Raw genomic sequence first — 54,558 nt, forward strand, 5'->3', positions numbered from 1 at the left:
CGCAGATCACCCGGATCGACCTGGCCACCCACGGGGTCGTCCCCGGCCTGTCCGAAGCCGAATTCAAGAAGTTTGCGGAAGACACCAAGGTGAACTGCATCGTGTCCAAGGCGCTGGCCAGCGTGCCAATGACCCTGGCCGTGACCTTCGCGGGCGGCTGAACCCGACGCACGACATGGGGGACGCCGAAACCTTTGCGTCCCCCTTCCCGTTCTGGTCTGGAACGCGCGCCCCTGTCGGACTCCGTCCCTGCTGTTAGGTTACGGCGTTGCCGATTGGATCGCGGCCGTTCCACTGGCCCGCGCAACTCCCACAACACCAATAGCTGGAGTGAGTTCGGTGAGGTCTTCCTCTGTGCGCGTCCTCTGCTCGATTGTCCTCTGCTCGGCGTTTCTCGCCCCGGCGCTGACGGCGCAGCAGGCGGATTCTGCCGGGAACCAGGGGTACACCGCCGGCGACACCAAGTTCATGACGGGGATGATTGGCCACCACGCGCAGGCCGTCCTGATTTCCGGCTGGGCCCCGACCCATGACGCGAGCCCCTCGATCATCCGCCTCACGGAGCGGATCGTGGTCGGCCAGCAGGACGAAATTCAGCTCATGGAGACCTGGCTGCAGGACCGGGGCGAGCCGGTGCCCGATCCGAAGGCGCATGCGGGCATGGACCACTCCATGATGCACATGGCGGGGATGCTGAATCAGGCGCAACTCGACTCCCTCGATGCCGCGCGCGGCCCCGAATTCGACCGGCTCTTCCTGACCTACATGATCCAGCACCACAAGGGCGCCATCGTCATGGTCAACGAGCTCTTCGCGACCCCGGGAGCCGGCCAGGACGAGCCGACCTTCCGGCTGGCCTCGAACATTTACGCCGACCAGACCACCGAGATCGCCCGCATGGAGAAGATGCTGGCGGCCCTCCCGGCCGAGGGCACCACTCCCTGATGGGTCTCATCATACGCATGCGTGCTTCCATCTCCACCCTTCGACAGGAATCGTTCATGAATCTCGTGCCTTCGATCACGCGCTCAGGGCGCCGTTCCGCGGCCCTGGCCCCGCTCATCCTTGCCCTCGGGGCGCTCACGGTGGGCGGCTGCTCCTCCTCGACCAGTTCGGCAGCCACCGCCCCGATGCCGGTGGCGCCCAAGATGCCGTCCGCCGACCCCCGTGTCGGCCTCAAGGCCGGCCAGTGGGATGCCGCCGAGGCCGCCTGGAACCTGCGGCTCGTGTCGACCACGCGGCCGTCCAAGGACTTCGAGGGCGTGACGAACTCCGACCTCTCGTTCACGGGGCAGTACGTGATCCAGGGCAATTACAACGGTTTCCAGGTCTGGGACGTCTCCAACCCGGCCAAGCCGTCCCTGAAGGTCGGGTTCCTCTGCCCCGCCTCGCAGAGCGACGTGTCGGTGTACAAGAACCTCCTCTTCGTGTCGGGTGAGGGCACGTCCGGGCGCCTCGACTGCGGCACCCAGGGTGTGAAGGCGCCGGTCAGCCCCGACCGCCTCCGCGGCATCCGTATTTTCGACATCACCGACATCGCGACGCCGAAGTACATCGGCAACGTCCAGACCTGCCGTGGCTCGCACACGCACACCGTGCTGGCCGACCCGAACGACAAGGCCAACGTCTACATCTACGTCTCCGGCTCGGCGGGCGTCCGCCCGGCGGAGGAGCTGCCCGGCTGCTCCAACCTGGCGCCGGACGAGGATCCGAACTCCGCCCTCTTCCGCATCGAGGTCATCAAGGTGCCGCTCGCGCACCCGGAGCAGGCCGCCATCGTGAGCTCGCCACGCATCTTCAACGACCTCGTCGCGCCGCCGGAGCACGGCGAGGCGCCGGAAGACGTCGCCGCCGCCGAGAAGGCCGCCGCGGCCTGGCGCGCCAAGGGCGGCTACACGGCGTTCATCTTCGGGATGGAGCGTCCGATTCCGTCGGGATACATCGACCCGATGCTCGACAGCATCGTCACCGCCCGCAAGGGCACCGGCAAGCCGACCGCCGCCGACAGCGCCGCGCTCCGCACCGCCCTGCCGGCCATCCTCGCGGCGCGGTTCGGCAACCCGGATGACAACAAGGGCGGCGTCCGCCCCGGGCCGACGCAGTGCCACGACATCACCGTCTATCCCGCCATCGGCCGGGCCGGCGGCGCCTGTGAAGGCTACGGCCTGCTGCTGGACATCACCGACCCGGTCCACCCGAAGCGGATCGGCGCCGTGGCCGACTCGAATTTCTCGTACTGGCATTCGGCCACGTTCAACAACGACGGCACCAAGATCCTCTTTTCCGACGAGTGGGGCGGCGGCGGCTCGCCGAAGTGCCGCATCACCGACCGGAAGGAGTGGGGCGCGGACGCCATCTTCACCCTCGCGAACGATGCCATGGCGTTCCGGAGCTACTACAAGCTGCCGGCGGCACAGACCGACAAGGAGAACTGCGTGGCCCACAACGGCTCGCTGATTCCCGTGCCTGGCCGCGACATCATGGTGCAGTCGTGGTACCAGGGAGGCATCTCGGTGTTCGACTGGACCGACGCCTCCAACCCGGTCGAGATCGCCTTCCACGACCGCGGCCCCATCGACTCGACCCGCATGGGTAGCGGCGGCTCCTGGTCGGTGTACTGGTACAACGGCTACATGTACAGCTCCGAAATCGGCCGCGGGCTCGACGTCTTCGACCTGACCGCCAGCGACCTGCTCTCCCAGAACGAGATCGACGCGGCCAAGCTCGTGAAGCTCGACTACTTCAACGCGCAGGGCCAGCCGAAGATCGTCTGGCCGGCCGAGATCGTCGTGGCCCAGGCCTACCTCGACCAGCTGGCCCGGTCGAACGGGCTCAACGCGAAGACGATCGACTCCGCGCGCAAGACGCTCGACAAGGCGTCGAAGGAAACCGGCGCGAAGCGGGCAGATACCCTTGGCAAGCTGGCCAAGCAGCTCGAGGCCGACGCCGCCACCGCGGGCGATCCCGCCAAGGTGAAGACGCTGGCCGCCGCGGTGGATGCGGTCGCCAACGCCGCGCGCTGACGCGAGGCGCACGCACCGATCAACGCGTTCGGCATCAAGGTCCGGCCCGGTAGGCCGGGCCTTGATGCGTTCCGGGAGGGACATGGAGCGGCATGCCGAGGTGATAGGCTCGTTCTACGCGGCGTTCCAGCGGCGCGACCATGCGGCGATGGGAGCCTGCTACGCGCCGGACGCCACCTTCTCCGATCCGGTCTTCCCCCTGCTGCGGGGCGCGGAGGTCCGGGCGATGTGGCGGATGCTCTGTGAGCGCGGTACCGACCTCCGGATCGAGGCGGACGGTATTCGCGCCGACGCCACCACCGGTGCCGCGCGGTGGGAAGCGTGGTATACCTTTTCGGCGACCGGCCGCCCCGTGCACAACGTCGTGCGGGCGTCGTTCGCCCTCCGCAACGGCCTCATCCAGCGGCACACCGACGCGTTCGACCTCTATCGGTGGGCACGGCAGGCCCTGGGCATGAAGGGGCTGCTGCTCGGGTGGGCACCCCCAGTGCAGCGCGCCATCCGCGCCCAGGCGGCACGCGCGCTCGAGACCTTCACGATTCGACACGGGCTGGGATGACCTGATCCAAGCGGGGGGATCACCATGCAGGGGTGCCTGACGGCGTTGGGGCTGCTATGCCTGGCCATTGGCCTGGCTTCCATCTATGTCCTGGTCCTGATCAAGGGCACCAGCGACGGCCCGGGCGCGCTCTTCTTCTACATCGGGGCCGCCGGTGGGCTCTGGATGGCGTGGCTGTTCCTGGTCTCCTCCCGCTCGAAGAAGTAGCCAGGCGGAGCGGATCGATGCCCGAGTCCTGGCGCTCCCGACTCCTCCGGTGCCGGTTCAACTGGTTTCCCGCCTTCCGGGGCACGGGCGCCCGAGTCACCTACATCGCCGACGACGGGTATGAGGTCCGGGTCCGGTTGCCACTCTCCTGGCGGACCCGCAACTATGTCGGCACCATCTTCGGTGGCAGCCTCTACGGTGCCGTCGACCCGTTCTACATGGTGATGCTGATCCGGCTGCTGGGGCCCGAATACATCGTGTGGGACCAGGCGGCCACGATCAGGTTTCTGCGGCCGGGGCGTTCGACACTGCACGCCACATTCCGCCTCGACCCCGAGACGGTGGCATCGATCGCGACCGAGGCCCGCGCGGCCGGTCCGATTACGCGCGAATTCGAGGTCGAGCTGCTGGATGCGGAAGGTCAGGTGTGCTGTGCGTGCACCAAGACGGTGTATGTGCGCTGGATGGGTCCTGAGGCGGGAGCGCGAACTCCCTAGGGCGCCGGGGGAGAAGCCACGGGCTCGGCGGCGGAGGACTTGGGCTGGGTAGCGGCGGACGCCGAGGCGGAGAATACAGGCAGCACGGCGCGGGCGGCGAGCTTGAGGGTGAACGCCGCCGCGGGCACGCCGAGCCCGGCGCCAAGCAGGAGGAGGTTGGCTGCGAGAACCCGGCTGGTCCAGCGGTTGACGATTTCCCGGTTCCGCGTCTGCATCACCACGGCGACCGCCGCGAGATCGATGAGCACCAGCCCGGCGGCGCAGGTCCAGAATACCTCTGCACTGACCTGGTCGAGCCACAACACGGTCGTTTCGAGCATCGAGGACCTCGAGGCGCGGGGCGAAACAGCGACAATTATTGTAGTGTGTCTCCCTAGTTACGCCAGAATCACCGGTTTGTCCAGAGCCAACATGAAACGGCCCTCGGGAACGGGGCACAGACGCAGGCATCGCTAAGTTCCCTCCAGGCAACTTCTGGCCGGCTCACCCTGGCGCCTCCCCAGGCGCCTTCATGGATTTTCTTGCGAGGTGCTCTCCGATGCGCAACGCTTTTGGTCTCACCGCACTGCTGACCCTGCTGGGCGTCGCCACGGCCACCGCGATCCCTCCCTTACTGGCAGCACAGCAGGAGGCGCTGGTCGCCGGCCTCGACACCGCCGGCATGGATCGCTCCGTCAAGCCCGGCGACAACTTCTATGAGTACGCCAACGGCACCTGGCTCAAGGACACCCCGATCCCGGCGGACCGCAGCTCCTACGGGTCCTTTGGGATTCTGGCCGCACAGATCGACGAGCGGGTGGCCGCCCTGATCCAGGAGACCGCAAAGACGAAGGCCCCGATGGGGTCGGAAGCCCAGATGGTCGGGGACTACTACGCGAGCTTTATGGATGTGGCGGCCATCGAGGCCGCGGGCCTGACGCCACTCCGCCCGACCCTCGACTCGATTGCCGCGATCGGCAACCGGACACAGCTGGCGTACTTCCTCGGCACGACGCTCCGTGCCGACATGGACGCCATGAACGCGACGAATCTCTACACCGGCAATCTCTTCGGGCTCTGGGTGGCCCAGGACCTCGACGATCCGACCCAATACACGCCCTTCCTCCTGCAGGGCGGCCTCGGGATGCCGGATCGGAGCTACTACCTCGACCCCTCCACGGGCATGGCCGCCATCCGGACGAAGTACCAGGAGTACATTGCCACGATCCTGAACCTCGCCGGAATGTCCGGCGCCGATGCCAAGGCCGCCGCGATCATGCAGCTCGAAACCCAGATGGCCGAGGCCCACTGGACCCGTGAGGCCACCGGGGACTTCGCCAAGGGAAACAACCACTGGACCCGGAAGGAATTCCGTACCAAGGCGCCGGGCCTCGACTGGGAGATCTACTTCGCGGCGGCGGGGCTCTCGAAGCCGGCGGTCTTTGACGTCTGGCAGCCGAGCGCCTTCACCGGACTCTCGGCCCTGACGAAGAGCGTGCCGCTCGATACCTGGAAGGACTACCTGACCTACCACGCGATCCAGGCCCGCACCGCGGTGCTGCCTGCCGCCTTTGACCAGGCGTCCTTCGCGTTCTTCGGCACGGTGCTGAGCGGTGCACAGGTCCAGCGGGACCGCTGGAAGCGCGCCGTGGGCGCGACGAATGGTGCCCTCGGGTTCGCGGTTGGCAAGCTCTACACCGAGCGCTACTTCTCGCCGGAGGAAAAGGCCCGCGCGGAGGCGATGGTGGCCAACATCATCGCGGCGTTCGGCGAGCGCATCGACCACCTCGACTGGATGGCGCCAAGCACCAAGAAGGAGGCCCATGCGAAGCTCGCCGTGCTGAAGGTTGGCGTCGGGTATCCCGACGTCTGGCCCACCTACACCGGCCTTCAGGTGATTCCGGGCGACGCCTACGGCAACATGGAGCGCGCCGGGGTGTACCACCTGCACGCCCGCCTCAAGATGCTTGGCCAGCCGGTAGACCGGGGCGAGTGGGTCATGACGCCGCAGACGGTCAATGCGGTCAATATGCCAGCCATGAACGCCATGAACTTCCCCGCGGCCATCCTGGAGCCGCCGTTCTTCGACCCGAGCCGCGCCGCGATCATGGACTACGGCGCCATGGGTACGGTCATCGGCCACGAAATCAGCCACAGCTTCGACAACCTCGGCGCGCTCTTCGATGCGACGGGTCGGCTGCACAACTGGTGGACGCCGCAAGACCTGCAGCACTTCGAGGCCTCCGCCGCGCAACTGGTGGCCCAATACGACGCCTACCGACCGTTCCCCGACCTGGCCATCAACGGCAAGCAGACGCTCAGTGAGAACATCGCCGACCTGGCCGGCATCGCCGCGGCCTACGACGCCTACCGCCTGTCGCTCGGGGGTGCCGAGGCGCCGGTGGTCGACGGATTCTCCGGCGACCAGCAGTTCTTCCTGAGCTTCGGCCAGATCTGGCGGACCAAGTATCGCGAGCCGGCGCTGCGGCAGCGGGTCCTGACCGACGGCCACTCGCCGGGTGAGTACCGCGCATTCACCGTCCGAAACGTCGACGCCTGGTATCCCGCGTTCGACGTGGAGCCGGGCGAGGCGCTCTACCTCGCGCCGGCCAACCGGGTGCGGATCTGGTGAGGGCGGAGGCGCCGCACGGCCGCGAACCGGCGGGCCGTCTCCGGTGTATACAGGAAAGCCATCGTGCCATGCGCACGTCGGCATTCCGCCCGTTCCGTCAACTCTCACGACCAGGGATCGACCAATGTCTGCTCCGAAGAGAATTCTGATCACCGGCGTCACCGGCCAGCAGGGCGGCGCCGTCGCCGCCGCCCTCGCCGGCGGCGACTTCCAGTTGCAGGGCATGACCCGCAAGCCCGACAGCCCCGCCGCGCAGGCCTTGAAGGCGAAAGGCGTCACGATCGTCCAGGGCGACCTCGACGACGCCGCGTCGCTGACGAAGGCGCTGGCGGGGGCGTGGGGGGTATTTGCGGTGCAGAACACGTGGGAAGCGGGGGTGGAGAAGGAAGAGGAGCAGGGGAAGCGGGTCGCCACCCTGGCCCGGGAGGCTGGCGTCCGGCACTTTGTGTACAGTTCCGTCGGATCGGCCCACCGCGCCACCGGCATCCCGCATTTCGACAACAAGTGGCGGGTCGAGGAGACGGTGCGCGCGCTCGGGTTCCCGAGTCACGTGATCCTCCGGCCGGTCTTCTTCATGGAGAACATGGTCAGCCCCTGGTTCCTGAACGGCGACACGATCTACTCCGCGCTCAAGCCGGACACGGTCCTCCAGATGATCGCGGTGAAGGACATCGGGTTCTTCGGTGGCCGCGCCTTCACCGACGCCGCGCGTCTCAGCGGCCGCGCCATCGACATCGCCGGTGACGCGCTGACCATGACCCAGGCGGCGGCACAACTCGGCGCCGGCCTCGGGCGCGCCATCAACTACGTGCAGATTCCGATCGCCGAGGTCCGGAAGAACAGCGAAGATTTCGCGCTGATGCTGGAGTGGTTCGAGCGGGTCGGGTACGAGGCAGACATTCCGGCGCTGGAAAAGGAGTTCGGATTCACGCCGCTCACCTTCGCCGCGTGGGCAAAGACGCAACGCAAGTAGCTCATGACCTGCACCTCCACTCCACTGACCCCGGCGGCATGATGCGCATCACGGCCATTCGCGCCTACCAGATCGACCTCCCCCTCCTCGAGGGGAGCTACAAGTGGTCGGGCGGCAACTCCGTGTCGGTCTTCGATTCGACGGTGGTCGAGGTGGTGACCGACACCGGCCTCTCAGGCTGGGGCGAGGTCTGCCCGCTCGGCCCCGCCTACCTGCCGGCCTATGCGCGCGGGGCACGTACCGGCATCGCCGAACTTGCTCCCCACCTGATCGGGATGGACCCGCTGGCGCTGGGAGAGGTAAACCGCCGGATGGACGCCGCCATGCGCGGGCACCCCTACGTGAAGTCGCCCATCGACGTGGCGTGCTGGGACCTGCTGGGCCAGGCGGCCGGGCTGCCGGTCGCAACGCTGATGGGCGGCCATGTGGGTGAGCGGTTTGCGCTGTACCGGGCCATCTCGCAGGAATCACCCGAGGCGATGGCGGGCCGGATCGCCCAGTACCGCGCCGAGGGGTATCGCAAGTTCCAGCTGAAGGTCGGCGGCGACCCCGACACCGACATCGACCGGATTCGCGCTGCCGCCGCGAAAATGCAGCGGGGCGACGTACTCATCGCCGACGCGAACACGGGCTGGACCCAGCACGCCGCCGTCCGCGTGGCCGACGCCGTGCGCGACGTCGACGTCTACATCGAGCAGCCCTGCTACAGCTACCAGGAGTGCCTCGCCGTCCGGCGGCACACCAACCGCCCCTTCGTGCTGGACGAGGTGATCGACGGCCTCGACGCGGTGGTACAGGGCATCGCCGACCAGGCCATGGATGTCATCAACCTCAAAATCTCGAAGGTGGGTGGCCTCACCCGTGCCCGGCAGATTCGCGACCTCTGCGTGTCGCTCGGGATCGCAATGACCATCGAAGACACCTGGGGCGGTGACATCACCACCGCGGCCATCGCGCACCTGGCGCACAGCACCCCCGAACGGTTCCTGTTCACCGCCACCGACTTCAACTCGTACGGGTCGGTCAGCTTCGCCGACGGTGCGCCCCAACGGGTCGACGGCTTCCTGGCCGCCTCCCGCGAGCCGGGGCTGGGCGTGCGCCCCCGCCTCGATGTCCTCGGCAAGCCGGTGCTGGAGATCACGGGCTCGTGAGGGGGTGTCAGTGGGCGCGATAGTCGTCTGGGCGCTGGCCACCGGCGTCATTACCGGCGGCGTCTGGGTGGGCACGGTCCTGGTAGGGCACCTCCGTCGGCTGGCCAAGGAACAGCTCTTTCTCTCGGCACAGCTGGAGGAGCGTCTGGAGCAGCTCGACCGCGTGGAAAGCCACCTCGCCGACGTGGAGACCCGGCTGGAGTTTGCCGAGCGCATGTTGTCGTCCTCCCCTCCCACCGAACGACGCGCCCTCCCCGGCGACATGGAGCGGCACTGAGCCGGCAGGTGGCGCTGCTCCGCGCCATCAACGTCGGTGGTCACGTCGTGAAGATGGACCGCCTCCGGACCCTCTTCGCATCGATGGACCTTGCCGACGTCACGACCCTCATCGCGAGCGGGAACGTCCTCTTCTCCTCGCGGGCCAGAAACCAGGCCCAGCTCGAGCGCCGGATCGAGATCCACCTCCGCGACGCCCTTGGCTATGACGTCGCGACTTTCCTCCGCTCCGCCCAGGACCTCGCCGACATCGTGGTCTATGACCCGTTCCCGGCGGCCGGCCCGCTGACAGCCGGCCAGGCGCTCTCGGTCCTCTTCCTGAAGGCGCCACTCGCGGCGCCCGCCAGGGACGCACTCCTCAACCTGCACACCCCCACCGACGAGTTCCATGTGCGTGGCCGCGAGGCCTACTGGCTCCGTCACGGGCGAATCAGCGACTCGAAGGTGACGGGGGCAAAGCTCGAGCGGGCAGTGGGTGGGCCCGTCACGGCGCGCAACATCACCACCGTGCGCAAACTTGCCGAGGCCGCCTCATGACCGCCGTTGACCCGGGCAACGCGTCGTTCGTGCTGGAGACTGAACGCCTGACCCTGCGGCGGCTGGATGAAACCGATGCCGAGTTCATCCTTGGACTCCTCAACGAGCCGTCGTTTCACCAATACATCGGCGACCGGGGCGTGCGAACCGAGGAGGATGCGCGCGCCTACATCCGCAACGGTCCGATGGCGAGCTACGAGAAATTCGGGTTCGGGCTCTGGCTGGTGCTGCGGAAGGATGACGGCGCGCCGATCGGAATCTGCGGACTGCTGAAGCGGGACACGCTGCCGGACGTGGACGTGGGGTTCGCGCTGCGTCCGGCCTTCTGGGGTATGGGGTACGCGCTCGAATCAGCGGCGGGGGTGCTTGCCCACGGACGGGAGGCCCTCACGCTGCCCCGGGTGGCGGCCATCGTGCAGGCGGACAACCAGGCGTCCATCCGCCTGCTCGGAAAACTGGGGCTTCACTTTGAGCGCCGCATCGAGTGGCCCGGCGACGCCGCGGAGATCCACCTGTACGCGCGCGACCTCGCCTAGGCCGGCGGCGCCGAGCAGCGTTCCCGGATCAACCGTTCCAGTTCGTTCGCACGGTGTTGGTCGGAATGGCGCCCGCGTGCCAGCGCGTATCCCGCACGGCGGATCGACTCGAACGCCTCAGGCCGGGCCAGGACTTCCGCCAGCGTCGCGTCGAAGGTGGATTCGTCTACCCGCAGGAAATTGACGCCGGCCTCGAAGCCGAGAAGATGCAGATCCGGCGTCTGGGTGGCGAGCAGCAGGCAGCCCGCCGCCGGCAACTCCATATACTTGGCCACGGTATAGTCGATGACGGCGCTGCAGGTAACCGCGCAGCGGTACCTGGCAAGCTCCCGCGCATAGGCCTCCCCGAACAACGCCGCCCCGTCCTCCTTCCCGGTGCCACCGTAACCGGGATGCTCCAGCACGACGACGTCGGGATTCCGAGCCGCGTGCCGCCGCAGCGGATAGAACTTCCCGGTCGCTCCGGAGAGAATGCACTTCGGCAGCGGATGCTCGTTGAACGCCACCGCGGTAAAATCGCGGGCGCTGAAGAAATGCGGGAAGTGCACGAGCTTGTCGACGTACCGGGGATACCAGCGGACGAAGGGATCGCGGGACACGCAGAGGATGGCGTCGCAACGGCGGAAGAAACGGGTGAGCACCCAGCGGTCGCGACTGAAATACCGCGTCCCCTGCAGCCCCTGGTGGATATCGTCCCAGAGGCCGAACACCTGGATCCGCTTCGGGAGGGAGAGGAGCCCCCGAAATCCGTCGGACTTGCCCCACTGGACCGGCTTGAGGGCCACGACAAAGGGGCAGTCAGCGGGGAGATCCGCCTCGCGGAAGTCCTGCCCGAAGAGCACGCGCGCGCCGAGCCGGTCCGCCACCTGCCCGAACAGCGCCACGAATTTGGCGACGTAGGGATTTGCCTCGTAGCGACTCGGCACCAGGAACCGCCCGGCCGCGAGGTTCATGCGGCGCCGCGCGGAAAGGGGAACGCCGCTGCCAGCCGGTCGGGGACGCCTGCGTCCGGCGGTAGCCACGCCGGCTCTGTCCGCATGGATTCGCGCGCAAGGGGGCTGGGGCAATCCCGTCCTGTGCCCTCGTAATAATCCGCGAACTTGTGCCCGCCACCCAGGACCCGATCGGAGATCTCGAGCCATTGCGCCGGAATCCCGTATGCCTCGGCGAAGATGATCCCGTGCAGCGACGAGGAGACGACCCGCTCGCACTCCCAGAGCGCGGCCAGGAACGCCGCCGGTGGCGACATGATGTCGATGAACCGGATCGCGGGATCCTCCAGCTTCAGCAGCTCCTGGTCCCGGTGGTGCGGGATGACGCCGAGTGCGTAGCGCGGCGCGGCCTCCCGGGGCCGGGGAAAGAGGCGAGGCAGGAGGCAGCCGGGGTCACCATAGATGGCGGGGCATTCGATGCCGAGCGCCCGGACGATGGCCGCCGTCCGGGGTCCCCGCACGGCGGTGACCCGAATCCGGGTCCCCTTCGGCCGCGAGTCAGCGCTGATCAGCCCCGAGCCCCAGACCACGTCGCCATTCCGCGCCCGATTCAGGATGGACCCGACCGCCACCAGCTTGCCCCATGCCCGGTCGCCGGTATGCACCACCGGGCGACCGGAGAGGTGCGTTACGATGAGGGGCGAGATCGCATCGCCCAGGTTGGGGATGGGGTTGAACCAGTTGAGGCGGATGGCATCTCCGTCCAGGCAACCCCGGGGATCGGGGACGCGGCCGCGCAGGAGGCGAAACGCCCACCGATGGTGCCAGGCCATGTCAGCCCCCCGGTGTGTGGAGCACGGTGCGCGTCGGCCAGACATCGCCGAGGGGGTTGGTGACTCCGTGGACGGCCCGGACGCTGCCGCGGCGGATTTCCCGCGCCTGCCGCGCGCTGTAGTCGCTGTTGGCCCGGAGCCCGTCCTGGTGGTGCGGCGCATGGTACATGTGCACCGACAGCGCCTCACGGAAGACGTTGCGGCCGGTGATCCCGGCGCGGTGCAGCCGCCGCCCGAGGTTGTCGTCTTCGTTGCCCCAGCCCCGGAACTCCTCGTCGAACCCGTTGACCGCGAGGAGGTCCTCGCGCCAGGCCCCGAACACGCCGCTCCGGAGCTTCGGGCCGAACGGGCGGAGGTGGAGGGCATGCAGGAGCACGTACCGACGCTCCTTCCGGTATTGGCTGAGCACCTTGCGGCGGCCTGCGTCGGGAACGAGGTCGGTTACCCGGCCGGCACGGATCAGGTCGTCGGTGATGCGCGCGGTGTCTGCTTCGGTCAGCCGCACCGGGTAGCCGACCAGGAACTGCCCCGGACGCGCATGCGTCGCGAAGGTCTCGACGTAAGTGGGCGCGAAGACGATGTCCTGATCCGCAAAGACGAGATAGTCGCCGGTGGCCTCGCGGATGCCGTTGTTCCGGCACTTCGCCGCCCGGAACCCTTCGTCCGGCTGGGCAACGAGAGTCACAGGAAAGGGCAGCTCCGGCAGGACGTCGGCGACACCCGTCGCGATATCCACGCGCGAGCCGTCGTCGGTGATGATCAGTTCGTCCACCGCGCGGGTCTGCGAGGCAAACGCCAGCAGGACCCGCCGGAGCAGATCGGGCCGGTTGTAGCTGGGGACGATCGCGCTGATGCGGAAGGGTGGGCTCATGGTGTTCGCTTCATAGTATCAGGGGCGTTCGCATTGTCCAACAGCACCGGGCGCCGCGCAGGCTGGGCCCCCGCACGCAACCGGGTGATATTGTTCAGGATGACAGTGCGCCGGGCGTGGAGAGCCGCTCAATTGCACCAGACACGGCTCGGAATTCGGATGATCGCCGGCTACGAGGCGGCCAAGGGCCTGCTGGTCCTGCTGGCCGGCACGGGCCTCCTGCTCCTGGTGCACCGGGACGCCCAGGCCCTGGCGGAGCGGCTGGTGACGCACCTGCACCTCGATCCAGCCAAACGCATTCCGCGTATCTTTCTCCATATCATGACCGAGGTGACCCCGGCGCGGCTTCGGTGGCTGGCCGTTGGGGCGATGGCGTATGCGCTGATGCGCTTTGCCGAGGCCTACGGGCTCTGGCGGGGGCGCCGCTGGGCGGAATGGATGGGGGTCGTGACGGCGGCGGTGTACGTCCCGTTCGAGGTTGGGGCGCTGATCCGGCGGCCAGGAGCCGAACCGCTGGTGGCGCTCGCGCTGAACCTGACGATTGTCCTGTACCTGGCCTGGATACTCCGGGCCGGCGGCGACACGGAGCCGCCACCCGCTCCACGCTGATTCCAGATCAACCTTGTTGGAGGCACAGATGGCCAAGAAGACCCAAACCCTCATCGACAACCTGAACCAGGACCTCGCCGGCGAGCTCGGCGCCGTCATTCAATACCTCACCTATGCCGCCAAGGCGACCGGCCCCTATCGGCCGCAGCTCGTGCAGTTCTTCCTGGCCGAGGTGGCCGACGAGCAGCTGCACGCCCAGTTCCTGGCCAACAAGATCGTGGCCCTCGGCGGCGAGCCGACGACGGTGCCGCGTCCGGTGCCCAAGGCAAACACCAACCGGAAGATGCTGCAGGAGATCCTCAAGGCCGAGCGGCGTGCCACCGCCGACTACATCGCGCGGGCCAGGGAGGCGGACGCCCTCGGGGAAAAGGGGCTCGCCGTGCAGCTGGAAGACATGGTGCGCGACGAGAGCGGTCACGCTGAAGAAACCGAGCGGATCCTGCGCGACTGGCCGCTGTAGGATGGGGAGCGCGCCCTGAAGATCTGGATCGACGCCGACGCCGCGCCGCGGGATGTCAAGGAACTGGTGTTCCGGGCGGCCCGTCGACTGGAACTGGACACCGTCATGGTCGCCAACCAGCGACTCCAGACGCCGGCGGGCAACCCCTACGTGTCGGCGGTGTGGGTGGACGGCGGTCCCGATGTCGCCGACCAGCACATCGTTGAGCATGCCGAGCCAGGCGACCTCGTGGTGACCCAGGACATCCCGCTCGCCGCGCTGCTGGTGCCGCAGGGCATCGTGGTGCTCGATCCCCGCGGCGAGGAGCATACGATGGAAACGATCGGCGAGCGGCTGTCCATCCGTGATTTCATGGAGCAGGCCCGCACCGCGGGGGTCGTGACCGGGGGCCCACCGCCCTTCGACGCACGAGCCAAGCAGGCGTTCGCCTCGGCGCTCGACCGGGCGCTGACACGGCTGCGGCCCAAGCCCTGAACGGAGGAGACGACATGAAGGATCAGGTGGTGGTGGTCACCGGCGCGAGCGGCGGCATTGGCGCCGCCGTGGCCGAGGGGGCCGCCGCTCGAGGAGCGTCGGTGGTCCTGGTGGCGCGCCGCGCGGAGGCGCTGCAGGCGGTGGCCCAGCGCTGTGGGGCGCAGGCGCTGGTCATCACGGCGGACGTCACCCGGCGCGAGGAGGTCCGGCGCATCGTCGCCGGGACGATCGAACGCTTCGGCCGGCTGGATGTGTGGATCAACAACGTCGGACAGGGCATCACCCGCGCACCAACGGCGCTCACCGACGCCGACATCGACGAGATGATGCTGGTGAACGTGAAGTCGGCGCTGTACGGCATGCAGGAGGTGCTGCCGCACTTCAAGGAGCGCGGCACCGGACAGGTCATCAACGTCTCCTCGATGCTCGGCCGCATCCCCTTTGCCGTCGTCCGCTCGGCGTACTGCGGGGCGAAGCACTTCCTCAACGCGCTGACGGCCACCTTTCGGGCTGAGGTCCAGGCGACACACCCCGGTATCCAGTTCACGCTGGTGTCTCCCGGAGTCGTGCGGACGGACTTCGGCCTGAACGCCCGCCACGGGGGGCCTGACTCACGCTCCTTTCCCGAGTCGCAGAGCGCCGAGGAGGTGGCCGAGGTGATCGTGGACGTGATCGAGTCGCGGCGACCGGACGTCTACACCCGGTCGGGGTCCCAGGCCCGCGTCGTCGGCTACTACCAGGGCCTTGGGGAGGATCCTTGAGGAGTCAACTGAAGGCACTGCGCCTGACAGGCCTGGTGCTGGTCCTTGCGGTGATCGCCGGCTGCCATCCCTCGCGGGGGGGCTCGGCGGCCTCCGGGACCATCCGAATCAGTCATGCCGTCGTGCCGGCTTCTCCTTCGCCGACTGACGCTTCAGGCTTCATGGTCATCGACAATCAGGGGACAACCGCCGATTCGCTGATCGGCGTCAGCTCGCCGGACGCGGAGATGGTGATGCTCCACCAGACGACCGAGCAAGGGATGGACATGGTGGACGGGGTGGCGATCCCGGCCGGCGGGCGCGTCCCGTTGGCCCCGGGCGGCTATCACCTGATGCTGCAAGGTCTCACCCATCAAGCCGCCGTGGGGGACACCATCACGGTGCGGCTGGTATTTTCGAAAGCGGGGGACGTGGTGGTGCGCGCGCCAGTCCTCCGGTACACCGAGGCCGTCGAGGAAGTCCCGTCACACTAGACTCCAGCCGGAGCGCCCCCGTGCCCACCACCGCCTTGCCCTCGCTTCACCGCAACGTGCTCCTCGGCGCCGGTCTCGTGATCATCGCCGCCGGTATGCACGCCGCCGCCGCGACCCTCAACCTGGTACTCGTTTCCCTGTTGCTGGCCTTCAGCGCGTCGCCGCTGACCTCCATGCTGCAGCGCCGCGGCCTGAAACATGGGGCAGCCGTCCTGCTGACGGTGGTCGGAACCCTGGTGGGAGGCGTCATCCTCCTGAGCACACTCACGGTCGCGCTCCGGGGCATGGAGGAAAAGCTCCCTGCCTACCAGGCCGCCCTCACCCAGATGTTGAGCGGCGTGGACGCGGAACTCACCGCACGCGGGATCAATGTCCACGACATGCTCAAGCTGGACCCCGAGCGGATCATGGCCGTCGCCCAGGTCGTGGTGCGCGGCGCCCTCCAGGCACTGGGCTACGGGTTGTTCGCGCTCATCCTGGTGGCCCTCATCCTGGTGGAGCTCCCCGCCCGGCCGGACGACTACATGCCGACCGGCACGGCGCGGGACCAGTTCGAAGCCGTCGGGGCCAGCGTCCGCCAGTTCGTCGGGCTGACCGGACTCATCGGCGCCGGTCAGGCGGCGGCGAACCTCGTAATCATGCTCGCACTGGGAACCGATTTCGCGCTGGTGTGGGGGGTACTCTTCTTCCTGCTCAGCTTCGTGCCGTTTGGCTTCGCCATCGGAATCATTCCGCCGCTTGTCGTGACGCTGCTGGAGCACGGCGCTTCCCGCGCGATCATCCTGGTGGTGGTCTTGGTGGTGGCGAACGTGGTCTCGGACAACGTGATCAAGCCCCGGATGATGGGGAAGGGGCTGGGGCTCTCTCCCCTCGTGATCGTCCTGTCCCTCATGCTCTGGTCCTTCATTCTCGGCCCGGTCGGCGCCCTCCTGGCGGTGCCGCTCACCATCGCCATCACCATGATCGTGCCCGGGCTCGGCGGAGGCGTCACCCCGGCTGAATGAAGGTCCCGTCGCGCAGTTCCTGCCACGCCTGCCGGAGCTCGTCCTGGGTGTTCATCACGATCGGACCGTACCAGGCCACCGGCTCCTGAATCGGCCGGCCGGAAACCAGGAGGAAGCGGATCCCCTCCTCCCCCGCCTGGACGGTCACGTCGTCACCGCGGTCGAAGAGCACTAGGGAGCGGTTGCCGCTCGTTTCCCTGACCAGGGTGTCGCTGCCGTTCGTGGCCTCGGTCAGCACCCCCCGGGGCGCGGAGGCGGCGCGAAAGTCGCCGCTCCCCTCGAACACATAGGCGAAGGTGTTGCGCGCGGCCTCGGCCGGGAGGGTTTTCCGCTTGCCGGGCGGCACCCAGACGTCGAGGTAGCGGGGGCCGGACGCGATCCCGTCCACCGGACCGGTTTTTCCCCAGAAGTCCCCGCAGATCACCCGCACCCGGGTGCCGTCGTCGTCCGTCACCTCGGGAATCTCCTTCGAGGTGACATCCTGATAGCGGGGCGTGGTCATCTTCAGGTTCGAGGGCAGGTTGGCCCAGAGCTGGAAGCCATGCATGCGCCCCTGTGCGTCCCCCTGCGGCATCTCCTGGTGGAGGATTCCCCGCCCCGCCGTCATCCACTGCACGTCGCCCGCGCCGAGGGCCCCCTGGTTGCCGAGGCTGTCGCCGTGGCTGACGGTCCCGGCCAGCACATAGGTGATCGTCTCGATGCCCCGATGGGGGTGCCATGGAAAGCCGGGGAGGTAGTCCGCGGGTCGTTCGTTGCGAAAATCATCAAAAAGAAGAAATGGGTCGAAGTCATCGGTCTTTCCGAACCCAAAGGCACGGTGCAGCTTGACGCCCGCTCCCTCCATGGTGGGTTGGGCCTCGATGATTTCTTTGACGGGGCGGATGGACATGCGACATGCTCCTCGGTTCGGTGTTCGAATACCATTACAATACACAGCCGGTGCCGCGGCGGTTCCCCAGCTCTGGCGGCGGAGACGACCGAGGCGCAGACTAGTGTGTCACTTCCCCTTCGGAGGCTTCCATGGTCGGACTCGCCACGCTCTGGCTGCCCATTCTCCTGTCGGCAGTGGTCGTGTTTCTCGCCAGTTCGGTGATTCACATGATGACCCCGTGGCACAAAGGGGAATATCGGGCCGTGCCCAACGAGGACGAGGTCATGAAGGCGCTCCGGCCATTCGCCATTCCGCCGGGCGACTACATGGTCCCGAACTGTGACAATCCCAAGGAGATGCAGTCCCCCGAATTCAAGGCGAGGATGGACCGGGGCCCGGTCCTCATCATGACCGTCCTCCCGAACGGCCAGTGGCCCATGGGCGGCCTGCTCGCCCGGTGGTTCCTCTATTCGGTGGTGGTGAGTCTCTTCGCCGCGTATCTGACCAGTCACGCGGTGCCCGCCGGCGCGTCGTACCTCGAGGTGTTCCGCTTCGTCGGCGCCACCGCCTTCGCCGGCTACGCCCTGGCCCTCTGGCAGATCCAGATCTGGTATCACCGCGCACTGCGCACGACGGTCACCGCCACCATCGACGGCCTGCTCTACGCCTGCCTCACGGCCGGCGTGTTCGGCTGGCTCTGGCCGCAATGAGCATCCGCGAGTTGCCTCCGGGCGTCCCCCTGCCCTCGATGCACGGCCCGACGACGGACGCAACCCGATGAAGCGGCTCCCGCTCCTGGCGTCGCTCTGCCTCGCGACGCCCCTGTTCGGCCAGAACCTCGACCCCCGGTCGTTCGTGAACACGCCCGTGGGCATCAATTTCGTGAGTCTCGCCTACGGGTACTCCAGCGGCAACGTGCTCTTCGACGCGGCGGTCGCCCTCGAGAATGCCGACCTGACCATCCAGGGGCCGAGCGGCGGCTACGCCCGTGCGCTCGATCTCTGGGGGCTCTCCGGCAAGGCCGACGCCGCCGCCGGCTGGGCCTGCGCCGATGGCACCGCGCTGTTCAATGGCGCGCCGGCCTCCCGCCACGTCTGCGGCCTGACCGACCCCACGGCGCACATCTCGGTCAACTTCATCGGCGCCCCCGCCCTGACGATGCGGCAATACCCGGCCTACAGGCAGGACATCCTCATCGGCGCCGGCTTCCGGGTGACCGCGCCCCTCGGCCAGTACGACCCGACCAGGCTGGTGAACATCGGCACCAACCGGTGGTCGTTCAAGCCGGAACTCGGCATCTCGAAACAGGCCGGCCGGCTCACACTCGAATTTCTCGGCGCCGTGACCTTCTTCACCACGAACACCGACTTCTTCGGCGGCCACACGCAGTCGCAGGACCCGCTGTACTCCGGCCAGGTCAACGTGATCTACACCTTTCGGTCCGGGATCTGGGGCGGGGTCGGCGGCGTGTACTATGGCGGAGGGGCGACCAGCACTGACGGCGGGCCGGCGACAACGCCGCAGGAAAACACCCGCGTCGGGGCGGTGCTCGTCTTCCCGATCGGGAAGCACAATTCGCTCAAGGCCTATTGGTCATCCGGCGTGACCACCCGCACCGGCACGGACTTCGACACCTTCGTGGTGAGCTGGATCCATCTCTGGGGCGGGAAGCGCTGAGGAGAGTGCCGGGAGCGGACCGCACAGTCCGTTCCCGGCCGGTGCTATGGTGCGGTCAGTTGCCGCCCTGACTCGAGGGCGGGACGATCCCGTTGGCGCGCATGTACACCACGAGGTTGCCGTAATGCTCCCCGTCGTGGGTCGCGTTCCAGACCAGGACCGCCAGCCGGGTCATCGTCGAGCCGAAGAACTGGGTCGCCTTCATGGCCTCGCCGTCGGGGATCTGGTAGGCCCGTTCGCAGTACGCCACCGATTCGTTCATGCCCGTGAGCAGCGTCGCCTTGTCGGTCGACTTCTCGTAGTCGGGATGCTGCGGTTCCGCCTCGCCGAGCGCCGACGCGCAGAACAGATAGTGCGCATTGGCCACGTGTCCCATGATCTCGGACATGCTGCGCACCGCCGGGCTCGGCTTGAAACCGTACAGGCTGTCCGGCACCTGCTCCACCGTCTGGACCAGCCAGGTGCTCAACTCCTTGAACCGCGGCGTGACCGAGGCGACCACGACACCGTCCCCCGCGTCGGCCGGCGGCGCGCAGGCCGCTACGGCAGCAGCCAGCAGGAGCGTGGGAATGAGGGACAGCTTCATGAAACGACCTCCTGAGAGTGACCAAGGCGCCGCCACGGGCGGCGGGAACCAGCGACAGGGAGCGATAGTGATTCTAACGACCGTCCCACCGCAGGCAAGCGTCTCGCCCTGTGCGGGCACCCGCTGGGGCTGGTGCCTGGTGGCGATCGCCCTCCTCGCGGCCGTGCCGGCGCATGGGCAGACCCGACCCCGCGCCCGGGAGGCGGGGGTTGCCCCCGGCATCCTGCCGACCGGTCCGCTCAACGCCATCACCGACGTCCCTGGCGTGCTGGTCGGGCAGACGACCGCGATCCGCGGCGACTCGGTCCGCACCGGCGTCACCGCCATCCTCCCGCACGGCGGCAACCTCTACCGCGACCGGGTGCCTGCGGCCGTCTTCGTGATCAACGGCTTCGGCAAGCTGCTCGGGACCACGCAGCTGCACGAACTCGGCGAGTTGGAGACGCCGATCCTGCTGACATGCACCCTCTGCGTGTGGAAAGCCGCCGACGCGATGGTCGCCCATCTCCTCCAGCAGCCGGGGATGGAGGAGGTCCGCTCCATCAATCCCGTCGTCGGCGAGACCAATGACGGCTACCTGAACGCGATCCGTGAACGCCCCATCTCGAGCGCGGATGTCGTCGCCGCGCTGACGACCGCCCGCACCGGCCCGGTGGCAGAAGGCAGCGTGGGCGCCGGGACCGGCACCATCACCCTCGGGTGGAAGGGCGGGATCGGCACCTCCTCGCGCCGCGTGCGGATGGGTGACAGTACCTGGACCGTCGGTGTCCTAGTCCAGACGAATTTCGGTGGCAGCGGGGGCCTGATCCTGATGGGGGTCCCGGTCGGCCGCCTGCTGGGACGCGACGGGCTGTCCGGGGCGGCCGCCCCGAGGGGGCCGACGGGATCGGTGATGATCGTCGTGGCCACCGACGCGCCGCTTTCGGACCGGAACCTCGAACGGCTCGCCTCCCGCGCCGACATCGGACTCGGACGCACCGGCGCCACGGCCGGGAACGGCTCCGGGGACTACGTGCTCGCCTTTTCCACCAATGCCGCCGTCCGCCGGCCCGCTGGCACCGCGTGGCTGGAGTCCCCCCAGCTCGGCAACGACGTGATGAGCGCACTCTTTGCCGGTGTCATCGAGGCCACCGAGGAGGCGATCGACAATGCCCTCTTCGCCGCCACCACCGTCACCGGCAACGGGCACACCGTCGAGGCCCTCCCGCTCCCGCAGGTGCTCCAGCTGCTGCGCGACCGGAACGCACTGGTGCTTCCCCTACCCGAATCCCCTCCGCACCGATAGAATCGTGAGTCGGCCCGGGTCACATTCCCTCGGAAAGGTGCCAAGTGGACTTCCTGATTGACTTCGTCAAGATCTATACGGAAGGCGTCTACCACCTGTGGCCTATCTTCATCTCCCTGCTCGGCATCATCATCGCTTTGGGGTTCCGGATAGGCCGTCTCGAGGGGTGGCACCCCGCTGACGCGGTGTATTACGCGCTGGTGTCGTCGACGTCGCTCGGCTCCTCCGCCTTCCACCCGACCCGACGCCGTTCCAAGTGGCTGACGGTGGCGATCTCGTTCACGGGTGTCCTGTTCGTCGGCCTGATCGTGGCCATCGGCCTTGAGGCGGTTGCGCATGCCTTCCATGAGGCGCACCGCGGGGCGCTCCCGCTGACGCCGTGAGGCGCCTCCGCTGGACGACGAGGGCGCTGGCTACCAGCCACGGCCCGCGTGACTGGTGACGGCTCGCTGGGCGAGCGCGTCCGCCGCGCCCTCGCCGGGACTCCGGGGCTCACAGAGCAGCAGATGTTCGGCGGACTCGCCTTCCTGGTGCATGGACACATGTGCGCCGGCATCGTCGGCGCCACCCTGATGGTGCGCGTTGGCCCCGATGGATATGCAGACGCGCTTGCGCAGCCGCACGTCCGCCCAATGGACTTCACCGGCCGCCCGATGACGGGGATGATCTTCGTGGACCCGCCTGCGATCGCGACGGAGGCGGGGCTCACCGCCTGGATCGGCCGCGGCGCCCAGTACGCGGGGTCGCTGCCTCCCAAGTCGGCCAAGACCTAGGCCTCCCCCAATCTCAACCCTCCTTTCCGGCGCCCCGATGCCAACGACCGTTTCGCTGGACATGATGCAAACAGTCGCTCTGGCCGCGCTCGTCCTCTTTGCCGGATATGGCATCCGTCGCAAGGTGCCGGTGCTCGACCGCTTCAACATTCCGGCACCGGTGGTTGGCGGTTTTCTCTTTGCCGCCATCGCGCTGGCGCTTCGGCAGACCGGCACCCTCGCCATCGAGTTCGACACCCGGCTGCAGAGCCCCTTCATGGTGGCGTTCTTCACCGCGATCGGACTCGGCGCCAGCCTGGGGCTCCTGAAGATCGGCGGCAAGCAGGTGCTCATCTTCTGGGGCGTCGCTTCCCTCCTCGCGGTGTTCCAGAATGCGATCGGGGTCGGGTTGGCCAAGCTCCTGGGGGTGAACCCGCTCCTCGGTCTCATCACCGGCTCCATCACGATGACCGGCGGACATGGCACCGGGGCCGCCTTCGGCAAGCTGATGGAGGATCAGTATCACTTCCCCGGCGCCGTCACCCTCGCCATGGCCGCCGCCACCTTCGGCCTGGTCACCGGCGGTCTCCTCGGCGGGCCGGTGGGCACGCGGCTCATCAATCGATTCGGGCTTCGCTCCTCTGGTGGCCGGGTGCCGCCGGTCGCGGCCCTGGCCGAGCACGCGTCGCTGGACGAGGAAATGGACCGCGAGCCTGCCGGCCAGCCGCCGACCGCGTACCTCCTGCTCCAGACCCTGACGATCATCCTCGCCTGCATGTGGGCGGGGGGCCTCCTGTCGGCGTGGCTCGGACGGTTCGTCACCCTGCCGGGGTACATCGGGGCGATGCTGGTGGCTGCCGTGGTCCGCAACGCGGCCGACGCGAGCGGATGGCTGCGGATCGAGGAGCGGGTGGTCGACGACCTCGGCACCATCGCGCTCTCGCTCTTCCTCACCATGGCGCTGATGTCACTGAAACTGTGGGAACTGCTGAACCTGGCCCTGCCGATGCTCGTCATCGTGACGGTGCAGGTGGCGGTGGTGGCGATGTTCGCCTGGTGGGTCACCTTCCGCGTGATGGGCCGCGACTACGACGCGGCGGTCATGGCGAGCGGGCACTGCGGCTTCGGACTGGGCGCCACCCCGAACGCCGTGGCCAACATGGAGTCGCTGGTGGAGCGGTTCGGGGCCGCACCGAGGGCGTTCCTGGTCGTCCCGATGGTTGGGGCGTTCTTCATCGATTTCACCAACGCCCTGATCATCACCACCTACCTCAATCTCTTCGCCCCATAGGGGAAATCCGGCGGCCATCGGCGACCCGCTGTCCGCGGTGTTACATTTCACCTTCGCCACGATCGTTGTGGCCGGTGGTGGCCCCAAGCCCCAACTCTGCCTCCGGTCCGCCTGTCCATCCTCGCCGGAGGAGTTCATGTCGCTTTACAAGCCGCAGCAGCGCCATATCACAGTCCGCGACCGGGAATTGCACTTCGTCTCGTACGAAGCGCATCCGGCGGACCCCCGGCATGACGCCGAAGCCGAACCGGAGATGTGGTACCTGATGCGTGCCGGCCGGCGCTGGGCCGTCATGCCCAGGGACCCGGACCAGCCTCCCGAGGAGACGGACGAACTGCTCCGGGCCTGGGCCGAGGAGAACGCGTTCGGGGATGAGGTGATCGAACCCGTCACCGTGTCGGTCCCCAACATTCGAGGCAAGCGCCGCCGTGCCGACAATTGGTGGGGTCCGAGCGAGGGACGCCAGGCCAGCTGATCCGACCCCCGCCCCGGCGCCACGCCGGGGCGGGTTCGCAGTTCCACCGGCATACGCCGGGACTCCCCCCCGGCCCTCTCCCGCAGTATTCTCACAGGCACCACGGCACGACCCCGCTTCCCTCCTTGCACGGAGCCAACGCCTCATGTCCCTCGATCGCCGCCAGTTCACCGGGCTTCTCGCCGGGATGATCGCCGGCTCGGCCTACCGCCCGGGGACCGCGGCGGCGGACGCCGCTCCCTCCGCGCCGGCCATCGATCCCTGCCATCTCCCCCCCCAGCTGGCCTCGCTGAAGCCGATGCTCGACGGCGTCGAGCCGATCACCGACGCCGAGCGCGAGCACCGGGTCGAGCGGGCGCGCCAGCTCATGGTGGCGCAGGGCGTTGGCGCCATCCTGCTCGAGCCCGGCACGAACATGACCTACTACACCAAGGTCCGGTGGGGGCAGTCTGAGCGGCCCTTCGTGGCGCTCCTCCCGGCGCAGGGCGAGATGGCGTTCGTTTGCCCGGCGTTCGAGGAAGCCCGGGCACGGGAGAGCATTCCCGCCGGCGCCGAGGTGCGGGTGTGGCAGGAGGACGAGAGCCCCTACGCCGTGATCGCCGGGATCCTGCGGGACCGCGGGCTGGCCACCGGCACGATCGGCGTGGAGGCGGAGACGCGGTACTTCATTTCGAACGGCGTGGAGCTGGCGGCGCCGGCGGCCACGTACCAGAACGCTGATCCCGTGACGGTCGGCTGCCGGTCCATCAAGTCGCCGGCGGAACTGGCGCTGATGCAGCGGGCCAGCGACATCACCGTCGCCGCATTTGGCGCCGCGTTCGCCACGCTCGAGGCGGGGATGAGCCAGTACGACCTCTCCGGGAACATGACGACCGCCATGCGCCTGCTGGGCGGATCCTCCCCGTGGGCGCTGGTGGGATTCGGCGAGGCGTCCGCCTATCCGCACGGGACCGCGCGCCCCCAGAAACTCGCGGAAGGCGACATCGTATTGCTCGACGCGGGCTGCGCCGTGCAGGGTTACCAGTCCGACATCACGCGCACCACGGTGTACGGCACGCCGACGGCGCGGCAGACCGAGATCTGGAACCTCGAACGCCGGGCCCAGGACGCGGCCTTTGCCGCCGCTCAGCCCGGCGCGACCTGCGGCTCGGTCGATGCCGCCGCGCGCAAGGTGATCACCGACGCCGGGTTCGGCCCGGGCTACGCGCTGCCGGGACTGCCGCACCGCACCGGGCACGGCATCGGCATGGACGGCCACGAGGCGCCGAACTTCGTCAAGGGAAGCGAGGTCGTCATCCAGCCGGGGATGTGCTTCAGCGACGAGCCAACCATCTCCATCTACGGGGAGTTCGGTATTCGGCTGGAGGACTGCATCTATGTCACGGAGTCGGGGCCCCGATTCTTTGCGCAGCAGGCGCCCTCGATCGACCGCCCCTTCCCCTGACCTCGAGAGCACCCATGGACAAGCAGACGCTCGCCCTGCTCATCCCCATCACCGCGATGCTGATTCCCATCGCAGCCATCGTGATGGGGACCATGCTCAAGCTGGCCAAGGTCAGGCTCGAGGAGACAAAGGCCCGTGCCGGCGTCCTGCCCGAGGGAGCGCTCGCCGAACTCGATCAGGTCCGCGGTGAGATGGAACAGATGCGCCATGAACTGGCTGAAGTGCAGGAGCGACTCGATTTTACGGAGCGACTCCTGGCACAGCGCCGCGACCAGGAGCGGCTGCTGGGAGGCAGCTGAACGGATCCCGATCCCTGAACCGGAGAGCCACCGATGTCTGCAATGGCCGTCCACCCCTCGCCCGCATCGTCCCTGTTCGCCGCCCTCCTTCTCGTCGCCTGCGGTGGAAACACCGGCATGCAGTCCGTCATTCAACAGCCGGCGCCGGTCACCGCCCCCCCTCGCTTTGTCCCACTCGACCCGGCCAACGTGATCGCCCCGGCCGACACCCTCGCCGGCGATGGATGCCTCACGCCGATGCGGGACCCGGTCACCGGGGTCGAAATTGTCCTGGTCCGCTCGGAGAGCGGGCTCGGAGACTATGACGCCCCGAGCGGCGCGTACGGCATGCGCGACGATCAATTGATCCGTTTGGAATGCAACACCGGCCGGGTGATCGGCGTTGTGCGGCGGTGAACGCGCAACTCGAGGAAATCGCGACCGAGTTCCGGGAGGCTTCCACGCGGCTGCATCGGCTCCGCGACACCGTCCCGGCGGATCAGTGGGGGGTCCGGAACGACCCCGACCGCTGGTCCGTCTCGGAGTGCATCGAGCACCTGAACCTGACCTCGGCCGCCTTCGAACCGCTGCTCGCGGCGGGCATCGCGCAGGCCCGGAAAGCACCGGCATCGCCCCGAAGGTACCGGCGGGGGTTTCTCGGCTGGGCGCTCTGGAAGATGACCGGCCCGGACGCGCGCGGCCGCGTGCAGACCGCACCGGCATTCGTGCCGGCGAGCGCCCCGCCCGCCGAGGCAGTGACCGCCGAATTCGAGCGGTGGCAGGACGTCCTGCTGGCGCTCCTCGCCTCGGCGGACGGGCTGCCGATCGACAAGGTCACCATGACCTCGCCCTTCAACGCCCGCATGAAGTACAACATCTACGCCGGGTTCTCGGCCATTCCCCGCCATCAGCACCGCCACCTGCAGCAGGCGGAGCGGGTGTGGGCGCCGGCCGGGAGGGCGCGCTAGTCATCCTTGTCCCGTTCGCCTCGGGCATCGCGCTCCGCCGCCCCGCCGCCCTCACCGCCTCCCGCGCTGAGCTGCGACACGCCGGGCGCGCCGCCCTCGCCGTACACCAGCGTCCCGCCGCTGTGGCCGACCTGGTAGCCCGCCACGAGCAGTCCGAGCGTGGCCACTGTGGCGACCGCCCGCATGCCCCGGCCAGTGGCGCCGCGAACAAGCCCCGCAGCGCTGAGGCCGAAGACAACGCCTGAAAAGATCAGGAAGCGCTCGGCGGCTTCCTCGTGTGCCTCGATGCGCTGCTCGCCCACGATGTCTTCTGCCCGCTCCTCCTGATCCTGCCCCGTTTCGAGGGAGGCCCAGGCGCTCAGGGTCAGGGCGCCGGCCATGACCACGGGAACTGCCCAGGCCCGAAGCGGCGCGACGCCGCGACGCACGGCCCAGAGCGCGCCGAGCGCGGCCAGGGGAAGGAACGCCATCAGCACGATGGGGAAATGAACAACGGCAGGGTGCAGCGGATCAGGCAACATGGTCAGCCTCCGGTATTGGGTTGGCTGCACGATAGGAATCGGTGTCGGTCCGCACCATCCGACAGTTGACGTATGGTGGTGCCCGAGGGGGAATCCGACCCGGTGTCCGACAGATGACGGAGGCGTCAGGATGGACGATCGCGACGAAGACCAATGGAAGCGGACCGTGGCCATCCTCATGGTGGTCATCGGCTTGGGGGGCATCATCGACCTGGCGCTGGATCGGCCCGACCGATGGCTCTCCCCCCACGTCATTTATGAAGTCGCCCTCGTCCTCGCCTCCCTCGCCACCGCGCTCTGGCTGGCCCGTGGCTGGGGGAGCGCGGCCGCTACCAACCGCGCACTCCGGCAAAGCCTGACGGAACGGCGGGCGGAGCGCGATGCCTGGCGTGCAAGTGCCGAACAGGCACTCGCCGGGCTGGGGGCGGCCATCGACGCCCAGTTCACGATATGGGGGCTCACGCCGGCCGAGCGGGAGGTCGCGTTGCTGGTGCTCAAGGGGCACGGGCACAAGGAGATAGCGGTCCGGACCGGCCGGAGTGAACGCACGGTCCGGCAGCATGCCGGGGCGGCGTATGAGAAGGCAGGGCTGGGCGGGCGGGCGGAACTCGCGGCCTTCTTCCTGGAGGGCGTCGCACTTCCGCCAGGGAGGACGCCGGGCTGAGGAGGCGGGTTGACGGAATTTCTGCCCGGGAGCCGTAGGGTGCGGACGAACAACCTTGTCTCGAGGTGAACCATGCGGTTCAATCCCAGAATCTGGACGCCGATCGCACAGGTCCTGACCGCCATCAACGTGGTCGCGGTCTATTTTGCCGCCCAGAGCACCGAGCCCGTCCACGCCGTGCTGCACGGGGCCCTCGGTGCGGCGTGCATGCTGTGGGCGGAACGACTCCGGGCGCGCACCATCCGGGATCGCTACGACGCAGAGATGGCGCAGGCAGAACTCCTGCCGGGTGAGATGGACCACGTCCACAACGAGCTGGCCGAACTGCAGGAACGGCTCGATTTTGCCGAGCGCATGCTGGCCCAGCGGCGCGAGGAAGATCGTATCCCCAGAGATGGGTGACCCACGACCAATCCCATGGAGTTCTCATGATGATCCCTCGGCGGTTTCTTCCTGCCTTCCTCGTCGCCCTCTGCCTCGGAGCGCCCTCCACGGTCAGGGCGCAGACCGGCGTCGCCATGTCGCCCGACGCCGAGGGCGTGTCACGCGCGGCGCGGGACTATATCGAAGCGTTCTATGAGGGGGATTCCACCAAGATCGTCCGCAGCATCAGCCCGACGGTGGTCAAATACGGCTACTACATCCCGCGGGGTGACTCGACCTATCATGGCACGGGGATGTCGTACGCCGAGATGCTCGACTATGTCCGGAAGGTGAAGGCCAGCGGGCGCGCGACCCCGGCAAGTGCGCCCCGTGAGGTGGTGCTGCTGGAGGTATTGGATCAGGTTGCGGCGGCCAAGGTGGTGGCGTGGTGGGGGACGGACTTCCTGCACCTGGCCAAGATCGACGGGCGGTGGATGATCACCCAGGTGATCTGGCAGAGCCCGCCCAGGTCCTGAAAACACAACGCCCGTCCAGTGTGTAGCACCGGGCGGGTCGATGGTTCTTGGCAGTTTGATCACCCGGTCTGCTCTGCTACCCCGGGGCCCGAAGGCTATGTCGATTGCCCTCAAGGTAACGGATCCCCCTCCAGAACGCCAGTGGCGAGTTGTCCCCGCCCTGCCAAGGGCCTATTGTTCGCCCCGGCGGCCCCCATGGTCGCCCATCTACCGTTGACCGCCTCGGCAGCCCCCGTCTCTGGAAAGGCCTCCCGCGGTTGCGCTCATCAGCAAGGAACGCCGTGCCTTTCGCCGCTCTGAACCTTCATCCGAACCTGCTCAAGGGCATCAAGGAACTCGGATTCACCCGCCCCACCCCGATCCAGGCCGATTCGATTCCCCCGGCCCTCGAAGGCCGAGATCTCCTGGCCTGCGCCATGACCGGCAGTGGCAAGACCGCCGCCTTCGTCCTCCCCATCCTGCAGCGGCTCATGGACACGAAGCGGGGCACCACCCGCGCCCTGATCCTGAGCCCGACGCGCGAGCTGGCCCTCCAGATCCTCGAAGACATCAACGACCTGGCCGTCCACACGCCCGTCACCGCCGCCGCCGTCTATGGCGGCGTCGGCATGAATCCGCAGGAGCATGCGCTCCGGAGCGGCGTGGACATCGTCGTGGCCACGCCTGGCCGTCTGCTGGACCACATGAAGCAGCCCTACGCCAAGTTTTCCGGGCTCGAAGTCCTCGTCCTCGATGAGGCCGACCGGATGCTCGACATGGGGTTCCTCCCCGACATCAAGCGCATCATGCGCCATATCCCCGCCAAGCGTCAGACGCTGTTCTTCAGCGCCACGATGCCGGGCCCCATCGCCGCCTTGACCCGGGAACTCCTCAACAACCCTGCCCTGATCAACCAGGCAAGGAAATCAGCCCCGGCCATCGGCATCACCCAGGCGGTCTACCCGGTGCGGCAGGAACTGAAGGCGGGGCTCTTCCTGGCGCTGCTTTCCAAGGGCGACATGCGCGAAGCGCTGGTCTTTACCCGCACCAAGCACCGGGCCGACCGCCTGACCAAGCACCTCATCCGTGAAGGCATCAAGGCGGAGCGGATTCACGGCAACCGGTCGCAGGCGCAGCGCACCGAGGCGCTGGCCGGCTTCAAGAGCGGCAAGTACCGGGTGCTGGTGGCCACGGATATCGCCGCGCGGGGCATCGACGTGGAGGAACTCGGCCACGTGGTGAACTTTGACGTGCCGAAGGTGCCGGAGGACTACATCCACCGGGTCGGCCGGACGGCGCGCGCCGAGGCCACGGGGGACGCCTTCACCTTCGTGTCACCGGAGGAGGAGGGGGACCTCCGCTCCATCGAGCGTGCGGTCGGCAAGCGTCTGCCCCGCGTCACCCTGCCCGACTTCGACTACGCCGCCAAGCAGAGCGTCCAGCTGGAAGTCCCGCTGGCGGAGCGCATTGCCACCATCCGCGCCAAGAAGGCGGAGGACCGGGCGCGGGCCAAGGCCAAGGCGGCGCGACGCGCGGCGCACGAAGCCACCCAGGGACGCCCGTCGAGCGTGCCGGCCAAGAAGTCGAGCGGCGGTTCGCGCCGGGCGGTCCTCGCGACCACGCGGCGGGAACTCCCGCTAGTCACACCGCAGCCACTGCCAGCGGAGGATGACCGCGATGAACTCACGCACTGGAAACCTGGTCGGCGCCATCCTGCTTCTCGCCTTCTTCGCCGGGCTCGGCGTGCGGAGTTCCCTGGCCGCCACAGGCGCGGAACTCACCGGCGGCCAGCGCGCGGTCACCCTGCTCCAGTGGTGGTACGCGGTGCTGGCGGCCCTCGCCATCATCGGCCTCCTCCTCCGGCAGGCAGGCACCCGCCTGGTGCTCTTCGCCTGGGCCGCCATCTTCACCACCCGCAACGCGCTGACCCCGGTCTTCCTGGGTGGCAAGGGCATCGGGCTCGCCGTCGCGGGCGGCGCCATCGGCCTCGCCATTTCGGTCGGCGTGCTCTACCTCGCGTTTCGGGCGCTTGAAGCGCCCGGGGAGACGCCCGCCGCATGACTTCCTCCACAGACGCCACCCCGATCCCGGTGCGCGTGCGCGCCGCCGACGGGGCCGCGCGCGACGACGGATGGGTGCGCACCGAACACCGTCCCTTTGCAGCCCGTGTCGGCGAGGGGTTGTTGATCGCCGGCGTGGGCACCGCCATCGGCGTGCTCCTGCTGCCGGTTCCACTGGTGCACATCTTCGGGGTCATCTTTGCCTTGACCACCTGGTGGTTTGCCCTGCAGCGCGTCCGAACCGACACCGTTGTGGTGAGCGTCGGCGGCACCTGCCCGCACTGCGGCACCAACGAAAACTTCTTTGCCGGCTTTGGCCGCAAGCGCTACCGGCTGCCGATCTCCACCTCCTGTCCCTCGTGTTCGCACGCCCTCAGCCTCGAGCCACTTCCCCGATGACTCTGTACCAGATCAAGGTCACCACCATCGACGGCACGTCGATTCCGATGTCCACCTACAAGGGCCGCGTCCTGCTGATCGTGAACGTGGCCAGCAAGTGCGGCTTCACCCCGCAGTACGCCGGGCTCGACGCCCTCTATCGGAAGTACAAGGAGCGGGGACTGACTGTCCTCGGGTTCCCCTGTGACCAGTTCGGCAACCAGGAGCCGGGCGACGAGGCGGAAATCAAGAAGTTCTGCTCCCTCACCTATGACGTGACCTTCCCGATGTTCTCGAAGATCGAGGTCAACGGTCCCGGCACCCATCCCCTGTACGCGCATCTCAAAGCCGCGCGGCCGGGCCTCCTCGGCACCGAAGCGATCAAGTGGAACTTCACGAAGTTCCTCGTTGGCCGGGACGGCGCGGTGCTCAAGCGGTACGCGTCCACCGACACCCCGGACGACATCGAACCGGACATCGTCCCGCTCCTCAAGCAGTGACCCGACCCGTCAGAAAGGCGGTTGCTTGATGGGAAAGCTCATGGCACTCGTCGGCACCACCATCGGCGGCGGGATCGGCTGGTGGCTGGGCGCGCGGGCGGGCGTGATGACCGCCTTCATCTGCAGCATGGTCGGCACCGGCATCGGGCTCTATGCCGCCCGGCGCTTCACGCAGGACTACCTGGAATGAACGGCGGCCAACGCACGGTCGTGCTCACGAGCCTTGCGCTGGTCGCCTTTGCCGGGAATTCGATTCTCTGCCGGATGGCCCTCGGCGGTGCGTTGATCGACCCTGCCGGGTTCACGGCGGTGCGTCTCGCGTCGGGGGCCCTCACGCTCTGGCTGCTGCTCGCCGCACGCGGCGGCGGCCTGCCGAGGCTCGAGGGTCACTGGGCGTCCGCCGCCGCCCTCTTCACCTATGCGGCGGCATTCAGCCTCGCATACGTCTCCCTTGATGCCGGCACCGGGGCGCTCATTCTCTTCGGCGCCGTCCAGGTGACGATGCTCCTCGCCGGGCTGCGCGCCGGGGAACGGCCCCGCCCGTTCGAGTGGATCGGACTGGCGCTCGCCCTCGCCGGACTCGTCGTCCTGGTGCGCCCGGGGATCTCCGCGCCCGCACCGGTGGGGGCCACGCTGATGGCGGCGGCCGGGATCGCGTGGGGCGTCTACTCCCTGCGGGGGCGCGGAAGCCGGGAACCCCTTCGGAACACCGCGGGCAACTTCATGATGGCGGCACCGGTGGCCGTCCTCCTGGTGCCGCTCGCCGGCGGACTCGGCACCTGGACCGCGAGCGGCGTCGGGCTTGCCGTGGCCTCTGGCGCGCTTGCCTCCGGCGTCGGCTACGCAATCTGGTATGCCGCCCTGCCCGCCCTGACCGCCACCCGGGCCGCGCTGGTCCAGCTGCTGGTGCCGGTCCTTGCGGCGGCCGGGGGAGTGGCACTCCTTTCCGAGGCCATCCCGCTGCGCCTCCCGGTGGCCGCCGCCCTGGTACTGGGCGGGGTGGCGCTGGCGGTTACCGCCAGATCCTCCTGACCCGGAAGCCTGCCCCAATGCCAATCGCCCTGACCCGCGACGTCAGCCCCGCCATGCACCTCTGCGAGCTCAGCCATCTGGCGCGCACGCCCATCGACCACGACCGCGCACTCGCACAGCACGCGGCGTACGAGCAAGCCCTCATGGAACTCGGCTGTCACGTGCATCGGCTGCCGTCGGATGAGTCCATGCCCGACGCCGTGTTCATCGAGGACACGGCGGTGGTGGTCGATGAAATTGCGGTGATCACCCGCCCCGGCGCGAAGTCCCGACGGGTGGAGACTGAGGCGGTGACCGGGGCCCTCGGGCGCTATCGATCGCTCAAGGCCATTGAGGCGCCCGGCACCGTCGACGGCGGCGACGTGCTGCGGGTCGGGCGGACCTTCTATGTCGGCGACTCCGCGCGGAGCAACCGCGACGGCATCGCGCAACTCGGCGAACTGCTCGCACCCTACGACTACCGGGTGGTGCCGGTCGTCACGCGGGACTGCCTCCACCTCAAGACGGCGGCGACCGTCGCCACGACGGGCGTGGTGGTCCTGAACCCGGCGTGGGTGGACCGCACCCTGTTCGAGCACGTCACGGTAGTGGAGGTGGACCCCGGCGAGCCCTTTGCCGGGAACGTGCTCCAGATCGGGGACGCGACCATCTGTGCGGCGGCGTTTCCGCTGACCAACCGTCGCCTCGCCGAAGCCGGGGTCGCCGTGCGGACGGTGGACATGTCGGAATTCGCCAAGGCGGAAGGGGGCGTGACCTGCTGCAGCGTCATTTTCCAATCGACGGAGGGACCGGCCACATGACCTTCGCCCGGCGCGTGTTCACGGTGGCCTGGATCTACGGCTTCGCGTCGCTGCTCCCGATGTATGTCATGGAAGGGTGGTACATGGAACGCCTCCCGCCGGCGCTCACGCACCCGGAGTTCTACTACGGGTTCATCGGCGTGGCGCTGGCCTGGCAGGTGCTGTTCTTCCTCATTGCGCGGGAGCCGGCGCGGCTGCGGCCGGCGATGCTTCCGGCCGTGCTCGAGAAGCTGGGGTGGGGGTTCGCGGTGCTGATCCTGGTGTTGCAGGGGCGGGCCCCGAGCTTCTTCGTGCCCGCCGCGGTGATCGACCTGGTGCTGGCCGTCCTGTTCGTGATGGCGTGGCGAAGGGTCGGTCAGGAAGGGGCGTGATTGAAGTCGCCACCGAGGGCCAGGTAGAGGTCGATCCGGGTGGCGAGTCGCGCGTTCTCGAGTTGAATGACGGTAGCTTCCGTCGCCAGCTGCGAGGTCTGCAGTTCGATGACCGACAGCAGGTCGATGCCGCCCGCGCGGTATTTGAGCATGGCAATCCGCACCGCGTCGGTCCGGTTCACCAGGGCCGCCCGCTCCGCGAGGAGCCGCTCGGCGAGCAGCAACTCATTGGTCAGGGCGCGCTCCACCTCCGCGAAGGCGCGCAACAGCACGGCGCCATAGCGGGCCACCTGCACTTCCTGCTGGGCGGTCGCCACCCGGACCTGGGCCCGGAGCGCACCCCCCTGGTAGATCGGCACGAGCATCCCGATGGCGCCCCCGACCATCCAGGGGTTCAGGTTCAGGAGCGAGAGGAGCCCATCACTGAGCTTGCCGCCGGACAGGGTGAGCCCGAAGCTGGGGAGCAGCGCCAGACGCGCCGATTCCTCCGAGCGAAACGCCGCCAGGACCGCCTGCTCCTGCGACGCGACATCCGGGCGCCGGCTGAGCAGCGACGACGGAATCCCGGCGGCGACCGGCGGAGGCACCGGCGCGAACGAATCGGCCACCGCAAGTTCCGCGGAGGGATATCGGCCGAGGAGCACCTCAAGCACCCGCCGCGCGTCGGCATAGTCGGCCTGGGCGGCCCGGAGCTGGCTCTGCGCCGTGTTCAGCTTGGCGCTGGCCTCCGCGACATCGAGATCAGACACCTTCCCCGCCGCGCGCCGCAATTGGACGAGCTCCAGCAATTGGCTGTAGTTGAGGACGGACCGCTCGCTCAGGCTGAGCAGTTGCCTGGTCTCGACGGCCAGGTACCACGCCTTCGCGGTCAGCGCGGCGAGTGACTGCCGGGCCCACGCATATTGCAGCGCCGCGGCGTTGTACCCCGCCACCGACGCGGCCTTCTGTGCCCGCACCTTCCCCCAGATATCGATCTCCCACGAGGCCCCGACGACCCCCTGCCCCGCGGTGAACGCCTCGGGTTGATCGGCATCCTTGACGACCGAGCCCCCGACGTTCAGCCCCACCTGCGGCTTCAGCTTGGCGCTCACGATCCCCACCGACTGCCGCGCGACATCCACCCGCCCCGCCGCCGCCCTGAGATCGAGGTTGTTGGTGACCGCCTCGGTCACGACCGCGGTGAGGCCGGGATCGTTGAAGGAGGCCAGCCAGCCGCCGGAGACCGAGTCCGTGTCGGCGGGAGCGCGCCAGGTGGCCGGGATGACCGTGCTGTCCGGGAGTGCGGCCTTCACGACCGCCGCCTGCTCGGGAGGCGCGGACAGCGCGCATCCTGCCACCAGCACGGCGGCCAGCGCGGCGCAGCTTCGCAGGGAGAGACGCGGCATCACATGTCGAACGGGTAGAGCCAGTTCAGCCACGTGTGCGTGCGGATGGACACTCGCCGCAACACGCTCCAGGCGGCGCTCCCCGTGTAGATGGCCGCCGTGCCCTGCGCGCCAATGGGGAAGAGCGACTGTTCGGTGCTGTCCATGTCGATGCGCACCGCGTACATCCCCTGCGGGGCCTCCGGGGGAAGGGGCCGGAAGACCGGCAGCGTCCCGCTCGGCAGGTACTGTCCGTCGCCGCTCGCCTTCCAGATGCTTCGGACTTTCCCGGTGAAGATCTGGCCCGGGTAGAGGTTCAGCGCCACCTCGACGGGCATTCCCACCTTCACGTACTTGAGGTTTTCCTGGGTGTAGGACGCGAGGAGGTAGCGCTCACTCGTGCAGATGAAGGAGGCAATGGCGCCGAAGCGCACCTCACCGGCCACCATGCCCGGACGCACCTGGAGATTCACGATATAGCCGTCCTCCGGCGCCACCATGGTCGTATTGTCGAGATAGTACCGCGCCAGCTCAAGCTGGGCCTGGACCGACGCCACGTCGGTGTTGACGCCGTCGATCTGTGACTGGTACTTGAGACGAGCCCGCAGTGCTTCCGCCTCTGCCTCTTTCAGGGCGGCGCGCTTGATGCCAAGCTGCGCGGCCCACTGCTGCGCCTCCTCCTCGGAGCCGGCGCCCTGTCCGGCCAGCTCCTGCGTCCGCGCCTGCTGCCATTCGGCGTACGTCAGTTCGTTCCTCGCCTTGCTGACCTTTTCCGCCGCGACCTCGACGTCTGCCTGGTAAATCCGGACGTTCTGCCGGGCCTGCGCGAGCTGGGCTTCCAGCTGCGACACCTGGTACTGATAGGGGCGGCGGTCGAACTGAAAGAGCGGGGTCCCCTTCTTCACCACCACATCCGGCTCCACCAGGACCGCCGTCACCAGCGTCGGCGCGGTCAGCCGCGGGACCAGCTGGATGGTCGGCTGGACCATGGTCGCGGTGGTGGAGTAGGGGGTCATGAAGCGCATGCCGATCAGGAAGACCAGCAGCAGGTGAAGCACCACCAGGGCGTACACGACCCCCCACCCCATCGTGAACTTGGCCAGCTTCAGCTTGCTGAAGACCAGCCAGAAGATGAAGGTGAAGAGGGTGATGACCGAGAAAGCGAAAAGCATCGGATCACCCTTCCGGGGTGGGTGGTGGCGTTGGAATGGGCTCGCCCTTCATTTCCGCAATGTTCGCCTCGATGGCCCGCCGTTCCTCCTCCGGGAATCGGCGGATGTCCACGATGTCGGTCGGCTTGAACGCCCAGATGAACGCCTGGACCCACGGCACCACGGCCATGAAGCCCAGGTACCCCATGAGGCGAACCGCCTCGGCGTCGGGATGCTTCCGGGCGATGGCGATCTTGCCCGGCAGTCCCATCATCAGCACGACCACAGCCATGAAGCCGAGGCCCGCAACGAACAGCACCGCGAAGGTGACGAAGTCCCAGAAGTCCAGTGAAAAGCCCAGCATGGCAATCGTCCCTGGGAACGGGGAGAGCAGGTCAGTGCCGCGCGCTATCCAACCTGACGGATACCGGATATTCTACCGGGCAGGGGGAGAGAGGGCAAACTCGAACCCTGTCGTCCTGTCTCGTGTGCATCATCCCCGCCGGAGGACTCCTCGTGAACCGCCTCAGCCGTGCCGTCGTTCTGGTCGCGTTGCTCTCCTTCCCCTCCACAAGCGCCGCCCAGGACACGAAGCAGCAGGCCAAGTGCGACGAGGCCGTGCAGCTTTTCCGTTCCACCGACCGCGACATGGCGCAATTCTTTGAGTCTGCGGTGGGATACGCCATCTTTCCATCGGTGGGCAAGGGAGCGTTCATCGTCGGCGGCGCTGCGGGCACGGGGTGCCTCTACGAGGGGCACACCATCATCGGGCAGGCGAAGCTGGTGCAGGTGACAGTGGGCCTTCAGCTCGGCGGGCAGGCCTACGCCGAGATCATCTTCTTCCAGACTCGCGACGCCCTTGCCTCGTTCAAGTCGAGCAGTTTCGAGATGAGCGCACAGGTCAGCGCCGTGGCCGCCGCGAGCGGGGCCTCGGCGAACGCCAAGTATGAACTCGGCGTGCTGGTCTTCACGATCGCCAAGGGCGGCTTGATGTACGAGGCGTCGGTTGGCGGACAGAAGTTCACCTTCAAGCCGATACCGGAGTCGTCCTCCGGCGAGGGCGCGGCGCCAAAGAAGAACTGACCCAGTCAATCGGAGCATCGCATGGCGATGTACGAAGAATGCGTTCAGTCAGGGCAATGGCTCTTCCAGCGCCGGGGATGGCTCCCGATCGCGGGGGTGGCGCTGCTCCTGACGCAGGTGGGCCCGGTCGCCGGGGAAGTGCGCGCGGTGCCCGTGGGTTGGCCGCTGATCTGCTTCGGGATCTCGATGGTCGGGCTGCTCATGCGCGCCTACACGGTGGGGTGTGCCGCACCCGGCACCTCGGGCCGCAACCGGGGCGGTCAAGTCGCCGAGTCCCTGAACACGACAGGCGCCTACTCGCTGGTGCGGCACCCCCTCTACGTCGCCAACGCCGTCATGTGGCTCGGGCCCCTGCTCTACCCGCGGAGCCTCTGGGCGGCCGTGGTGCTCGCCCTCGTGTTCTGGTTGTACTACGAGCGGATCATGTTTGCGGAGGAGGAGTTCCTTCGTGGGAAGTACGGCCAGACCTTTGTCGACTGGGCGGCCAAGACCCCCGCATTCCTGCCGAACTTCCGGCACTGGACCCCGTCCCGCATCCCCTTCAACATCCGGGTGGTGCTCCGCCGGGAATATTCCGGGCTGCTGCTGGTGGTCCTGATCTTCGCCGCCCTGGATGCGCTCGAATGGTGGGTCTCCTTCCATGAATGGCGGATCGACCCGTTCTGGGCCTGGGCGCTGGGCGTCGGCGCCGTCATCGCCACGGTGCTCCGCACACTCCGACGAGGCACGACGCTGCTCGAAGACCGGAAGCCGGCACCGAAGCCATAGCCACCAAACGAAAGGGCCGGCCCGACAGAGTCGGGCCGGCCCAGACGTGGTAGCCGGCGACGCCGGCGTCCCCTCTCGACTTACTTGAGCTTGACGACGTTCTCGGCCGCGGGGCCCTTGGCGCCCTGGACGATGTCGAATTCAACCTGCTCGCCTTCGGCGAGCGACTTGAAGCCCTGGCCCGAGATGGCCGAGTGGTGGACGAAGCAGTCCTTCTGGCCGCCTTCGGGGGTGATGAAACCGAAGCCCTTGGCGTCGTTGAACCACTTCACGGTGCCGGTCGTACGCATGCGGTACTCCTGATGGTGTGGTGTAATCGGAGTCCGGGCATGCCGTCCTGGCCGACTACGGTTGTTCCGGGCATGCCGCCGGACGGCGGGGACCCGTGCGGCTGACGAGTGGTCGCCCTATGCGACAAGAGGAATCAAAAAAAGGGCACCGCGAATGCGAGCCCTTGAGTGAAACCCGGCACCAGTCCACGCCAAATGGCGTGTTTCCGCAGAGCCAAGCTAAGGGTCGGCCCCTGAACGCACAAGAGTCTTCTTCCAGACACCGAACAAAACCCGAATCGAGGCGATACTTCGAGGATGCCTGACATCGGCCACGCCCTTGCCTACTACGCCGTCTTCCTCGTGTCGGTCACCATGCACGAGGCGGCGCACGCGTGGGCCGCCATGCTGGGCGGAGACAAGACCGCCTACCACGGCGGCCAGGTGTCGCTCGACCCGCGCCCCCACATCCGGCGCGAGCCGATGGGGCTGCTCTGGATCCCGCTCTTCAGCGCCCTCCTGACCGGCTGGCCGATCGGCTTTGCCAGCGCCCCCTACGACCCGGCGTGGGCCAGGCGGCATCCGAAACGGGCCGCCTGGATGGCACTCGCCGGTCCGGCGGCCAACCTGCTGCTGGTCCTGCTCGCCTTTGCCGCGCTCCGGCTCGGCGCCAGCGCCGGGATCTTCTTCGCCCCAGAGCACGCCGGCTTCGATCGGCTGGCCGCCACCCCCGCCGGGACCGTCTGGCCGGTCGTCGTCTTCATCCTGAGCGTGTTCCTGTCGCTCAACCTCCTCCTGATGGTGCTCAACCTCTTTCCCTTTCCGCCCCTCGACGGGAGCGGGGTAGTCCCGCTCTTCCTGAGTGACAGCGCCACCGTGAAGTACCAGGACTTCATCTGGAACAACCGCGGCCTCGGGATCATCGGCATCCTCATCGCCTGGCAGCTCTTCAGCTACATCTTCGACCCCGTCTTCCTGTTCACGATCAACCTGCTCTATCCCGGCGCCGGCTATCACTGATGGCGCGTAAGCCGAACCGACTCGCCGGCGCGACCAGCCCCTACCTGCTCCAGCACGCCGACAACCCGGTGGACTGGTTCCCGTGGGGAGCGGAGGCGCTGGCGCGCGCGCGGACCGAAGACAAGCCCATTCTCCTCTCGATCGGGTACTCCGCCTGCCATTGGTGCCACGTGATGGCGCACGAGTCGTTCGAGAACCCGTCGATCGCCGCCCAGATGAACGAGGCGTTTGTCTGCGTGAAGGTGGACCGGGAAGAACGTCCCGACCTCGACGACATCTACATGGCCGCGACCATGGCGATGAACCATGGCCAGGGCGGGTGGCCGATGACGGTGTTCCTCACGCCCGACCAGCAGCCGTTCTTCGCGGGTACCTACTTCCCGCCGGAGGACCGCCACGGCCGGCCGGGATTTCCCGCCATTCTGCGGCGCATCGCCGAGCTGTGGCGCGACAACCGCCCCGCGCTGGAACGGGTGGGAACGGAACTCACCACGCACCTGCGCCAGGCCGCCGATTCCCATCCCGGCCCGGTCGACCTCGACGCCGCCTTCGCACGGTTGCTCGACCAGCTTACCGGCACCTTTGACGCCACCTGGGGCGGGTTCGGGCGGGCCCCGAAGTTCCCGCCGGCAACCCTCCTGCGCCTGCTGTTGATCATGCACCGCCGCGGCGACGACGGACGCGCGCTGCAGATGGTCCGGCGGACGCTCGATGGAATGGCACGCGGCGGGATGTACGACCAGATCGGCGGCGGGTTCAGCCGCTATGCGACCGACGACCAATGGCTGGTGCCGCACTTCGAGAAGATGCTCTATGACAACGCGCTGCTGACGCGCGCCTATCTCGAGGGTTACCAGGTGACCGGCGACCGGTTCTATCGGACCATTGCCACGGAGGTGCTCGACTACATCCTCCGCGAGATGACGGCGCCGGAGGGGGGATTCTACTCTGCCACCGATGCCGATTCAGAGGGGGTGGAGGGAAAGTTCTTCGTCTGGACCAGTGCAGAGTTCGAGGCGGTGCTGGGCCCCGATGCGCCGCTGGCCGCGGCGTGGTTCGACGTGACGGAGATGGGCAACTGGGAGGGGCACTCAATCCCCCGCACACCACGGATGCTCGCTGACGTGGCCGCGGACTTCGGCATCGACGCGGACGATGCGGCCACCCGGCTCGCGTCGGCGCGACAGCGTCTGTACGCGGCCCGGCTCCTGCGCATCCCACCGGGGCTCGACGACAAGGTGCTCACGTCGTGGAACGGGCTGATGATCGGCGCGATGGCGGAGGGGGCGCGGGTCCTCGGCGAGCCGCGCTACCTCGAGGGCGCGGTGCGTGCCGCGGACTTCGCGCTCGCCCAGTTGCGCGGCCCCGATGGCCGCCTCCTCCGCAGCTGGCGCCGCTGCACCGCCCACCTCAACGCCTACCTCGAGGACTACGCCTTCCTCGGCAACGGATTGCTCGACCTGTACGAGGCGGGCGGGGGGGAGCGGTATCTCGTGGCGGCGCACTCGCTCGCCGAGCGGATCCTGGCCGACTTTGCCTCGCCCGATGGCGGGCTCTTCAGCACCTCGGCGGACCACGAGATGCTCCTGGTGCGCCACCGCGAGGGCCACGACGGCGCCGTGCCGGCCGCCAACGCCGCCGCGGCCCACCTCCTCGCTCGGCTCGCCGCGCACGAGGGCCGGGACGACTGGCGTGTGGCCGCCGAGTCGGCGCTGGGGGCCTGGGGCGCCGTCATTGCGCGGGAGCCGCGCGCGTTCGCCCAAAGCCTCATCGCGCTGGACTTCCTCCGGGAGGGACCGCTCGAACTCGCCTTCATCGGGCGCCCGGACGACGTCGAGCTGGAGGCCCTGCTCCGGGAAGTCGCCCGGCACTTTGTGCCCCACCGCATCATCGCCCACCACGACCCCGCCACAGGGGATTCCGAACGCCCGCTGCTGGCCGGCAAGACCCTCGTGAACGGGCAGGCGGCGCTCTACGTCTGCCGCGACTTCGCCTGCCGGGCGCCGGTCACCCGCGCGGCCGATGTGGCGTCGGCACTCGGCATCTCGGGCGGCTGAGTCGGGTATGCGGGGGCAGGACCGTGTACCGCACGCTATATTGCTTGGGTACGCCCCATCTCTCTGGCCGCCCTCGACGGGCGGAAGGCGCGGTTCCCGATGTCGACAATTCGAGTCACCTTCCCCAGCCGGGATGCGGCATCGTTCTCGGATGACGTGAAAGCACGGGTCTCGGACTACTTCACCTCCCGTGATCTCTCGGACAAGGCCGACTGGCGGATGGTCCTCAAGGGACTGATCCTGCTCGCCGTCACCTTTGTCCCGTACGGGATGATCCTCAGCAATCGCTTCGGCCCTTGGACGATGCTCGGGCTGGCGGCCGTGATGGGCGTGGGCGTGGCGGGGATCGGCTTCAGCATCTCGCACGACGCGCTGCACGGCGCCTACTCCAACCACGCCTGGGTCAACCGTGTCATCGGGTGGACCTTCGACATGTGCGGCGCCAACGGGTACATGTGGAAGGTCACGCACAACGTGATCCACCACACCTATACCAACATCGAAGGACTCGACGAAGACCTCACCGTCTCGCCCCTGCTCCGCCTCTCCCCACACACCGAGTGGAAGCCGTTCCACCGATTCCAGCATCTCTACGGGTTCCTGGCCTACAGCTTCTCGACGCTCTTCTGGGTCTTCGTGAAGGACTACAAGTACTTCCTCCAGAAGGACATCGGGCCCTTCCTCGACCGGAAGAACCCGCGCAAGGAAGTCGCCGGCCTCTTCATCGGGAAGGCGTTCTACTACAGCTGGGCCATCATCATTCCGTTCTTTGTCGTCAACGTCACCTGGTGGCAGTTTGCCATCGGCTTCGTGGTGATGAACCTGGTGGCCGGCACCATCCTTGGCGTGGTCTTCCAGCTGGCGCACGTCGTGGAAGACATCACCTATCCGACCCCGGACGCCTCGGGCGCGATGGGATCCGCCTGGATGCAGCACGAGATGGAAACGACCTCCGACTTCGGGCCGAAGAACTGGCTGCTCTGCTGGTATGTCGGCGGGCTGAATTTCCAGGTGGAGCATCATCTCTTCCCGAAGGTATGCAGCATTCACTATCCCGCCATCAGCGAGATTGTGAAGGAGACGGCGCTGGCGCACGGCCTGCCGTACAACCAGCACGCCACTTTCCGCGAGGCGGTGGCCTCTCACTACAAGTCGCTCAGGCGGCTCAGCATCGAGCCGCTGGCCGCCGCCGCCTGACGGACGGCCGACCGGACCGGACGTGAAGCGACTCTGGTACTGGCGGTGGCGCCTGCTCGGCCGGGAACCGGTGGCCTGCCTCGGGTGCGGCGGGCCGCTGACGCAACAGGCGGTGGCGTGGTGCCATGCCACCGCCGGCGAGATTGAACTCTCCCTGCAGGGACTCCCGTTCCGCGTGTGCGGCAACGGCTGCACCGACCGCCGCCAGCCGCGGGCGGGATTCGTCGCCGAACTCGAGGCGGCGCTGCTCGACGGCGGCCACATCCCCATGGCTCACCCGACCGGACAGGCGGGCGCCCTCAGCTGCTACGCCTGCGCCAACCGGGTCTGGCGACCCGACACCGGCACCGGCGAGGTGCACGGCACCCTTCCCTTCCCCGGCCTGCCTGCCATCAACGTCACCGTCCGCGGCCCGGTGCGCACCTGCAACGGGTGCGGGCGCATGCAGCTCCTTCCCTCCGATGAAATCCGCCGCGACCTGAGCGCCGCCCTGGTCGAGGCGATCGAAGCTGCGGGCGTGCGCTCCAGCTTCCGGCAGTAATCAGCGCCAGGTCAGCACCCGCGCCACTGCGTGCCGAGGCGAGTCGAACCCCTCCTCGGCGGGATACCCGACCGCCACCAGCGCCGGCACCCTGGCGTATTCCGGCAGCCCCAGGATCGACTTCACCTTGTCCGGATCGAAACCCAGCATGGGTGAGGTGCCGAGGCCAAGACTCTCGGCGATGAGGAGCAGGTACCCCAGGGCGATGTAACTCTGTCCTGCGCCCCAGGCCTCGCGTTCCGCCGCGCTTTGCGCCCCCAGGGTCTTGCGCAGGTGCGCCTTGGTACCGGCGGCCCTGTCGGCCGGCAGCGTGGGCGAGAAGGTCTCCTCGATGTTCTCGAGCGCGTTACCCGTGTCGGTATAAAGAACGAGCAGCACGGGCGCGGCGCCGACCTGCGGCTGGCCGAACGCCGCCGCTTGGAGCCGTGCCTTGAGTTCCGAATCCCGCACCGCCACCCAGCGCCAGGGCTGAACGTTGTAGGCCGACGGCGCATGCCCGGCCCCCTCGAGGAGCAGGGTCAATGCCTCGTCGGAGACGGGGCGATCGGTGTAGCGTCGAATGGAGTGCCGGGACTCGGCGGCTTCAAGGACGGCGTTGCCGAGCAGAGTACTGTTCATTTATATGTGCTCCCATTTAGTGTTATAACATTTATTAGATCAAGAAAGAGCCCCGGTGATCCGGGGCGCCGGGCTACCCGTTTCGGGTGGGGGTCAGGCGACGAATCTCGTCCAGGATGCCGATCAAGGTGCGCAGCCTGGCGCCCGAGACGCGACCGACTTCGTTGTCCTCGAGTTCCTTCAGAGGCGCGGCGACCTTGTCGAGCACCGCCAAGCCGCGGGGTGTGATCTTCGAGGTCACGACCCGGCGATCGTTGGTGTTCCGGGCCCGCACCACTAGTCCCATTTTCTCCAGCCGGTCGAGCAGCCGGGTCGTGTCGGCCACCGGTGCCACCAGACGACCCTGTACCTCGCACCGCGGCAACCCCTCCGCCCCCGCCCCACGCAGGATGCGCAGGACGTTGTACTGGGTGGGCGTCAGCCCGTACGGCCGCAGCAGATCGGCCAGGCGCAGGTCGAGCAGCGCCGCCGTCCGCTTGATGCCCAGTACCGCCTCCTGCACCGGCGAGGCGAACGGCTTGTTCTGCTTCAGTTCCCTTGCGAGTTGGCTCATATCCGAATATTATGTGTTGTAACACTAAATGTCAAGTATCGCGTTTGATGAGGAGAATATCCCAGATGCCGCACCCCGCAACCACCCCCACCGGCCGGTCCACGGCAGGCATCCTCCCTGGCATCGAGACACCGGAAGGCGAGGGGATGATCGTCTACCGCCCCTTTCCCTCGCACGCCGCACGCGAAATCGACCCTTTCCTCCTCCTCGACCGCCTCGGCCCAGTCACCATCGCGCCAGGCGCCGCCGCCGGGGTGCCGCCGCATCCGCACGCCGGATTCGAGGTGGTCAGCTACGTCCTCCAGGGCGGCCTGGAACACCGTGACTCGGCGGGCCACCACGGCCGACTCGGCCCCGGCGACGTGCAGTGGATGACCGCGGGGTCGGGAATCGTGCACTCCGAGATGCCGGCGGCGGACCTCCGCACCCGGGGCGGCACGCTCGAAGCCATCCAGCTCTGGATCAACCTCCCCGCGCGGGACAAGCAGATGCCGCCGCGCTACGGCGACGTCCCGACGGCGAACATCCCTGTGGCGACCTCGGCCGATGGCCTCGCCACCGTGCGTGTCATCGCCGGCGAGGCACTCGGCGCCAGCGCCACTCTCCCGCTCCGCACCGCGATCACCTACCTGCACTGGACCCTGCAGCCGGGCGCCGCCATCGCCCAGCCACTGCCCAGCGGCACCGAGGCGATGGCGTACGTGCTCCACGGCGCGGCACGCTTCGGCAGCGACGCCGCCACCGCCACACGGGATCAGCTGGTCCGCTTCGCCGGGGAAGACGGACCCGTCACCTTCGGCGTGCCCTCCGATGGCGCGCCCGCCGAGCTGCTCCTGCTGGCCGGTCCGCCGACCGGGGAACCGGTGGCGCGCTCGGGGCCGTTCGTGATGAACACGATGGGCGAGATTCGGGCGGTGATTGGCAGATACAAGGCGGGTGAGCTGGGGGTGGTGGAGGGGTAGGCCTCGCCCCTGTCCCCCTCTCCGGCAAGCGGAGAGAGGGACGGAAGCTGTACCCCTGATGACGCTGGGGCCGAGGACGTACTAGTTGGCCCGCATCGATCGCGGGATGCCGAGCGGGTATCGGCGGTTGATCGTGGGCCGGACCGTTGTGCCCGGAGCCCGATTCCGTCCGAGTGCGGAGGCCAGCCTGGCTGCTGCAAGCGGCACATCGGGGCAGATGTTCTCGTAGTTGCCCTCGGCGGCCGACGACGCGATGACGCCGGCGGCGCCGCTGGCGCGTACCCGGTTGTAGCAGGCCTGCTCCGAGTAGGGGACATACCAGAAGGTCCGCTCCCGGCTGAGCAGTCGACCACCTTCCTGGGACCAGACAAGTGCGTCGAAGGTCAGCGGGCCGACGTCATGGCCACTGCCGACCTGCTCCACGCCATTGCCGACAGTCCACCGTTCCAGCCTGGTGTTGGCATCGTAGTACTCGCGGGCATAGTAGAATTCCTCCCCGTCGTCTCGCCAGGCGATGCGACCCCCAGCGGCCGGGGTGCTCGTGATGTGGAGCGAGTTCGGATCCGGACATCCACCAGACCACGAGCGTTTCGAGAACTCCTGCGTTTGGCCCCCTCGCAGCGGAATCAAGACACGGAACTCCTCTCCTTCGCTGGGGCGGGTAGAGCAGTCGTCATTGAAGTCCCACACGTACTCGAGATACACCCAGTCCCCTGTCGGTGACACGCTGACCAACTCCGGCGTGTACCATGCGGATGCCCAGTAATACTGTGCGCCTGCCAGATTCGCGGGGAAGCCCTGCGTGATATTGGTGGGGCCGAAACGACGCGATGCGTCTGGGGAACCGAGCCGGACCTGCAAGTCGGTCCGGACCCAGAGGGGGCCATTGCTCTCGACCGGGCGCAAGTAGGCGGTGTCCTGCTCGAGAAAGACGATGGCGTCCCCGCTGGTACTCCCCGCGCCGACCCATTCCCCGCCTGACAGCCGGTACTGGTCAATTCCCGCCGCCGCCAGCCGCCCGCCCTGCGCGATGGAGGTAAAGGCGACTGGTTGCCCGCCAACACTCACTTGCTCGGGCCCACCCTTGCGCTGGATGACCGACTGGACTTGATACCACGCATTGCCGGTGTTCGTGATGGTGAGCCCGCAGAGCGGGGTGCCCGGCCTCTCATAGGAGAGCAGCTTGAGTGAGCCGTAGGCGTCGAGCTGATGGACGCTTTCACCGTTCGGAACGTGCTCTACGGCTTGGGTGGCAACGGAGTCACCCGTAGCCGGGTCTTCTCGCGACACGGCGGCTCCCCGGATCACGTACTCCTTGAGCTCGGCGGCGGTGAGACTTGGATCCATGGCCAAGAGTTGCGCGGCCACACCGCCCACGAAGGGAGCTGAGAGGGACGTACCGGAATCAGTCTGCAAATGTCCATCAAAAGCGAGGGTCGCGATGCGGGTCGCGGGCGCAAGTATCTCTGTCATTCCTCCCAGATAGCTCCCCTCTTCCCAGAACTTGCCGTTCTCGCGTGTCCCTCCCACAAAGATCAGCCCGGATCGGCTTTGCGGACTGGACTGGAACAGTCTTGCCATGGCCTGGGCATTCGCGATTTCCGATGAACCCTGTATCGCAAGCAATTGCTCGGGCGTGCGAATACCAGCGAAGTTGCCAACGGCCTGAATGAACAGGCCCCCCGAGTCCACGTAGGTCTTGATGGCCTCCTGAATGCGGAGGACTTGTTGTGGTTGAGATGGACCGATGACAACAGAGCTGACTAAGACACGAATTCCACGTTTCGTGGCCTCAGGCAACAACTTAGTCACGAAATACTCGACCATATCCTCGGGCTCCTGTGATCCGTTCGACAGCGCCAGGAATGTGAAGTCGGCGCCCCACACCATTCCGGGAGCAGCTGCCGAATCGTCCCCATTGCCGAGCAGGATCGCCGACACAGATGTGCCATGCGAATGAATGACTGGATCGCTAAGCCGCGTTGAGGGCTTCATCCTAAACGTGGCCGCTGTGGGCTCGATTGTTGCCACCAATTGGTCTTCAAAATTCGCAAGCGTTGGGTTGATCTGGAAGTCCACAACGCCTATCCGGGGCTTTGTTGCCCCGTATGTCCCAGTCTCACACCCCCAGGCAAGTGGGGCGCGCACTTGAAGACGAGAACGTGTGAAATCGGTCCCTGATCCGAGCCAGTCATGGCGCGATCCCCCCAACCCTTCAACAGGTCGGCGGGAGTATACGCCCGCCCCAGTCTGGCGCAGCACGGGCACGGCGTATTTCACGCCGGGCCAAGAAATGATCGCCGCTCCTAGCGAATCAACTGCCTGATAAGTCGGACCCGGATCGGGGAACCGCACCTTGTATTCCTTGGCGCCTGCAGCCCCGGCGATAATCTCACCATGCATTGACTGAAGTAGATTCCGAATTGTTGTTCCGCTCGTCGAATCGTCAAACCGAATCGCGAATACGTTGCGGTAGTAGACCGTGACTGAGTCGCCGGGGGGCGAGGCAACGAATGTGCTTTCGGGTAATAGATCGAAAAGGCCTGAAGCCGGAATCGCCGGCCGCGTCGTATCCGCCGGCAGCTCGCACACCGGCTTGTTCCCGTTGGCCTTGGTCTGGAACAGCACGCCATCCAGAAAAAGTCGCACCGTTCCCTTGTTGACCGTCGTGAAGTAGGTCTCGCTGTACGGCGCCGAGGAAGGCTTGGCTGGCAGCACCAGTGTGCCGGTCTCCCCCTTCTGATACACATCCCAGGTGACCGTAATTTCGTTCGGGTTGGTGTTCCGCACCCGGAAGGAGTTGCCGCAGATATAGGTGAGGGTGATCGACTTGGGGAGCGCGGCCTGGCTCAGGGAGGGGCCGGTCGTTTGTTCGGGTTCCTGACAGGCGACGAGTGAGAGGACCAGGGCAAGGGGTACCAGCATAGCACGCTCCAAGCCGAGGGTGGCGGCGGACCGAACGATGGCGGCAGGCATCGGGGCCTCATGAAATGTGGTGGGGGAGCTGCCGCCAATCTACGGCCCCCCCCCACCCCCGTTCTGCAAGGGGCAGGCCCTGCCCAGCCTCCCGGCACACCCCCTCTCCCGGAGGGAGAGGGGGACGGGGGGTGAGGGGTCGAAAAAGGGGGATGCAGGGAGAGGGCGGGGCAGCAGGGCTGGGGCCAGCTAGCTGGTCGGGGTCTGCCTCAGCCGCAGCAGGTGCTTCAGCCGGGTGTGATCCTCCCGTTCCCGCTCCTCGAGGAGCGCGCGCACCCGGTGGATCTCCGCGCTGAGTCCCGGCGCCACCTGGTTCTCCAGGGTGTTGACCTGCCGCGAGGTGCGGCGGAGCGCCTCCGCCAGCCGGCGGAGCAGCAGCTCCGTCGACGCCGCATCGAGGAGCAGCTCCACCATCTGTTCGAACTCGCCGGCGGCGGCGTTCGCCGCCGGCCCGGTGAGCGGCGGCGCCTGCCCCCGCGCCTCCAGCGTGCGCCGCACCGGCGTCAGCCGCTGCACCGCCCCGCTGGCCACGCCCCAGGACTCCGAGACGGTCAGTTCCACCTCGACCTGTCGCGCCGGCCATCCCATCGCGTCGAGCCCGGCGGCGCCATGGATCGCCGCGGCGCCAAGCAGCGCCGGATACGCGCGTGCCGCACTCGCCTCCACCCGGCTCCGCGCCTCGATGGCCGGCGTGGCCACGCGAAAGAGGTCGGCCACCAGCGCCTGGCGCTTCCGCGTCAGGAGGTCGATGCCCTTGCGCACCCGTTCGAGCCTGCGCCGGTGCCGGATCAGGTTCGATCGGGTCGGGGGACCGAGCACTTTCATGTCGCCGCCTCGCGTCCCGCCCGGCGCGCCCACGCCTCCTCGGGAATGCGGTGGAGGTCCTCGCGCGGCAGCGTCTCCAACAAGGTCCACCCGATTTCGAGCGTCTCCGCAATGGTGCGCCGTGCGCCCCCCTGGTCGATGAACTCCTTCTCGAACCGGTCGGTAAACGCGAGCGCCCGCCGGTCCGCCGGCGGCAGCCCCGACTCGCCGACGATGGCCGCCGTGAGCCGCGCCTCCCGGCCCTGGGCATAGATGGCGTAGAGCTGGTCGGACCACCGGCGGTGATCGGGCGCGGTGCCCGCCCCGATGCCTGCGCCCATGAGCCGCGAGAGCGACGGCAGCACGTCGATCGGCGGAAAGATGCCGCGCCGGTCCAGTTCGCGGCTCAGGACGATCTGCCCCTCGGTGATGTACCCGGTCAGGTCGGGAATCGGATGCGTGATGTCGTCGTCCGGCATCGAGAGGATCGGGAGCTGCGTGATGGACCCCTCCGATCCGCGCACCACGCCGGCCCGCTCGAAGATGGTGGCGAGGTCGGTGTACATGTAGCCGGGGTAGCCGCGGCGGCCGGGAATCTCCTCGCGCGCGGCGCCAAGTTCGCGGAGCGCCTCGCAGTAGTTGGTGGCGTCGGCCAGCACCACCAGCACCTGCATGCCGCGCTCGAAGGCGAGGTACTCGGCCTGCGCCAGCGCCAGGCGCGGCGCCAGCAGCCGTTCAATGGTGGGGTCGCCGGTGCGGTTGAGATAAAACACGCTCCGCGCCAGCGCCTCGCTCGACTCGAACCGCTGCAGGAAGTGCTGGGTCTCCCGCTGCGTCAGCCCGACGGCCACGAAGATGACGGCGAACGGCTCGCCGTGTGTCGTCCGCGCGTCGGCCACGACGCGCGCCGCGAGCTCGAGCCCGGGGAGCCCCGCGCCCGAGAAGATCGGCAGCTTCTGCCCGCGGACGAGGGTGTTCATCCCGTCGATGGCGGAAATGCCGGTCTCGATGAAGTCGGCCGGCTTGCGGCGGCAGACCGGGTTGAGGGGTGCCGCCCACGCCGCTCGGCGCGCCGACCCCACCGGCGCTGGCAACCCGTCGAGCGGCGCGCCGGAGCCGGCGAAGACCCGCCCCAGGAGTTCCTCTCCCACCACGGCACGGGCGATGTCGCCGGTGAGGGTGACGCCGGTTCCGGCGGGCGCCAGCCCGACGGTGTCCTCGAACACCTGCACCACCGTGGCGCCACGGCTCACGTCGATCACCTGGCCCCGGCGGGCCGGCTGGCCCGGCGTCGTGATGCGCACCCACTCGCCGAGCACCGCACGGTGCGCGTCCGACACGGTGAGGAGCGGCCCGGCGGCCGCATCGGCGCCGGCATAGGTGCGGGGCGTGCCACTCATGGTGTCGCTCCTTCCGGCGAGGCCCGCAGCGCCGTCAGCTCGCGGCGGACCCCCGCCACGTCGACCGATGCCATCGTCCCGCCACCCGCGAGCGCCTCGATGCCGGCGCGATGAAACCGATGAATCGTGTCGGCGAGTTTCCAGGTCTTCGTGACCGGCGAGCTGGCGTCGGCGGGGTCATACGCGCTCTGCCCGATGAGGAATTCGCGCAGCAGCCGCGCCGTCTCCAGGATCAGGCGGTCCTGGTCTTCCAGCGCATCGGGCCCGACGAGCCCGGCCACCTCGCGGAGTTCCCGGTCCCGCTGCAGGAGCGCGAACGTTTCCTGACGCAGCGTGGTCCATCCCACACCGCCATGCTCCTCGAACCAGGGCATCACGTCGGTGGCCTGCAGGCTGTAGCTCGTTTCCCAGTCCACCGCCGGGAACTGGCGCTGGTGCGCCAGCGACGCGTCGAGGGCCCAGAGGGCACCGGCCACCCGCAGCGCCGCTTGCGTGACCGGCTCGGAGAAGTCGCCACCCGGCGGAGACAGCGCATTGATGAGGGTGACCGCGCCCTCACGTTTCGCCGACCCCAGCGCCTGCGCCCGCCCCGCGCGCTCGAAGAGCTTGCCGAGCCGGTTGCCGAGGGAGGTGGGATACCCCTCCTCGCCGGGCATTTCGCGGAGCAGCGACCCGATTTCCCGAAGCGCCTCCGCCCACCGGCTGAGCGAGTCCGCCATCATCGCCACCCGATAGCCCATGTCGCGGTAGTACTCGGCGATGGTGAGCCCGAGATAGACCGACGCCTCGCGCGCCGCCACCGGCATGTTGGAGGTGTTCACTACGAGGACGGTGCGGTCCATCAGGGAGCGGCCGGTGCGAGGATCTTCCAACGAGGGGAACTCCTCGAGCACGTCGGCCATCTCGTTGCCGCGCTCGCCACACCCCACATACACCACGATGTCGGCCTTGGAATGCTTGGCCAGCGACTGTTCAATGACCGTCTTACCGGTGCCGAACCCTCCCGGCACCGCGACCGACCCGCCCTCGGCCACCGGGAAGAGAAAGTCGAAGACGCGCTGCCCCGTGATGAACGGCCGGTCGGCGGGAAGCCACCGCTCCACCGGCCGCGGCACGCGCACCGGCCAGCGCTGCATCAGGGTGAGGACGGTGCCATCCTCCAGAGTCCCGATCGGTTCATCGACCGCGTAGGTGCCGGCGGTGAGTTCCGCGAGCACCCCACCTGACATCGGAGGCACCAGGATCCGGTGGATCACCCCTTCATTTTCTTCCACGGTACCGAGCTCATCGCCCGCCACCAGGTGGTCGCCTGCGCTGGCGCTTGGGGTGAACACCCAGCGACGGGACCGGTCGAGGGTCGGCGCGACGGTACCGGTGGAGAGGAAGTTCCCTTCCCGATCGGCGAGACGACTGAGCGGACGGCCCGTGCCGTCTAGCACCGAACCGAGGAGACCGGGGCCGAGCTCCGCCTGGAGCGGCGCACCGGTGGCCTCCACCGGCTCCTCGAGCGCCAGCCCCGTGGTGTCTTCGAACACCTGCACGGTGGCCGTCTCGCCCTGAACGCGAATCACCTCGCCCAGCAGTCGCCGATGCCCGACGCGCACAATCTCGTAGAGCGCCGCCCGCGGCAGCGGTGCCGCCTCGACGAGCGCGCCGGCGGCGCGCACCACCCGGGCGCCCATCACCGGAGCCTCACCCGGTATCCGATGGCGCGGCGAAGGAGTTCCACGACCTGCTCCTCGGCGGAGGCCGCCGCCCGCCAGGCGGGGCCGGGAAAGGGAACGACGATCGGCTGGGGCACCCGGTCGACGATGGTCCGGAGTTCCGGTGCCAGCCCTTCGTAAATCGACTCTTCGAGCAACACGATCCCGACCTCGGGCCGCTGCAGCAGCGAACGGAGGGTGGCATCTGCCACGCTCTCCTCGTCGGCGATGTCGGCCACGAGACCGGCGAGCGCGAAGCCGGCCGCCGTGGCTGGCCGACAGAGGACGCGTACGCCACGGTTCATGCGGCCTCCGGCATCAGCGGAGTCAGGGCCGCCGTCGGGGCGCCGAACGCGATGCCCCAGGCAATGGCACGGAGCGCGCGCGCCTCGGCACGAATCCGCTCGAGCACCGAGAGCACGACGGCCGACCCCAGCGGGTCGCGCCGCGCCAGTCCGCGGAGCCAGACAATCCGGGCCGCCGCGATGCGCGCCTCGAGCGAGGCCCACTCCACCGGGTCGCGGGCGAGCGCGACGCCGATGGCGGTGCCCGCGAACTGCGCGCGGAGTTGCGTCATCAGCCGATCGCCATCCCGCTCCGTCCTGAGCCGGGCAAAGATCTCACGCGTCAATACGCCGCCTCCGGGCAGATATTCCCGCTCGACCGTCGCGGCGTCCGGCGGCGGGGCCGACAACAGCAGCGTCCAGAGATTCTCCTGGTCCACCAGTTCCGCCGCGAAGCGCCGCACCACGCTCCCACCGGCGCGCGCCTCACGCATGGCGCGCTCGCTGAACAGCCGGGTCAACGCCCACTCGAGATCACCGAGGCCGGGCGGGGGCGACTGCCTGCCGAGCTGTTCGAGCACCCGTCCGGCAGGGTGTCCGAACCGCAGGAGGTCATGTGCGAATTCGGCCACCGTCGTGGCCCGCGCCAGGCGGTCGAGGACGCGAAGCGGCAGGGAGGGTGTCGGCAACACGGCGTGGAGACGGGCACCGGGTGAGGCGCCCTGGGCGGCGCCGCGCAGCAGCGCGCGCAGGGTCCGGCGCTCCTCGTCCTCCATGACCACCGCCAGCACAGCGCCGCGGCCAGCAAGCCACCGGCCGAGGAGGTTGAACCGATGGGCCGCCACGAGGCTCACCGCGCGGTCAAACGCCGGTGGATCGACCAATGCGCCGGCGCCGAGGTCGAACGGGTAGTCGAGCGAGGCGGCGCGGCTGAGAAGTGTCGGCCAGTCGGGTGCGGCGGCGAGCGCCGCGAACGCGTCCCGATCGAGCAGATGCGTCGCGAGGCCCCGCGCGCGCGCGTTCACGTCGTCCCAGCGCATCTCAGTGCCCCTCGATCCGGGCGCAGAGGTCGATGGCAAGGTCGGCGCGTCGCCGGGCCAGGATCGCCACCAGCGTGTTGTCCACCGTCACGCGGCCGTCGGCCGAGTGGCCCGTGACGCCGGCGGCCACATCGGCGGACTCCACCACCAGATCGGGCAGCCCGAGCACCGCCGCCGCGGTGGCGGAAACTGCGTCGGCCGGGCTCAACAGGACCGCGGGGCCCCGTTCCAGGTAGCGCGCCGCCCCGACGGCCAGTGCGCCGGCGCCATCGGCATACCGGGTAATCGGCATGTCCTTCAGCAGCCTCGTGCCCAGCTCAAAGACCCGGTCGAGGGCGCCCGCGCGCACCGCGAGGAAGCGCTCCCGCGCCACCGCGCGCGCGGTGGCAATCTGGCGCTCGCCGGCGGTGCGCCGCTCCTCGGCGGTCCGCTCGAGGTGCAGCGCAAGCTTTCGCGCCGCATCGGCCTCGGCCCGCGCAACGATCTCCGCCGCGCGGCGCTCCGCATCATCCCGGAGGCGCGCCGACTCGCGGGCGGCATCCTCCTCCAGGTGCAGGAGCAGGGCGTCGATGCTCACGCGCTCAACCGCCGGCGCGCAGCATGATGAGAACCGCCACGACGAAGCCGAGAATCGCCATCGTCTCCGGAATGGCGACCAGCAGAATGGCCGTCGTGCTGAGCTCGGGCTTCTCCGCCAGGCTGGCGGAGATCGCCGGCCCGATGCGCGACTGTGCCCAGCCGGTGGCCAGCGCCGGGATGCTGACGGCCAGCGCGGCGCTGAGGGGAATCAGGAACGCTTCCATGCGACCTCCGTGGGTTCAGCTGGCGTGCCCGCTGGGGCGCCAGTGCGCAAAGGGGCGGTACGCCTGCCCGCCAGGACTGTGGAACTTTCCGAAGAACTCGACATAGTGCAGCCGCAACCCGTGGATCGTCGGGGCAAAGATGGCGAGCGCGAAATTGACCAGGTGAAAGAGCAGCGCGAAGAGCACGCCCACCAGCACGCTGCCGACGCTGCCGGCCAGTTCGTTGGCCACCACCGCCATCATCACCGACGCGGTGCCGAGCGCCATGATGCGGGCGTACGAGAGGATGTTGCTCAGGGTGGAGAGAAACTCGATCGGCGCGATGATCCCCTCCGCCAGGACCAGCA

At 68.2% G+C, this 54,558-nt stretch carries 67 protein-coding genes (1 of these 67 only partly in view); 45 read left to right on the forward strand and 22 right to left on the reverse strand.

The annotated features are described in order from the left end of the window. The first annotated feature begins 339 nt into the window (after positions 1–339). The 5 genes from R2910_12015 (at position 340) to R2910_12035 (ending at position 4,286) form a co-directional block, all read left to right on the forward strand. On the forward strand, positions 340–945 hold the full coding sequence (locus R2910_12015; GenBank protein ID MEZ4413703.1) for a DUF305 domain-containing protein: 606 nt from the start codon (positions 340–342) through the stop codon (positions 943–945). A 56-nt stretch (positions 946–1,001) separates the two neighbouring features. Then, on the forward strand, positions 1,002–3,023 hold the full coding sequence (locus R2910_12020) for a hypothetical protein (protein ID MEZ4413704.1): 2,022 nt from the start codon (positions 1,002–1,004) through the stop codon (positions 3,021–3,023). 82 nt (positions 3,024–3,105) lie between these two features. Further along, positions 3,106–3,582, forward strand: coding sequence for a nuclear transport factor 2 family protein (locus R2910_12025; GenBank protein MEZ4413705.1), 477 nt, complete (start codon positions 3,106–3,108; stop codon positions 3,580–3,582). A 24-nt stretch (positions 3,583–3,606) separates the two neighbouring features. Further along, positions 3,607–3,789 carry a hypothetical protein gene (locus R2910_12030; GenBank protein MEZ4413706.1) on the forward strand — a complete coding sequence of 61 codons (183 nt, stop codon included), beginning with the start codon at positions 3,607–3,609 and terminating at the stop codon, positions 3,787–3,789. Positions 3,790–3,806: 17 nt separating this feature from the next. After that, the gene (locus R2910_12035; protein MEZ4413707.1) at positions 3,807–4,286 is read left to right on the forward strand and encodes a DUF4442 domain-containing protein; all 480 of its coding nucleotides are present in this window, start codon (positions 3,807–3,809) and stop codon (positions 4,284–4,286) included. Here R2910_12035 and R2910_12040 read toward each other — a convergent pair. Further along, positions 4,283–4,606 (reverse strand): hypothetical protein, encoded by a 324-nt coding sequence (locus R2910_12040; GenBank protein MEZ4413708.1) that lies wholly within the window; start codon positions 4,604–4,606, stop codon positions 4,283–4,285. The genes R2910_12035 and R2910_12040 overlap by 4 nt on opposite strands. Positions 4,607–4,824: 218 nt before the next feature. Between R2910_12040 and R2910_12045 the strand changes: the two genes are divergently transcribed. The 6 genes from R2910_12045 (at position 4,825) to R2910_12070 (ending at position 10,370) form a co-directional block, all read left to right on the forward strand. Next, positions 4,825–6,897: a M13 family metallopeptidase gene (locus tag R2910_12045; protein ID MEZ4413709.1), complete on the forward strand. Its 2,073-nt coding sequence runs from the start codon at positions 4,825–4,827 to the stop codon at positions 6,895–6,897. A gap of 124 nt (positions 6,898–7,021) precedes the next feature. After that, positions 7,022–7,870: an NmrA/HSCARG family protein gene (locus R2910_12050; protein MEZ4413710.1), complete on the forward strand. Its 849-nt coding sequence runs from the start codon at positions 7,022–7,024 to the stop codon at positions 7,868–7,870. Between the two features lie 38 nt (positions 7,871–7,908). Further along, on the forward strand, positions 7,909–9,021 hold the full coding sequence (locus R2910_12055; GenBank protein MEZ4413711.1) for a cis-3-hydroxy-L-proline dehydratase: 1,113 nt from the start codon (positions 7,909–7,911) through the stop codon (positions 9,019–9,021). Positions 9,022–9,031: 10 nt separating this feature from the next. Further along, on the forward strand, positions 9,032–9,298 hold the full coding sequence (locus R2910_12060) for a hypothetical protein (protein MEZ4413712.1): 267 nt from the start codon (positions 9,032–9,034) through the stop codon (positions 9,296–9,298). An 8-nt stretch (positions 9,299–9,306) separates the two neighbouring features. After that, positions 9,307–9,834, forward strand: coding sequence for a DUF1697 domain-containing protein (locus tag R2910_12065; protein ID MEZ4413713.1), 528 nt, complete (start codon positions 9,307–9,309; stop codon positions 9,832–9,834). Continuing rightward, entirely contained in the window at positions 9,831–10,370 is a 540-nt protein-coding gene (locus R2910_12070) for a GNAT family N-acetyltransferase (protein MEZ4413714.1), read from the forward strand. The genes R2910_12065 and R2910_12070 overlap by 4 nt, the downstream gene beginning before the upstream one ends. Here R2910_12070 and R2910_12075 read toward each other — a convergent pair. Genes R2910_12075 through R2910_12085 form a run of 3 tightly spaced genes read right to left on the reverse strand, consistent with a single transcriptional unit; the run spans position 10,367 to position 13,006 of the window. Next, complete coding sequence (locus R2910_12075; protein ID MEZ4413715.1) at positions 10,367–11,323, reverse strand: glycosyltransferase; 957 nt, start codon at positions 11,321–11,323, stop codon at positions 10,367–10,369. The genes R2910_12070 and R2910_12075 overlap by 4 nt on opposite strands. Then, positions 11,320–12,135, reverse strand: coding sequence for a polysaccharide pyruvyl transferase family protein (locus tag R2910_12080; protein MEZ4413716.1), 816 nt, complete (start codon positions 12,133–12,135; stop codon positions 11,320–11,322). The genes R2910_12075 and R2910_12080 overlap by 4 nt, the downstream gene beginning before the upstream one ends. Before the next feature lies 1 nt (position 12,136). After that, positions 12,137–13,006, reverse strand: a complete 870-nt coding sequence (locus tag R2910_12085) for a glycosyltransferase (GenBank protein MEZ4413717.1) — start codon at positions 13,004–13,006, stop codon at positions 12,137–12,139. A gap of 159 nt (positions 13,007–13,165) precedes the next feature. Here R2910_12085 and R2910_12090 point away from each other — a divergent pair, with 159 nt between their 5' ends. From R2910_12090 to R2910_12115, 6 genes are read left to right on the forward strand one after another with little or no spacing between them, the layout of a single operon-like run. Beyond that, positions 13,166–13,615, forward strand: coding sequence for a DUF2127 domain-containing protein (locus R2910_12090; GenBank protein ID MEZ4413718.1), 450 nt, complete (start codon positions 13,166–13,168; stop codon positions 13,613–13,615). Positions 13,616–13,643: 28 nt separating this feature from the next. Beyond that, positions 13,644–14,075 (forward strand): ferritin-like domain-containing protein, encoded by a 432-nt coding sequence (locus R2910_12095; GenBank protein ID MEZ4413719.1) that lies wholly within the window; start codon positions 13,644–13,646, stop codon positions 14,073–14,075. A 27-nt stretch (positions 14,076–14,102) separates the two neighbouring features. After that, positions 14,103–14,549 (forward strand): YaiI/YqxD family protein, encoded by a 447-nt coding sequence (locus R2910_12100; GenBank protein MEZ4413720.1) that lies wholly within the window; start codon positions 14,103–14,105, stop codon positions 14,547–14,549. Positions 14,550–14,563: 14 nt separating this feature from the next. Further along, positions 14,564–15,310 carry an SDR family NAD(P)-dependent oxidoreductase gene (locus R2910_12105; GenBank protein MEZ4413721.1) on the forward strand — a complete coding sequence of 249 codons (747 nt, stop codon included), beginning with the start codon at positions 14,564–14,566 and terminating at the stop codon, positions 15,308–15,310. Beyond that, positions 15,307–15,783, forward strand: a complete 477-nt coding sequence (locus R2910_12110) for a copper chaperone PCu(A)C (protein ID MEZ4413722.1) — start codon at positions 15,307–15,309, stop codon at positions 15,781–15,783. Before R2910_12105 ends, R2910_12110 begins: the two co-directional genes overlap by 4 nt. A gap of 20 nt (positions 15,784–15,803) precedes the next feature. Further along, entirely contained in the window at positions 15,804–16,787 is a 984-nt protein-coding gene (locus R2910_12115; protein ID MEZ4413723.1) for an AI-2E family transporter, read from the forward strand. Here the strand turns inward: R2910_12115 and R2910_12120 are convergent. Beyond that, complete coding sequence (locus R2910_12120) at positions 16,771–17,676, reverse strand: pirin family protein (GenBank protein MEZ4413724.1); 906 nt, start codon at positions 17,674–17,676, stop codon at positions 16,771–16,773. The two genes, R2910_12115 and R2910_12120, sit on opposite strands and share 17 nt — an antisense overlap. Before the next feature lie 131 nt (positions 17,677–17,807). Here R2910_12120 and R2910_12125 point away from each other — a divergent pair, with 131 nt between their 5' ends. Further along, positions 17,808–18,368, forward strand: a complete 561-nt coding sequence (locus R2910_12125; GenBank protein MEZ4413725.1) for a hypothetical protein — start codon at positions 17,808–17,810, stop codon at positions 18,366–18,368. A 67-nt stretch (positions 18,369–18,435) separates the two neighbouring features. After that, entirely contained in the window at positions 18,436–19,335 is a 900-nt protein-coding gene (locus R2910_12130) for a transporter (protein MEZ4413726.1), read from the forward strand. 55 nt (positions 19,336–19,390) lie between these two features. On the opposite strand, the gene R2910_12135 is transcribed toward R2910_12130, so the two are convergent. Then, on the reverse strand, positions 19,391–19,921 hold the full coding sequence (locus tag R2910_12135; GenBank protein MEZ4413727.1) for a DinB family protein: 531 nt from the start codon (positions 19,919–19,921) through the stop codon (positions 19,391–19,393). Between the two features lie 67 nt (positions 19,922–19,988). On the opposite strand from R2910_12135, the gene R2910_12140 reads away from it, so the two are divergent. The 9 genes from R2910_12140 (at position 19,989) to R2910_12180 (ending at position 26,414) form a co-directional block, all read left to right on the forward strand. Next, the gene (locus R2910_12140) at positions 19,989–21,206 is read left to right on the forward strand and encodes a P1 family peptidase (GenBank protein ID MEZ4413728.1); all 1,218 of its coding nucleotides are present in this window, start codon (positions 19,989–19,991) and stop codon (positions 21,204–21,206) included. Positions 21,207–21,250: 44 nt separating this feature from the next. Next, the gene (locus R2910_12145) at positions 21,251–21,589 is read left to right on the forward strand and encodes an ion channel (GenBank protein MEZ4413729.1); all 339 of its coding nucleotides are present in this window, start codon (positions 21,251–21,253) and stop codon (positions 21,587–21,589) included. A 48-nt stretch (positions 21,590–21,637) separates the two neighbouring features. Beyond that, complete coding sequence (locus R2910_12150) at positions 21,638–21,979, forward strand: TfoX/Sxy family protein (protein ID MEZ4413730.1); 342 nt, start codon at positions 21,638–21,640, stop codon at positions 21,977–21,979. Positions 21,980–22,016: 37 nt separating this feature from the next. After that, positions 22,017–23,249: a sodium/glutamate symporter gene (gltS, locus tag R2910_12155; protein MEZ4413731.1), complete on the forward strand. Its 1,233-nt coding sequence runs from the start codon at positions 22,017–22,019 to the stop codon at positions 23,247–23,249. Positions 23,250–23,385: 136 nt separating this feature from the next. Continuing rightward, positions 23,386–23,724, forward strand: coding sequence for a hypothetical protein (locus R2910_12160; GenBank protein ID MEZ4413732.1), 339 nt, complete (start codon positions 23,386–23,388; stop codon positions 23,722–23,724). Positions 23,725–23,869: 145 nt separating this feature from the next. Then, positions 23,870–25,168, forward strand: a complete 1,299-nt coding sequence (locus R2910_12165) for a Xaa-Pro peptidase family protein (GenBank protein ID MEZ4413733.1) — start codon at positions 23,870–23,872, stop codon at positions 25,166–25,168. Between the two features lie 14 nt (positions 25,169–25,182). Beyond that, complete coding sequence (locus R2910_12170) at positions 25,183–25,467, forward strand: hypothetical protein (GenBank protein ID MEZ4413734.1); 285 nt, start codon at positions 25,183–25,185, stop codon at positions 25,465–25,467. Between the two features lie 33 nt (positions 25,468–25,500). Next, positions 25,501–25,863, forward strand: coding sequence for a hypothetical protein (locus tag R2910_12175; protein MEZ4413735.1), 363 nt, complete (start codon positions 25,501–25,503; stop codon positions 25,861–25,863). Continuing rightward, complete coding sequence (locus tag R2910_12180; GenBank protein ID MEZ4413736.1) at positions 25,860–26,414, forward strand: DinB family protein; 555 nt, start codon at positions 25,860–25,862, stop codon at positions 26,412–26,414. Before R2910_12175 ends, R2910_12180 begins: the two co-directional genes overlap by 4 nt. On the opposite strand, the gene R2910_12185 is transcribed toward R2910_12180, so the two are convergent. Further along, positions 26,411–26,935: a hypothetical protein gene (locus R2910_12185; protein MEZ4413737.1), complete on the reverse strand. Its 525-nt coding sequence runs from the start codon at positions 26,933–26,935 to the stop codon at positions 26,411–26,413. The genes R2910_12180 and R2910_12185 overlap by 4 nt on opposite strands. 130 nt (positions 26,936–27,065) lie before the next feature. On the opposite strand from R2910_12185, the gene R2910_12190 reads away from it, so the two are divergent. The 10 genes from R2910_12190 to R2910_12235 all read left to right on the forward strand — a co-directional run bounded on the left by R2910_12190 (position 27,066) and on the right by R2910_12235 (position 33,618). After that, a complete protein-coding gene (locus R2910_12190; GenBank protein ID MEZ4413738.1) occupies positions 27,066–27,599 on the forward strand; it encodes a helix-turn-helix transcriptional regulator in 534 nt (177 codons plus the stop codon). 72 nt (positions 27,600–27,671) lie between these two features. Next, entirely contained in the window at positions 27,672–28,001 is a 330-nt protein-coding gene (locus tag R2910_12195) for a hypothetical protein (protein ID MEZ4413739.1), read from the forward strand. Between the two features lie 26 nt (positions 28,002–28,027). Beyond that, positions 28,028–28,498 (forward strand): nuclear transport factor 2 family protein, encoded by a 471-nt coding sequence (locus R2910_12200; GenBank protein ID MEZ4413740.1) that lies wholly within the window; start codon positions 28,028–28,030, stop codon positions 28,496–28,498. A gap of 281 nt (positions 28,499–28,779) precedes the next feature. Beyond that, positions 28,780–30,510, forward strand: a complete 1,731-nt coding sequence (locus R2910_12205; protein ID MEZ4413741.1) for a DEAD/DEAH box helicase — start codon at positions 28,780–28,782, stop codon at positions 30,508–30,510. A gap of 24 nt (positions 30,511–30,534) precedes the next feature. After that, positions 30,535–30,936, forward strand: coding sequence for a hypothetical protein (locus R2910_12210; GenBank protein ID MEZ4413742.1), 402 nt, complete (start codon positions 30,535–30,537; stop codon positions 30,934–30,936). Then, the gene (locus R2910_12215) at positions 30,933–31,415 is read left to right on the forward strand and encodes a glutathione peroxidase (protein ID MEZ4413743.1); all 483 of its coding nucleotides are present in this window, start codon (positions 30,933–30,935) and stop codon (positions 31,413–31,415) included. Before R2910_12210 ends, R2910_12215 begins: the two co-directional genes overlap by 4 nt. Before the next feature lie 28 nt (positions 31,416–31,443). Next, complete coding sequence (locus tag R2910_12220; GenBank protein MEZ4413744.1) at positions 31,444–31,605, forward strand: hypothetical protein; 162 nt, start codon at positions 31,444–31,446, stop codon at positions 31,603–31,605. Next, positions 31,602–32,447 carry a DMT family transporter gene (locus tag R2910_12225; GenBank protein ID MEZ4413745.1) on the forward strand — a complete coding sequence of 282 codons (846 nt, stop codon included), beginning with the start codon at positions 31,602–31,604 and terminating at the stop codon, positions 32,445–32,447. The genes R2910_12220 and R2910_12225 overlap by 4 nt, the downstream gene beginning before the upstream one ends. Positions 32,448–32,464: 17 nt before the next feature. Next, the gene (locus tag R2910_12230; protein MEZ4413746.1) at positions 32,465–33,247 is read left to right on the forward strand and encodes an arginine deiminase-related protein; all 783 of its coding nucleotides are present in this window, start codon (positions 32,465–32,467) and stop codon (positions 33,245–33,247) included. Next, on the forward strand, positions 33,244–33,618 hold the full coding sequence (locus R2910_12235) for a hypothetical protein (GenBank protein MEZ4413747.1): 375 nt from the start codon (positions 33,244–33,246) through the stop codon (positions 33,616–33,618). The genes R2910_12230 and R2910_12235 overlap by 4 nt, the downstream gene beginning before the upstream one ends. On the opposite strand, the gene R2910_12240 is transcribed toward R2910_12235, so the two are convergent. From R2910_12240 to R2910_12250, 3 genes are read right to left on the reverse strand one after another with little or no spacing between them, the layout of a single operon-like run. Continuing rightward, complete coding sequence (locus R2910_12240; protein MEZ4413748.1) at positions 33,603–35,003, reverse strand: TolC family protein; 1,401 nt, start codon at positions 35,001–35,003, stop codon at positions 33,603–33,605. The genes R2910_12235 and R2910_12240 overlap by 16 nt on opposite strands. After that, complete coding sequence (locus R2910_12245; GenBank protein MEZ4413749.1) at positions 35,003–36,154, reverse strand: efflux RND transporter periplasmic adaptor subunit; 1,152 nt, start codon at positions 36,152–36,154, stop codon at positions 35,003–35,005. Before R2910_12245 ends, R2910_12240 begins: the two co-directional genes overlap by 1 nt. Before the next feature lie 4 nt (positions 36,155–36,158). Continuing rightward, complete coding sequence (locus R2910_12250; protein ID MEZ4413750.1) at positions 36,159–36,497, reverse strand: superinfection immunity protein; 339 nt, start codon at positions 36,495–36,497, stop codon at positions 36,159–36,161. Between the two features lie 152 nt (positions 36,498–36,649). Between R2910_12250 and R2910_12255 the strand changes: the two genes are divergently transcribed. Continuing rightward, positions 36,650–37,216: a YSC84-related protein gene (locus R2910_12255; GenBank protein ID MEZ4413751.1), complete on the forward strand. Its 567-nt coding sequence runs from the start codon at positions 36,650–36,652 to the stop codon at positions 37,214–37,216. Positions 37,217–37,237: 21 nt separating this feature from the next. Beyond that, on the forward strand, positions 37,238–37,984 hold the full coding sequence (locus tag R2910_12260) for an isoprenylcysteine carboxylmethyltransferase family protein (protein MEZ4413752.1): 747 nt from the start codon (positions 37,238–37,240) through the stop codon (positions 37,982–37,984). Between the two features lie 80 nt (positions 37,985–38,064). Here R2910_12260 and R2910_12265 read toward each other — a convergent pair whose 3' ends face one another. Next, the gene (locus R2910_12265) at positions 38,065–38,274 is read right to left on the reverse strand and encodes a cold shock domain-containing protein (protein MEZ4413753.1); all 210 of its coding nucleotides are present in this window, start codon (positions 38,272–38,274) and stop codon (positions 38,065–38,067) included. A 297-nt stretch (positions 38,275–38,571) separates the two neighbouring features. On the opposite strand from R2910_12265, the gene R2910_12270 reads away from it, so the two are divergent. The 4 genes from R2910_12270 to R2910_12285 all read left to right on the forward strand — a co-directional run bounded on the left by R2910_12270 (position 38,572) and on the right by R2910_12285 (position 43,068). After that, a complete protein-coding gene (locus R2910_12270) occupies positions 38,572–39,273 on the forward strand; it encodes a hypothetical protein (protein MEZ4413754.1) in 702 nt (233 codons plus the stop codon). Then, positions 39,273–41,330 (forward strand): thioredoxin domain-containing protein, encoded by a 2,058-nt coding sequence (locus R2910_12275; protein ID MEZ4413755.1) that lies wholly within the window; start codon positions 39,273–39,275, stop codon positions 41,328–41,330. The genes R2910_12270 and R2910_12275 overlap by 1 nt, the downstream gene beginning before the upstream one ends. Before the next feature lie 99 nt (positions 41,331–41,429). Continuing rightward, entirely contained in the window at positions 41,430–42,527 is a 1,098-nt protein-coding gene (locus tag R2910_12280) for an acyl-CoA desaturase (GenBank protein MEZ4413756.1), read from the forward strand. 22 nt (positions 42,528–42,549) lie between these two features. Further along, positions 42,550–43,068, forward strand: coding sequence for a hypothetical protein (locus tag R2910_12285; GenBank protein MEZ4413757.1), 519 nt, complete (start codon positions 42,550–42,552; stop codon positions 43,066–43,068). Here R2910_12285 and R2910_12290 read toward each other — a convergent pair whose 3' ends face one another. Both R2910_12290 and R2910_12295 read right to left on the reverse strand, forming a co-directional pair. Further along, the gene (locus R2910_12290; GenBank protein ID MEZ4413758.1) at positions 43,069–43,686 is read right to left on the reverse strand and encodes a nitroreductase family protein; all 618 of its coding nucleotides are present in this window, start codon (positions 43,684–43,686) and stop codon (positions 43,069–43,071) included. It abuts the gene before it with no gap. A gap of 73 nt (positions 43,687–43,759) precedes the next feature. Next, the gene (locus tag R2910_12295) at positions 43,760–44,239 is read right to left on the reverse strand and encodes a MarR family transcriptional regulator (GenBank protein MEZ4413759.1); all 480 of its coding nucleotides are present in this window, start codon (positions 44,237–44,239) and stop codon (positions 43,760–43,762) included. A gap of 65 nt (positions 44,240–44,304) precedes the next feature. Between R2910_12295 and R2910_12300 the strand changes: the two genes are divergently transcribed. Further along, on the forward strand, positions 44,305–45,201 hold the full coding sequence (locus R2910_12300) for a pirin family protein (protein MEZ4413760.1): 897 nt from the start codon (positions 44,305–44,307) through the stop codon (positions 45,199–45,201). Positions 45,202–45,282: 81 nt separating this feature from the next. Here the strand turns inward: R2910_12300 and R2910_12305 are convergent, their stop codons facing one another. The 9 genes from R2910_12305 to R2910_12345 all read right to left on the reverse strand — a co-directional run. Then, the gene (locus R2910_12305) at positions 45,283–48,177 is read right to left on the reverse strand and encodes a S8/S53 family peptidase (protein MEZ4413761.1); all 2,895 of its coding nucleotides are present in this window, start codon (positions 48,175–48,177) and stop codon (positions 45,283–45,285) included. A 189-nt stretch (positions 48,178–48,366) separates the two neighbouring features. Next, the gene (locus R2910_12310) at positions 48,367–49,002 is read right to left on the reverse strand and encodes a V-type ATP synthase subunit D (GenBank protein ID MEZ4413762.1); all 636 of its coding nucleotides are present in this window, start codon (positions 49,000–49,002) and stop codon (positions 48,367–48,369) included. After that, positions 48,999–50,381, reverse strand: a complete 1,383-nt coding sequence (locus R2910_12315) for a V-type ATP synthase subunit B (GenBank protein MEZ4413763.1) — start codon at positions 50,379–50,381, stop codon at positions 48,999–49,001. Before R2910_12315 ends, R2910_12310 begins: the two co-directional genes overlap by 4 nt. After that, positions 50,378–52,063 (reverse strand): V-type ATP synthase subunit A, encoded by a 1,686-nt coding sequence (locus R2910_12320; GenBank protein MEZ4413764.1) that lies wholly within the window; start codon positions 52,061–52,063, stop codon positions 50,378–50,380. The genes R2910_12315 and R2910_12320 overlap by 4 nt, the downstream gene beginning before the upstream one ends. Then, positions 52,063–52,389, reverse strand: coding sequence for a V-type ATP synthase subunit F (locus R2910_12325; protein ID MEZ4413765.1), 327 nt, complete (start codon positions 52,387–52,389; stop codon positions 52,063–52,065). Before R2910_12325 ends, R2910_12320 begins: the two co-directional genes overlap by 1 nt. Further along, the gene (locus tag R2910_12330; protein MEZ4413766.1) at positions 52,386–53,408 is read right to left on the reverse strand and encodes a V-type ATPase subunit; all 1,023 of its coding nucleotides are present in this window, start codon (positions 53,406–53,408) and stop codon (positions 52,386–52,388) included. The genes R2910_12325 and R2910_12330 overlap by 4 nt, the downstream gene beginning before the upstream one ends. Before the next feature lies 1 nt (position 53,409). Then, complete coding sequence (locus tag R2910_12335; protein MEZ4413767.1) at positions 53,410–53,985, reverse strand: V-type ATP synthase subunit E; 576 nt, start codon at positions 53,983–53,985, stop codon at positions 53,410–53,412. A 4-nt stretch (positions 53,986–53,989) separates the two neighbouring features. Continuing rightward, positions 53,990–54,211, reverse strand: a complete 222-nt coding sequence (locus tag R2910_12340; GenBank protein ID MEZ4413768.1) for a hypothetical protein — start codon at positions 54,209–54,211, stop codon at positions 53,990–53,992. Between the two features lie 15 nt (positions 54,212–54,226). Continuing rightward, positions 54,227–54,558: the end of a V-type ATPase 116kDa subunit family protein gene (locus tag R2910_12345; protein ID MEZ4413769.1), read on the reverse strand. It continues 1,546 nt past the right edge of the window; the window shows 332 of its 1,878 coding nt (coding positions 1,547–1,878); its start codon lies off the right edge, out of view; it ends in the stop codon at positions 54,227–54,229.

It is taken from the genome of Gemmatimonadales bacterium (assembly GCA_041390145.1).
Lineage (GTDB): Bacteria > Gemmatimonadota > Gemmatimonadetes > Gemmatimonadales > GWC2-71-9 > SPDF01.

Coding starts and splice junctions, on each gene's coding strand:
- R2910_12250 (MEZ4413750.1), bottom strand. CDS start 36,497: ATGCTGGGCTTTTCACTGGACTTCTGGGACTTCGTCACCTTCGCGGTG.
- R2910_12120 (MEZ4413724.1), bottom strand. CDS start 17,676: ATGTCCATCCGCCCCGTCAAAGAAATCATCGAGGCCCAACCCACCATG.
- R2910_12170 (MEZ4413734.1), top strand. CDS start 25,183: ATGGACAAGCAGACGCTCGCCCTGCTCATCCCCATCACCGCGATGCTG.
- R2910_12220 (MEZ4413744.1), top strand. CDS start 31,444: ATGGGAAAGCTCATGGCACTCGTCGGCACCACCATCGGCGGCGGGATC.
- R2910_12175 (MEZ4413735.1), top strand. CDS start 25,501: ATGTCTGCAATGGCCGTCCACCCCTCGCCCGCATCGTCCCTGTTCGCC.
- R2910_12315 (MEZ4413763.1), bottom strand. CDS start 50,381: ATGAGTGGCACGCCCCGCACCTATGCCGGCGCCGATGCGGCCGCCGGG.
- R2910_12030 (MEZ4413706.1), top strand. CDS start 3,607: ATGCAGGGGTGCCTGACGGCGTTGGGGCTGCTATGCCTGGCCATTGGC.
- R2910_12235 (MEZ4413747.1), top strand. CDS start 33,244: ATGACCTTCGCCCGGCGCGTGTTCACGGTGGCCTGGATCTACGGCTTC.
- R2910_12020 (MEZ4413704.1), top strand. CDS start 1,002: ATGAATCTCGTGCCTTCGATCACGCGCTCAGGGCGCCGTTCCGCGGCC.
- R2910_12240 (MEZ4413748.1), bottom strand. CDS start 35,003: ATGCCGCGTCTCTCCCTGCGAAGCTGCGCCGCGCTGGCCGCCGTGCTG.
- R2910_12325 (MEZ4413765.1), bottom strand. CDS start 52,389: ATGAACCGTGGCGTACGCGTCCTCTGTCGGCCAGCCACGGCGGCCGGC.
- R2910_12330 (MEZ4413766.1), bottom strand. CDS start 53,408: ATGCGCTGGGACGACGTGAACGCGCGCGCGCGGGGCCTCGCGACGCAT.
- R2910_12225 (MEZ4413745.1), top strand. CDS start 31,602: ATGAACGGCGGCCAACGCACGGTCGTGCTCACGAGCCTTGCGCTGGTC.
- R2910_12125 (MEZ4413725.1), top strand. CDS start 17,808: ATGGTCGGACTCGCCACGCTCTGGCTGCCCATTCTCCTGTCGGCAGTG.
- R2910_12210 (MEZ4413742.1), top strand. CDS start 30,535: ATGACTTCCTCCACAGACGCCACCCCGATCCCGGTGCGCGTGCGCGCC.
- R2910_12310 (MEZ4413762.1), bottom strand. CDS start 49,002: ATGAAAGTGCTCGGTCCCCCGACCCGATCGAACCTGATCCGGCACCGG.
- R2910_12215 (MEZ4413743.1), top strand. CDS start 30,933: ATGACTCTGTACCAGATCAAGGTCACCACCATCGACGGCACGTCGATT.
- R2910_12095 (MEZ4413719.1), top strand. CDS start 13,644: ATGGCCAAGAAGACCCAAACCCTCATCGACAACCTGAACCAGGACCTC.
- R2910_12070 (MEZ4413714.1), top strand. CDS start 9,831: ATGACCGCCGTTGACCCGGGCAACGCGTCGTTCGTGCTGGAGACTGAA.
- R2910_12045 (MEZ4413709.1), top strand. CDS start 4,825: ATGCGCAACGCTTTTGGTCTCACCGCACTGCTGACCCTGCTGGGCGTC.
- R2910_12230 (MEZ4413746.1), top strand. CDS start 32,465: ATGCCAATCGCCCTGACCCGCGACGTCAGCCCCGCCATGCACCTCTGC.
- R2910_12245 (MEZ4413749.1), bottom strand. CDS start 36,154: ATGCTTTTCGCTTTCTCGGTCATCACCCTCTTCACCTTCATCTTCTGG.
- R2910_12135 (MEZ4413727.1), bottom strand. CDS start 19,921: ATGAAGCTGTCCCTCATTCCCACGCTCCTGCTGGCTGCTGCCGTAGCG.
- R2910_12190 (MEZ4413738.1), top strand. CDS start 27,066: ATGGACGATCGCGACGAAGACCAATGGAAGCGGACCGTGGCCATCCTC.
- R2910_12340 (MEZ4413768.1), bottom strand. CDS start 54,211: ATGGAAGCGTTCCTGATTCCCCTCAGCGCCGCGCTGGCCGTCAGCATC.
- R2910_12320 (MEZ4413764.1), bottom strand. CDS start 52,063: ATGGGCGCCCGGGTGGTGCGCGCCGCCGGCGCGCTCGTCGAGGCGGCA.
- R2910_12300 (MEZ4413760.1), top strand. CDS start 44,305: ATGCCGCACCCCGCAACCACCCCCACCGGCCGGTCCACGGCAGGCATC.
- R2910_12265 (MEZ4413753.1), bottom strand. CDS start 38,274: ATGCGTACGACCGGCACCGTGAAGTGGTTCAACGACGCCAAGGGCTTC.
- R2910_12275 (MEZ4413755.1), top strand. CDS start 39,273: ATGGCGCGTAAGCCGAACCGACTCGCCGGCGCGACCAGCCCCTACCTG.
- R2910_12025 (MEZ4413705.1), top strand. CDS start 3,106: ATGGAGCGGCATGCCGAGGTGATAGGCTCGTTCTACGCGGCGTTCCAG.
- R2910_12200 (MEZ4413740.1), top strand. CDS start 28,028: ATGATGATCCCTCGGCGGTTTCTTCCTGCCTTCCTCGTCGCCCTCTGC.
- R2910_12055 (MEZ4413711.1), top strand. CDS start 7,909: ATGATGCGCATCACGGCCATTCGCGCCTACCAGATCGACCTCCCCCTC.
- R2910_12040 (MEZ4413708.1), bottom strand. CDS start 4,606: ATGCTCGAAACGACCGTGTTGTGGCTCGACCAGGTCAGTGCAGAGGTA.
- R2910_12080 (MEZ4413716.1), bottom strand. CDS start 12,135: ATGGCCTGGCACCATCGGTGGGCGTTTCGCCTCCTGCGCGGCCGCGTC.
- R2910_12160 (MEZ4413732.1), top strand. CDS start 23,386: ATGTCGCTTTACAAGCCGCAGCAGCGCCATATCACAGTCCGCGACCGG.
- R2910_12085 (MEZ4413717.1), bottom strand. CDS start 13,006: ATGAGCCCACCCTTCCGCATCAGCGCGATCGTCCCCAGCTACAACCGG.
- R2910_12090 (MEZ4413718.1), top strand. CDS start 13,166: ATGATCGCCGGCTACGAGGCGGCCAAGGGCCTGCTGGTCCTGCTGGCC.
- R2910_12050 (MEZ4413710.1), top strand. CDS start 7,022: ATGTCTGCTCCGAAGAGAATTCTGATCACCGGCGTCACCGGCCAGCAG.
- R2910_12130 (MEZ4413726.1), top strand. CDS start 18,436: ATGAAGCGGCTCCCGCTCCTGGCGTCGCTCTGCCTCGCGACGCCCCTG.
- R2910_12305 (MEZ4413761.1), bottom strand. CDS start 48,177: ATGCCTGCCGCCATCGTTCGGTCCGCCGCCACCCTCGGCTTGGAGCGT.
- R2910_12270 (MEZ4413754.1), top strand. CDS start 38,572: ATGCCTGACATCGGCCACGCCCTTGCCTACTACGCCGTCTTCCTCGTG.
- R2910_12295 (MEZ4413759.1), bottom strand. CDS start 44,239: ATGAGCCAACTCGCAAGGGAACTGAAGCAGAACAAGCCGTTCGCCTCG.
- R2910_12075 (MEZ4413715.1), bottom strand. CDS start 11,323: ATGAACCTCGCGGCCGGGCGGTTCCTGGTGCCGAGTCGCTACGAGGCA.
- R2910_12195 (MEZ4413739.1), top strand. CDS start 27,672: ATGCGGTTCAATCCCAGAATCTGGACGCCGATCGCACAGGTCCTGACC.
- gltS (MEZ4413731.1), top strand. CDS start 22,017: ATGCCAACGACCGTTTCGCTGGACATGATGCAAACAGTCGCTCTGGCC.
- R2910_12165 (MEZ4413733.1), top strand. CDS start 23,870: ATGTCCCTCGATCGCCGCCAGTTCACCGGGCTTCTCGCCGGGATGATC.
- R2910_12105 (MEZ4413721.1), top strand. CDS start 14,564: ATGAAGGATCAGGTGGTGGTGGTCACCGGCGCGAGCGGCGGCATTGGC.
- R2910_12280 (MEZ4413756.1), top strand. CDS start 41,430: ATGTCGACAATTCGAGTCACCTTCCCCAGCCGGGATGCGGCATCGTTC.
- R2910_12260 (MEZ4413752.1), top strand. CDS start 37,238: ATGGCGATGTACGAAGAATGCGTTCAGTCAGGGCAATGGCTCTTCCAG.
- R2910_12185 (MEZ4413737.1), bottom strand. CDS start 26,935: ATGTTGCCTGATCCGCTGCACCCTGCCGTTGTTCATTTCCCCATCGTG.
- R2910_12035 (MEZ4413707.1), top strand. CDS start 3,807: ATGCCCGAGTCCTGGCGCTCCCGACTCCTCCGGTGCCGGTTCAACTGG.
- R2910_12290 (MEZ4413758.1), bottom strand. CDS start 43,686: ATGAACAGTACTCTGCTCGGCAACGCCGTCCTTGAAGCCGCCGAGTCC.